At 73.1% G+C, this 40,646-nt stretch carries 37 protein-coding genes; 20 read left to right on the top strand and 17 right to left on the bottom strand.

The annotated features are described in order from the left end of the window. Window positions 1-152 precede the first annotated feature (152 nt). On the top strand, window positions 153-716 hold the full coding sequence (locus AB0M11_RS30980; protein ID WP_365711319.1) for a hypothetical protein: 564 nt from the start codon (window positions 153-155) through the stop codon (window positions 714-716). A gap of 15 nt (window positions 717-731) precedes the next feature. Here the strand turns inward: AB0M11_RS30980 and AB0M11_RS30975 are convergent, their stop codons facing one another. After that, the gene (locus AB0M11_RS30975; RefSeq protein WP_365711317.1) at window positions 732-1,241 is read right to left on the bottom strand and encodes a hypothetical protein; all 510 of its coding nucleotides are present in this window, start codon (window positions 1,239-1,241) and stop codon (window positions 732-734) included. A gap of 346 nt (window positions 1,242-1,587) precedes the next feature. Between AB0M11_RS30975 and AB0M11_RS30970 the strand changes: the two genes are divergently transcribed. Then, window positions 1,588-1,770: a hypothetical protein gene (locus AB0M11_RS30970; protein WP_181809683.1), complete on the top strand. Its 183-nt coding sequence runs from the start codon at window positions 1,588-1,590 to the stop codon at window positions 1,768-1,770. Between the two features lie 99 nt (window positions 1,771-1,869). Here AB0M11_RS30970 and AB0M11_RS30965 read toward each other — a convergent pair whose 3' ends face one another. From AB0M11_RS30965 to AB0M11_RS30955, 3 genes are all read right to left on the bottom strand, one after another. After that, window positions 1,870-2,715, bottom strand: coding sequence for a hypothetical protein (locus AB0M11_RS30965; RefSeq protein ID WP_365711315.1), 846 nt, complete (start codon window positions 2,713-2,715; stop codon window positions 1,870-1,872). Window positions 2,716-2,880: 165 nt separating this feature from the next. Then, complete coding sequence (locus AB0M11_RS30960) at window positions 2,881-3,186, bottom strand: hypothetical protein (RefSeq protein ID WP_365711313.1); 306 nt, start codon at window positions 3,184-3,186, stop codon at window positions 2,881-2,883. A 90-nt stretch (window positions 3,187-3,276) separates the two neighbouring features. Beyond that, window positions 3,277-3,921, bottom strand: coding sequence for a class I SAM-dependent methyltransferase (locus AB0M11_RS30955; protein WP_365711311.1), 645 nt, complete (start codon window positions 3,919-3,921; stop codon window positions 3,277-3,279). A gap of 141 nt (window positions 3,922-4,062) precedes the next feature. Between AB0M11_RS30955 and AB0M11_RS30950 the strand changes: the two genes are divergently transcribed. The 5 genes from AB0M11_RS30950 to AB0M11_RS30930 all read left to right on the top strand — a co-directional run bounded on the left by AB0M11_RS30950 (window position 4,063) and on the right by AB0M11_RS30930 (window position 9,077). Further along, window positions 4,063-4,836 (top strand): MHYT domain-containing protein, encoded by a 774-nt coding sequence (locus AB0M11_RS30950; RefSeq protein ID WP_365711309.1) that lies wholly within the window; start codon window positions 4,063-4,065, stop codon window positions 4,834-4,836. Between the two features lie 35 nt (window positions 4,837-4,871). Beyond that, window positions 4,872-7,409, top strand: a complete 2,538-nt coding sequence (locus AB0M11_RS30945; protein ID WP_365711307.1) for a sensor histidine kinase — start codon at window positions 4,872-4,874, stop codon at window positions 7,407-7,409. Continuing rightward, complete coding sequence (locus AB0M11_RS30940) at window positions 7,406-7,843, top strand: roadblock/LC7 domain-containing protein (RefSeq protein WP_365711305.1); 438 nt, start codon at window positions 7,406-7,408, stop codon at window positions 7,841-7,843. Before AB0M11_RS30945 ends, AB0M11_RS30940 begins: the two co-directional genes overlap by 4 nt. Before the next feature lie 17 nt (window positions 7,844-7,860). After that, a complete protein-coding gene (locus AB0M11_RS30935) occupies window positions 7,861-8,274 on the top strand; it encodes a DUF742 domain-containing protein (RefSeq protein ID WP_365711303.1) in 414 nt (137 codons plus the stop codon). A gap of 197 nt (window positions 8,275-8,471) precedes the next feature. Beyond that, window positions 8,472-9,077: an ATP/GTP-binding protein gene (locus tag AB0M11_RS30930; protein ID WP_361281122.1), complete on the top strand. Its 606-nt coding sequence runs from the start codon at window positions 8,472-8,474 to the stop codon at window positions 9,075-9,077. A gap of 3 nt (window positions 9,078-9,080) precedes the next feature. Here the strand turns inward: AB0M11_RS30930 and AB0M11_RS30925 are convergent, their stop codons facing one another. After that, window positions 9,081-9,509: a PPOX class F420-dependent oxidoreductase gene (locus tag AB0M11_RS30925; protein ID WP_365711301.1), complete on the bottom strand. Its 429-nt coding sequence runs from the start codon at window positions 9,507-9,509 to the stop codon at window positions 9,081-9,083. Window positions 9,510-9,603: 94 nt separating this feature from the next. Here AB0M11_RS30925 and AB0M11_RS30920 point away from each other — a divergent pair, with 94 nt between their 5' ends. Next, complete coding sequence (locus AB0M11_RS30920) at window positions 9,604-10,017, top strand: roadblock/LC7 domain-containing protein (protein ID WP_365711299.1); 414 nt, start codon at window positions 9,604-9,606, stop codon at window positions 10,015-10,017. Window positions 10,018-10,142: 125 nt separating this feature from the next. Beyond that, window positions 10,143-11,009: a DUF6397 family protein gene (locus AB0M11_RS30915; RefSeq protein WP_365711297.1), complete on the top strand. Its 867-nt coding sequence runs from the start codon at window positions 10,143-10,145 to the stop codon at window positions 11,007-11,009. A gap of 55 nt (window positions 11,010-11,064) precedes the next feature. Here the strand turns inward: AB0M11_RS30915 and AB0M11_RS30910 are convergent, their stop codons facing one another. Together AB0M11_RS30910 and AB0M11_RS30905 are read right to left on the bottom strand one after the other, a co-directional pair. After that, window positions 11,065-11,931, bottom strand: a complete 867-nt coding sequence (locus AB0M11_RS30910) for an acyl-CoA thioesterase II (protein WP_365711295.1) — start codon at window positions 11,929-11,931, stop codon at window positions 11,065-11,067. A 64-nt stretch (window positions 11,932-11,995) separates the two neighbouring features. Beyond that, window positions 11,996-14,509 carry a DUF3516 domain-containing protein gene (locus AB0M11_RS30905; protein ID WP_365711293.1) on the bottom strand — a complete coding sequence of 838 codons (2,514 nt, stop codon included), beginning with the start codon at window positions 14,507-14,509 and terminating at the stop codon, window positions 11,996-11,998. Between the two features lie 145 nt (window positions 14,510-14,654). Here AB0M11_RS30905 and AB0M11_RS30900 point away from each other — a divergent pair, with 145 nt between their 5' ends. Continuing rightward, on the top strand, window positions 14,655-15,449 hold the full coding sequence (locus AB0M11_RS30900; protein ID WP_365711291.1) for a metal-dependent hydrolase: 795 nt from the start codon (window positions 14,655-14,657) through the stop codon (window positions 15,447-15,449). A 32-nt stretch (window positions 15,450-15,481) separates the two neighbouring features. On the opposite strand, the gene AB0M11_RS30895 is transcribed toward AB0M11_RS30900, so the two are convergent. The 4 genes from AB0M11_RS30895 to AB0M11_RS30880 form a co-directional block, all read right to left on the bottom strand. Further along, window positions 15,482-15,742 (bottom strand): type B 50S ribosomal protein L31, encoded by a 261-nt coding sequence (locus AB0M11_RS30895; protein WP_365711289.1) that lies wholly within the window; start codon window positions 15,740-15,742, stop codon window positions 15,482-15,484. Between the two features lie 45 nt (window positions 15,743-15,787). Further along, window positions 15,788-16,258, bottom strand: a complete 471-nt coding sequence (locus AB0M11_RS30890) for a DUF5709 domain-containing protein (protein WP_365711287.1) — start codon at window positions 16,256-16,258, stop codon at window positions 15,788-15,790. Window positions 16,259-16,465: 207 nt separating this feature from the next. Beyond that, window positions 16,466-18,247 carry an ABC transporter ATP-binding protein gene (locus tag AB0M11_RS30885; RefSeq protein WP_365711285.1) on the bottom strand — a complete coding sequence of 594 codons (1,782 nt, stop codon included), beginning with the start codon at window positions 18,245-18,247 and terminating at the stop codon, window positions 16,466-16,468. Continuing rightward, the gene (locus tag AB0M11_RS30880; protein ID WP_365711283.1) at window positions 18,244-20,121 is read right to left on the bottom strand and encodes an ABC transporter ATP-binding protein; all 1,878 of its coding nucleotides are present in this window, start codon (window positions 20,119-20,121) and stop codon (window positions 18,244-18,246) included. Before AB0M11_RS30880 ends, AB0M11_RS30885 begins: the two co-directional genes overlap by 4 nt. Before the next feature lie 184 nt (window positions 20,122-20,305). Here AB0M11_RS30880 and AB0M11_RS30875 point away from each other — a divergent pair, with 184 nt between their 5' ends. Then, the gene (locus AB0M11_RS30875) at window positions 20,306-21,169 is read left to right on the top strand and encodes a L,D-transpeptidase family protein (protein ID WP_365711281.1); all 864 of its coding nucleotides are present in this window, start codon (window positions 20,306-20,308) and stop codon (window positions 21,167-21,169) included. A gap of 25 nt (window positions 21,170-21,194) precedes the next feature. Here AB0M11_RS30875 and AB0M11_RS30870 read toward each other — a convergent pair whose 3' ends face one another. After that, window positions 21,195-23,156, bottom strand: coding sequence for a peptidoglycan recognition family protein (locus tag AB0M11_RS30870; RefSeq protein ID WP_365711279.1), 1,962 nt, complete (start codon window positions 23,154-23,156; stop codon window positions 21,195-21,197). A gap of 238 nt (window positions 23,157-23,394) precedes the next feature. After that, window positions 23,395-24,909, bottom strand: coding sequence for a M1 family metallopeptidase (locus AB0M11_RS30865; RefSeq protein ID WP_365711277.1), 1,515 nt, complete (start codon window positions 24,907-24,909; stop codon window positions 23,395-23,397). A gap of 177 nt (window positions 24,910-25,086) precedes the next feature. Here AB0M11_RS30865 and AB0M11_RS30860 point away from each other — a divergent pair, with 177 nt between their 5' ends. Beyond that, a complete protein-coding gene (locus AB0M11_RS30860; protein WP_365711275.1) occupies window positions 25,087-26,682 on the top strand; it encodes a peptide-N4-asparagine amidase in 1,596 nt (531 codons plus the stop codon). Window positions 26,683-26,734: 52 nt separating this feature from the next. Here AB0M11_RS30860 and AB0M11_RS30855 read toward each other — a convergent pair whose 3' ends face one another. Then, window positions 26,735-27,190 (bottom strand): MarR family transcriptional regulator, encoded by a 456-nt coding sequence (locus AB0M11_RS30855; RefSeq protein ID WP_365711273.1) that lies wholly within the window; start codon window positions 27,188-27,190, stop codon window positions 26,735-26,737. A gap of 96 nt (window positions 27,191-27,286) precedes the next feature. Between AB0M11_RS30855 and AB0M11_RS30850 the strand changes: the two genes are divergently transcribed. Together AB0M11_RS30850 and mltG are read left to right on the top strand one after the other, a co-directional pair. After that, window positions 27,287-29,215: an ABC transporter ATP-binding protein gene (locus tag AB0M11_RS30850; protein WP_365711271.1), complete on the top strand. Its 1,929-nt coding sequence runs from the start codon at window positions 27,287-27,289 to the stop codon at window positions 29,213-29,215. Between the two features lie 211 nt (window positions 29,216-29,426). Next, window positions 29,427-30,221 (top strand): endolytic transglycosylase MltG, encoded by a 795-nt coding sequence (gene mltG, locus AB0M11_RS30845; protein ID WP_365711269.1) that lies wholly within the window; start codon window positions 29,427-29,429, stop codon window positions 30,219-30,221. An 11-nt stretch (window positions 30,222-30,232) separates the two neighbouring features. On the opposite strand, the gene AB0M11_RS30840 is transcribed toward mltG, so the two are convergent. Continuing rightward, window positions 30,233-31,309 (bottom strand): NAD(P)-binding domain-containing protein, encoded by a 1,077-nt coding sequence (locus AB0M11_RS30840; protein ID WP_365711267.1) that lies wholly within the window; start codon window positions 31,307-31,309, stop codon window positions 30,233-30,235. Window positions 31,310-31,394: 85 nt separating this feature from the next. Here AB0M11_RS30840 and AB0M11_RS30835 point away from each other — a divergent pair, with 85 nt between their 5' ends. Continuing rightward, window positions 31,395-31,823 carry a secondary thiamine-phosphate synthase enzyme YjbQ gene (locus tag AB0M11_RS30835; RefSeq protein ID WP_365711265.1) on the top strand — a complete coding sequence of 143 codons (429 nt, stop codon included), beginning with the start codon at window positions 31,395-31,397 and terminating at the stop codon, window positions 31,821-31,823. 31 nt (window positions 31,824-31,854) lie between these two features. On the opposite strand, the gene AB0M11_RS30830 is transcribed toward AB0M11_RS30835, so the two are convergent. Next, the gene (locus AB0M11_RS30830; protein WP_365711263.1) at window positions 31,855-33,339 is read right to left on the bottom strand and encodes a glycoside hydrolase family 76 protein; all 1,485 of its coding nucleotides are present in this window, start codon (window positions 33,337-33,339) and stop codon (window positions 31,855-31,857) included. A gap of 132 nt (window positions 33,340-33,471) precedes the next feature. Continuing rightward, complete coding sequence (locus AB0M11_RS30825; RefSeq protein ID WP_365711261.1) at window positions 33,472-34,983, bottom strand: glycoside hydrolase family 3 protein; 1,512 nt, start codon at window positions 34,981-34,983, stop codon at window positions 33,472-33,474. Window positions 34,984-35,264: 281 nt separating this feature from the next. Between AB0M11_RS30825 and AB0M11_RS30820 the strand changes: the two genes are divergently transcribed. The 5 genes from AB0M11_RS30820 to AB0M11_RS30800 are packed head-to-tail and all read left to right on the top strand — an operon-like array spanning window position 35,265 to window position 40,509. Further along, window positions 35,265-36,338 carry a phytanoyl-CoA dioxygenase family protein gene (locus AB0M11_RS30820; RefSeq protein WP_365711259.1) on the top strand — a complete coding sequence of 358 codons (1,074 nt, stop codon included), beginning with the start codon at window positions 35,265-35,267 and terminating at the stop codon, window positions 36,336-36,338. Continuing rightward, entirely contained in the window at window positions 36,320-37,639 is a 1,320-nt protein-coding gene (locus tag AB0M11_RS30815; RefSeq protein WP_365711257.1) for a DUF6271 family protein, read from the top strand. Before AB0M11_RS30820 ends, AB0M11_RS30815 begins: the two co-directional genes overlap by 19 nt. 8 nt (window positions 37,640-37,647) lie before the next feature. After that, window positions 37,648-38,826, top strand: coding sequence for a type III PLP-dependent enzyme (locus AB0M11_RS30810; protein WP_365711255.1), 1,179 nt, complete (start codon window positions 37,648-37,650; stop codon window positions 38,824-38,826). Then, window positions 38,823-39,368 carry a GNAT family N-acetyltransferase gene (locus AB0M11_RS30805; RefSeq protein ID WP_365711253.1) on the top strand — a complete coding sequence of 182 codons (546 nt, stop codon included), beginning with the start codon at window positions 38,823-38,825 and terminating at the stop codon, window positions 39,366-39,368. The genes AB0M11_RS30810 and AB0M11_RS30805 overlap by 4 nt, the downstream gene beginning before the upstream one ends. Beyond that, window positions 39,352-40,509: an MFS transporter gene (locus AB0M11_RS30800; protein WP_365711251.1), complete on the top strand. Its 1,158-nt coding sequence runs from the start codon at window positions 39,352-39,354 to the stop codon at window positions 40,507-40,509. The genes AB0M11_RS30805 and AB0M11_RS30800 overlap by 17 nt, the downstream gene beginning before the upstream one ends. Window positions 40,510-40,646: the final 137 nt, after the last annotated feature.

Genomic DNA, 40,646 nt, shown 5'->3' with positions numbered 1-40,646 from the left:
CGGAGGCCCGCACGCGCGCGTGTCGTTCCCCCGTGCCCGCGCGGCGGTGCCGCACCGGAAATGCTCCGGAATCATGCGCTCCATGGCATGGGTCCGTGTCAACGCCCGTGCGGTCCTCGCGCGATGACCGGAACGCGGTGACGCTTGGGGGTATGGCCATACCGCCCGTACCGCCACGACCGCCCGGCCCGCCGGAGGGCACTCCGCCGCCCGGCGGCCACGACGCGCCTCCGCCCGGCGGCTACGACCCGCCGCCGTACGGGGGCTTCGGCCCGCCGCCGGACGACGTGTCCGACCGGCCACCGTGGGCCGGCTTCGGGACCCCGCCCGGTGGCCAGGACCCGCCCACCACCGTCGGCTGGACGCCTCCGCGTCCGCCGCGGCGCCGCCGGGGACCGCTCTTCGCCGTCCTGGCCCTGCTGGTGGCGGCGGTGACCGTCGCCGTCGTCGTGCTGATGACGTCCGGCGGCGACGGCTCGACCGGCGAGCGTTCCGCCACGAGCAGTCCGAGCCCGTCCGGCTCGGGCCGCCCCTCGTTCAGCCTGCCAACCGAACTGCCCACCGGCCTGCCGTCGGGTCTGCCGACCGGACTGCCCACCGGCCTGCCGTCGGGTCTGCCGACCGAACTGCCCTCGCAGTGGCCCTCGTCACTGCCCGGCGAGCTGCCGAGCGACCTGGACTCCCTGCTGCCCTCGCTGCCCTCGCTGCCGGGATGACCTCCGCGCCCCGGGTCACAGCCCCTGGGGCAGCCGGACGTACACCAGGGTCGTCTCGATGCCGCTGTCGCGGTGGTTCACGCGCGCGATGCCCTCGATCTTCATCGGCACCCCGGGCACCGTGTTCAGGTCGACCACGAGACGCTTGCCGAGCACCGGGACCCCGGCGGCGGCCGGGTCGGCCAGCTGCTTCAGCGAGGGGGAGGCGGTGTCCTCGTCGTAGGCACCGCCGAGGATGTCCGACCGGCGGTCCAGCCTGACCACCTCCCCGTCCGGGCCGTACGACAGCGCGGTCCGCGCGTCGTAGGAGTACGGCGCCTCGTCCCGGCCTGCTTGGTCGGGCAGCCCGGTGACGGCCCTGCCGAGCGGGATGTCGCCGAGGGCGGCGGTGCGCACGACCCGCGCCCCGCCGGACGACGAGGCCTCGGCCGTGCCCGTCGCCACGAGGGCGGCGGCCAGAGCCAGGGGCAGACCCGTCGCGACGAAACGGTGGACGCTGCGTCTGCCGGTGGCGTGCGGGGACATCTGAGGCCTCCTGGTGGCAAGTTCGTCGGCAGCGGCCAGAGGTGGGCCCCAGGAGGAACACCGCTCGACCGGCCGGTGAACGGAGGGCGACCGCCACTCGGCGGATCATCGGTTCTCGGCCCCTGGAGGCGGACCGCCGGATTCCGCGGCCGGTGGGCACCTCGGGAGCGGTACCGGAACGGTTGCGCCGAGAGCGGGGCTGCTTCACCGTCTGTTCGACTCGGCGCTCCGGGGCCAGTAGGGGGCGCTCCTCAGGGATGTCTCAGGGTCGCCGTTCGGAACCGTGACAGGCGCGGGGCCGTTCTCAGATCAGAGAGCGGCAAGAGCCGCGAAGGAGGCGACGCCGATGTCGAAGAACGCGAAGATCGCCGCAGGGGGTGTGGCGGTCGGGCTCATCCTGCTGATATGGCTGCCCTGGTGGGTGACGTTCCTGATCGTGGTGGGCGTCCCGGTGGCCGCGTACCTCACCCTCGACCCCTCGCAGCGGCGCAGGCTGCGCAGGGTCACGCGCAAGGAGATCGGCCGCTGACGGCCCGCCGGGCGGCCTGCCCGGGGCCGTGCCCCTTCCCGACGCCTGCAGGGGGCGGGGCCGCGCGCCTGCAGAGGGCTGGGCGCGGCCCTGGAGGGCTCACAGGGGCCGTACGGCCATCTTGTCGAGGGCTTCCAGGAGGCCGGGGAGCTCGGGTCCCCGGCCGACCGGCAGGACCTCGCCCGGTTCCTCGTCGAGGAGCACGAAGGCGATGTCGTCGGTGCGCGCCACCAGCGACCAGCCCGGACCGTCGGCGCGCAGCGTACGGGCGTCGCTCGTGGCGAAGGAGGACCGGACCCGGCCCAGGGGCGGTGGGGTGTCCACGTAGGCTCGCGCCTCGGCCAGCACGCGGCGGACCCCCAGGTGCCCCTTCGGGGCCCCCTCGGCGTCCTCGGCGGCCGCCTCGGCCCCCTCCGCGCCGGTGGCCGCGGCCACCGGCGGGAAGCGGTCGTCGCTGATCTGCTCGCGCCAGAGCGCCCACTGCAGGGCGATCTCGTCCGCGCCCAGCCGCCGCTGGGCGGGGCCCCAGGTGCTGGTGTCCGGCGGGGACAGCGCGGCACGGCCCGCCGCCTCGGGACCGGGGTCGTGCGGCGCGGGGACGTTCGGGGCCGCCACGGCGACCGCCAGCGGCCAGCCGGGCAGGGCGGCGACCACGGTGCGCTCGTCCGGCGACAGGTCGTACTCCATGCCGCAGTCCCAGGACGCGATCGCCACGGCGACCAGCGAGACGTCGTCGATGACGACCGTCCAGCGTGCGCCCTCGCCGTCCTGGCCGAGCACCAGGCCGTAGCCGTCGGCGAGCGGCATCAGCTCCAGCGCCGCGCAGGCCTCCGGATAGTCGTCGCCGAGCACGCTCGGAAACTGCGCGGGCGTCAGCAGCACCGCCGTGAGCACGTACAGTGCCTCGTCCGCGGCGACGGCCTCCTCCTCGTCGGTCCCGGCCATCCCTGCCTCCCCAGTGGTTCTTCCAACGGCGCGCACCCTAGTGCGACCGGAAGGCCGTTGTCACGACCGGCCGCTCCGTGCGGAGCTGCAGTTTTCCCCCGGGACCGGACGAAACGACCTCGGCGGCGAGCAAGAAGCGACCCCTGCCCCGGCGGTACCGGAGGCTCAGGACACCGGCAGCCCGAGAAGGTCACGCGCCACCGCGGCCGGCGACTCGTCCCGCTCCCGGGCCAGGGTGAGCACCGCCCGGCACGCCAGCTCGCTCACGCCGAACGACAGCGCCTCCGGCGACACCCAGCCCGCCGCCTCCTCGATCCGGTCCTGGTCGTTCGCCGCCCGGGCCGCGACGTACACGGCCGCGGCCTCGAACAAGTTGTGCGTCCGCCGCTCACGCTTCCCGCCCGCTTCCGGCACCCTTTCGCCCTCGGTGCCGCGAAACCTGCCTGCGTACCTGCGGATCCGGTCGAACACGCGGGCCCCTTTCTCCGGTCGACTGTCGCCTCGGAACATCTGCTGTCCCCTGTCGAACCTATAGGCGAAGCCGCGGTGACAGAAGACGCGTCAGGGCTGACGGGCGACCTCGCCGGGGGTGGCCGCCGGGCCGGTGCGCACCGCCAGCGCCAGGAACCGGGTGTCCTCGTCCACGTACGACGTCATGCGCCAGCCCGAGCCGGCCAGCAGCGGGCCCACGTTGCCCGCCGCGCGCAGGTCGTCCGGCGTGACCTGCCGTCCCTGGCGTGCCGCCAGCGCGGAGCGGCCGACGGGGTGGAAGAGGGCCAGGACGCCGCCGGGGCGGACCACGCGCGCCAACTCCCGCAAAGTCTCCGCCGGCCGGGGCAGATGGGCGATCAGGCCCGCGGCGAACACGGCGTCGAGGGATGCCGAACGCACCGGCAGCGCCCCGACGTCGGCGAGCAGCAGCTGCCCGTCACGATCCCGGCCTGCCCGCCGGGCGGCCTGGAGCATCGCCGGGGTGAGGTCCAGGCCGAGGACCGCGCCGGTGGGTCCCACGGCCCGGCGCAGCGGCGGCAGGGCACGCCCGGTGCCGCATCCCGCGTCGAGCACCCGGTCGCCCGCGCGCAGCCGCAGCTCGGCGACGGCGGCCGCGTACGCGGGAGCGTCGTCGGGGAACCTGCTGTCCCAGTCGGCCGCCCGCGCGGTGAAGAACTCCCGGACGTGTGTGTGCTCGTCGCTCATGGTCCGCATGATGCCTCACCGTCACGGAGGACGACCCTGTGCGCATGTTCGAGCGGGACGCGATCGTTCCGGCACATCTCTGGGTCACATTGCGGCACCTTTCGAAATGCGCCCCCTTTGTGCGACCGTGCCCCCTAGCGTCCCTGAGCCATGGGACATCTGGACCACGCCACCTTCGGCTGGCTGACCCCGGTGCTGTCGTACGTCATGGCCTGCATAGGCGCCGCACTGGGGCTGCGCTGCACCGTCCGCGCGCTCGGCAGCACCGGCCGCTCGCGCCGCAACTGGCTGCTCACGGCGGCCTCCGCGCTCGGCACCGGCATCTGGACCATGCACTTCGTGGCCATGCTGGGCTTCGGCGTCAGCGGAACCGACATCCGCTACGACGTACCGCTGACCATCCTCAGCCTGCTCGTCGCGGTCGTCGTGGTCAGCGTCGGCGTCTTCGCCGTCGGCTACGGCCGCGACCGCAACCGGGCCCTCGTGCTCGGCGGACTCACCACCGGGCTGGGCGTCGCCAGCATGCACTACCTCGGGATGGCGGCCGTCCGGCTGCACGGCGCCGTCCGCTACGACCCGGTGCTCGTCGGGATCTCCGTCCTCATCGCCGTGGTCGCCGCGACCGCGGCCCTGTGGGCGGCGCTCAACATCCGGTCGCCCGTCGCGGTCACCGTCGCCTCCCTGGTCATGGGGGCGGCCGTGAGCAGCATGCACTACACCGGGATGTTCGCGGTCAGCGTGCGGGTCACGCCCTCCGGCAGCCCCCTGCCCGGGGCCACGGCGATGCAGTTCATCTTCCCCCTCGCCGTCGGCCTCGGGTCCTATCTGTTCCTCACGTCGGCCTTCGTCGCGCTCTCGCCCACGGCCGGGGAGCGCGAGGCGTCCGCCTCGGCCCAGCGGCCCGTCACGGGCGCCGCGCGCTGACCGGCACCGCCCCACCCACCCCGAGCGAGGAGGCCATGCGCACACCCCGTAGGACCCCCACAGCAGGCCCGGAGTCACCGTCACCGCAGCCGCCGCGCGGCCGCCGCGCGCACGCCGGACCACCCGCGGACGAACCGGCGGACGACACCGTCGGCACCGCGGCGGACCACGTACCGATGCGGCCGGGAGGCTGGCGGCTCCGCCCGCGGACCGTGCGGGCCAAGGTCGTCTGCCTGCTCATGGTGCCGGTCGTCTCCCTGCTCGCCCTCTGGGCGTACGCCACGGTCACCACGGCGCAGGACGTCGCCCGGCTGCGGCAGTCCCAGCGCGTCGACGCCGCGCTGCGCACCCCCGTCGCCACCGCCGTGGCCGCGCTCCAGGCCGAGCGGGCCGCCGCGGTCCGGTACGCGACCGACCCGACGGCCGGACAGGACGCCGACCTCACGAACCTCGGCGCCCGCACCGACCGGGCCGTGGCCGTGCTCCGGCTCGGCCGGGACAGCACCGTCGCCGACAGCGAGGAACTGCCCTCCGGCGTCGCCCGGCGGCTCAAGGCCTTCGTCACCGGCGCCGAGCGGCTGCCCACCCTGCGCCGAGCGGTGCGCGACCGCGGCGCCGGCTGGGACCCGGCCTACGAGCAGTACACCCGGACCATCGCCTCGGCCTTCGCCGTGGACGGCGCCCTGACCGGTGTCCAGGCCGACGACATGGGCTCCGACGCGCGCGTGCTGCTCGAGTTCTCCCGTGCGGACGAGGCGTTGGCCCAGGAGGACGCGGTTCTCGGCGGCGCCCGACGGGCCGGCCGTCTCGACGGCGCGCGGCTGCGGCTGTTCACCGGCGCCGTCGGCACCCGCCGCGCCCTCACCGACACGGCCGTCGGCGATCTGCCGGGGACCCAGCGCACCGCCTGGCACCGGCTTGCCGGCGGCGACGACTACACCGCGCTGAGCGCCGCCGAGGACCGGATCCTCGCGAGCGCACCCGGAGCCAAGGCGCTCGGCGCGGTCCCGGAAGCGACCTGGGACACCGCGCACGCGCGCGTGCTGGACGGCATGCGCACCATCGAGGCCGACACGGCGCGCGCGGTGGCGGGCCGGACCGATCCGGTCGCCCGCGGCCTGTTCACCCCGGCCGGCGCCGCCGTCCTGCTCGGTCTGCTCGCCGTGGCCGCCTCGCTCGTCATCTCCGTACGCATCGGACGCGGCCTCGTCGTCGAGCTGGTGAGCCTGCGCAACGGCGCCCTGGAGATCGCCCGCCGCAAACTCCCCGAGGCGATGCGCAGACTGCGGGCCGGCGAGGAGATCGACGTCCGCGCCGAGGCACCTGCGGGCCCTCCCGCCGAGGACGAGACCGGGCAGGTCGCCGAGGCCCTCGCCACCGTGCACCGCGCCGCCCTGCGCGCCGCCGTGGAACGCGCCGAACTGGCCAGCGGCATCTCGGGAGTCTTCGTCAACCTCGCCCGACGCAGCCAGATCCTGGTGCACCGCCAGCTGAGCCTGCTGGACAGCATGGAACGCCGCTCCGACGACCCCGGCGAACTGAGCGACCTCTTCCGCCTCGACCACCTCACCACGCGGATGCGCCGCCACGCGGAGAGCCTGATCATCCTCTCCGGAGCAGCCCCCGGCCGGGCCTGGCGGATGCCGGTGTCCCTGACCGACGTCGTGCGGGCAGCCGTCTCCGAGGTCGAGGACTACGCGCGCGTGGAGGTACGACAGCTCCCCGAGGCGGCCGTCATCGGCGCGGCCGTCGCCGACCTCACCCATCTGCTCGCCGAACTCGTGGAGAACGCCGCACAGTTCTCGCCGCCGCACACGCGCGTGCGCGTCACCGGCGAGCCCGTCGGCAACGGTTACGCCCTGGAGGTCGAGGACCGCGGGCTCGGCATGGGCCCGGAGACCCTCGCGGAGGCCAACCGGCGCATCGAGCAGTCCGAGGCCCTGGACCTGTTCGACAGCGACCGGCTCGGTCTCTTCGTGGTCAGCAGGCTCGCGGCCCGCCACGGCATCAGGGTGCACCTGCGGACCTCCCCGTACGGCGGCACCACCGCCGTGGTCCTGCTGCCCAAGGCCCTGCTGCACGGCGGTCCTGCGGACCGCGCCGGCCGACCGCCGACCCACCCGGAGCAGGCACCGGCCCACGCCGAGCAGGCACCGTCCCGCGCCTATCCGCGCGTGGCCGACGCCGTCCTCCCGGAACCGGCCCCGGCCGGCCGGCCCGCCCTCGCCGCCACGTCCGCCGCGACGCGCCCCGCGCCCGAACCCGCGCCCGAACCCGCGCCCCCCGGAGTCACCACCTTGAGGCCGCACCGCCCACCGCACGGCTCCGAGCCGTCCGACGACGACCTCCCACGCCGGGTGCGGCAGGCGAACCTAGCCCCCCAACTGCGCGATCCCCGCGCAGAGGAGCCCGTGCCGGACCGCGGCCGGGACGAACGCACCCCCGAACTCGTCCGCGACCGCATGGCCGCCTACCGCGACGGCTGGGTGCGCGGCGGCGGCAGACAACCCGGCCGCGCCGTTTCTCCGGAAGGCCCCGTGGGCACCGACAGCACCGAAGGAGACCGCCCATGATCCCGGACCCGAGCACGAGAGCGGAGCGGCGCTCCGGCGAACTCGACTGGCTGCTGGACGACCTGGTGCTGCGCGTCACCGAGGTACGGCACGCCGTCGTGCTCTCCAACGACGGCCTCGCCGTCGGCGCCTCGACCGGCCTCGCGCGCGAGGACGCCGAGCACCTCGCCGCCGTGGCCTCCGGTTTCAACAGCCTCGCCAAGGGCGCCGGACGGCACTTCGGGGCGGGCGGGGTGCGCCAGACCATGGTCGAGATGGACGACGCCTTCCTCTTCGTGGCGGCCGCGGGCGACGGTTCCTGCCTCGCCCTGCTCACCGACGTGACCGCCGACATCGGCCTGGTCGCCTATGAGATGGCCCGTCTGGTCAAGCGCGTCGGCGAGCACCTCCACACCGCGCCGCGCGTGGCCGCCCGGCCGCCCGCCGCCGGCTGAGCGGAAGACCGCCGCCGATGACCGAGTACACGACCGGCGCCCCGCACGAGCCGGGCAGCCAGTGGTACGACCGCGAGGCCGGGCCCCTGGTCCGCCCCTACGCCATGACCGGGGGCCGCACCGCACCCGGTCCCACCGGCGTGCAGTTCGACCTCATCGCCCTGGTCACCCTGGATCCGGGCGCGGCCGGCACCGACGACGACGCCGTGCTCGGCCCCGAGCACCGGGCTCTGGTCGACCTGTGCCGGCTGGAGACGCAGTCCGTCGCCGAACTCGCCGCCGGCGCCGACCTGCCGGTGGGCGTGGTCCGGGTGCTCCTGGGCGACCTGCTGGAACTGGGCCGGGTCACCGTGAGCCGCCCGGTACCGCCGGCCCAGCTGCCCGACGAACGGATCCTGCGTGAGGTCATCGAGGGATTGCGGGCACTGTAGACGAGCATGCGGAACCAACCGGCCGCGAACCGGTCGAAACAGATGCCTTCCGGTCCAACCCTCCGTGCGGGGGCGGCAGTTGCCATGATGCTGGCTTCGCAACGTCCTGTGCCGCCCAGCCGGTGTCCCGACCTCCACCGCAGCAGCTACTCCCGGCTCTCGTGGTCCTCCCGAGAGCCCTCCCGAGAGAAGTGATCATGGTCTCCGAGCACTCCGAGTCCACCGCCGACGACGCGTCGGCCATGGCGCTGAAGATTCTGGTCGCCGGCGGCTTCGGCGTCGGGAAGACGACCCTGGTCGGAGCCGTCAGCGAGATCCGTCCGTTGCGCACCGAGGAGATGCTCAGCGAGGCGGGCCAGCTGGTGGACGACACGGACGGCGTGGACCAGAAGGTCACCACCACCGTCGCCATGGACTTCGGCCGCATCACCATCCGCTCCGGACTCTCCCTGTACCTCTTCGGCACCCCGGGCCAGGACCGCTTCTGGTTCCTCTGGGACGAGCTGTCGCAGGGAGCGCTGGGCGCCGTCGTCCTCGCCGACACCCGCCGCCTGGAGGACTGCTTCCCGGCGGTCGACTACTTCGAGCACCGGCACATCCCGTTCGTCGTCGCCGTCAACTGCTTCACCGGTGCCCGGAGCTACGGCGCCCACGACGTCTCCCGCGCCCTCGACCTGGACCAGGGCACGCCGGTGGTGCTGTGCGACGCCCGGGACCGGGACTCCGGCAAGGAGGTGCTGATCCGGCTCGTCGAGTACGCCGGACGGATGCACACCGCCCGGCTCCTCGACTCGGTGGGCTGAGCCTCAGCCGGTGAGGTCCTTGAGCGCCACCACCTTCTCCACGGTGACCCGCACCAGCAGCTCGCCGGGGACGCCGTTGCGGGCGCCGAACTCCTCCGCGCGCTCCTCACCCATGTAACGGGCCGCGATCCGGGTGGCCGAATCACGCAGTTCACCCAGGTCCTCCGAGAGCCGGGCACGCCCGTTCAGCACCACGAAGTGGAAGGGCGGCCGGTCGTCGTCCACGCAGAGGGCGACCCGCCCGTCACGGGTCAGATTGCGCCCTTTCACGGTGTTCTTGCCGGTGTTGAAGACCAGTTCGTCCCCGTCCAGCAGGAACCAGACGGGCGCCACATGCGGGCTGCCGTCGGCGTTGACGGTGGACAGTTTGCCGGTACGGGTGCCGTGCGAGACGAACGCCCGCCATTCCTCGTCGGTCATCTTCTCTGCCATGCCCCCATCATCCTTGCCCGGACGCCGGTGGTGGGGAAGGCTGGCGGGGAGATCCTCCAGCCAGGGGGAGACGGTACGCGGGGAGACGCTGGACATGGCGCAGAACCAGGGGCTCGGCTGGCTGCTCGACGACCTGACCGAGCGCGTGGAGCACGTACGGCATGCGCTGGTCCTGTCGAACGACGGACTGGTCACCGGAGCCAGTACCGGCCTGCGCCGGGATGACGCGGAGCATCTGGCCGCCGTCGCCTCCGGGCTGCACAGCCTCGCCAAGGGCTCCGGGCGGCACTTCGGCGCGGGCCAGGTCCGGCAGACGATGATCGAGTACGACGAGGCGGTCCTGTTCGTCACCGCGGCCGGAACCGGCAGCTGCCTGTGCGTGTTCAGCGGCGCAGAGGCCGACATCGGCCAGATCGCCTACGAGATGACCCTGCTGGTCAACCGTGTCGGCGAACACCTCGCCGTGGACGCCCGGCAACCGGAGCGCTCCTCCCTGATGGACCTCTGACCTGCGCGTTCACCCCCGTCGCGGAGTTGTCCACAGGCTTCCCCCGCGTCTCGCCGAAGCGGCTACGGTTCTTCCACGGCGAGCGCACCGGGCGCGAGCCACCCACTCCACGGGGGAGCACGACCATGTCCGGCACCACCCTCACCCCAACCCGCCCGACCACCTGCGCGCCGAGCCGCGCCGCCCGCGAACTGGGCCTCAAGCGAGGTGAGTTCGACCTCGCGGTACGCCTCGGGCGGATCCGCACCGTGCCCGACGAGGGCGGCGGAGGCCGCCGTGTCCCACAGGCGGAGATCGACCGGCTGCACGGCCGGTCCGCGTCCCTGCGCGACAGCGTGCGCGTCGTGGGGACGGCCGAGGGCGCGTCCCTGATGGGGATCCCGGCGGGCAGGTTCACCCGGGTGGCGCGGCTCGGCCTGGTGACTCCGGTGACGTGGTACCCGAACCGCTACCGGGCCGTGGTCTGGCTCTATCTGGCGGAGGAACTGCGCCGGTTCGCTGCCGAGGAGAAGAACGCCCGGCTGCTCACCGGCCGGACGCCCGCCGAACTGAGCGACCGGCTCAAGGCGGGCGCCGACCACCGGGCCCGCACCTGGCGCGGACGCCACTGCGGTTTCCTGCTCCGGCAGGCGGAGGGGCCCTGGGAGCGGGCCGGGGTGGTGGCCGGCTTCCTGGACCCCGGTGAGATCGACGACGTGCTCCCGGACCCGCACGAGCGCGTCCACGTGACGGCCCTGCGGCCGGCCCCGCCCGCCCACGGCGCGCCGGGCTCGCCGGCCGCGCAGCTCGCCGAGGAGCTCATGACGGCCGCCGAGCCGGACGAGATCGAGTGGTTCAGGCACGACCTGGCACGGGAAGCGGCGCAGGCCCGCACGCACCGGCCGGCTCCCCGCCCGGCCGCACCGTCCCGGCATCCCGCGCCCGACCGGCCACCGCTCACCCGCGGACTGCGCGGCTGGCTGCTGCGCAGAAGCCCGCGCCCCGCCCACTGACCGGCAACCCCGCCCCGGCCCGCTGCCGCCTGCCCGACCTCTCGGGGCGGTACGCCTAGAGCGCGCGGAACAGCCCCTCCTGGACGACCGACACCAGCAGCCGCCCGTCCAGGTCGTAGACCCGCCCGCGGGCCAGGCCGCGGCCGCCCGTGGCGATGGGGGACTCCTGCTCGTACAGGAACCACTCGTCCGTGCGGAACGGCCGGTGGAACCACATGGCGTGGTCCAGTGAGGCGATGTCGAAGTTCCGCGGGCCCCACAGCGGTTCGACAGGCACCCGGACCGCGTCCAGGAGGGTCATGTCGCTGGCGTAGGTCAGCGCGCAGGTGTGCACCAGCGGGTCGTCGCCCAGCGGGCCGACCGCGCGCATCCACACCGCGCTGCGCGGCTCGGCGCCCGCCGTCTCCTCGGGGGTCCAGCGCAGCCGGTCGACGTAGCGGATGTCGAACGGCTGGCGGCGCGCCATCCGCTCCAGCCGCTCCGGCAGTTCACCCAGGTGCTTGCGGATCTCCTCCGCGAGCGTCGGCAGCGACTCCGGGTGCGGCACCTCGCGCGACAACGGCAGCTGGTGCTCGAAGGCAGCCGGCTCAGGCTTGTGGAAGGAGGCGGTCAGATTGAAGATCGTGCGGCCCTGCTGCACGGCGGTGACCCGGCGCGTCGTGAACGACCGGCCGTCCCGGACCCGTTCCACCTGGTACACGATCGGCACGCCCGGCCGGCCCGGGCGCAGGAAGTACGCGTGCAGCGAGTGCACCGGACGGTCGCCGTCCGTGGTGCGGCTGGCCGCGACCAGCGCCTGGCCGGCCACCTGGCCGCCGAAGACCCGCTGGAGGGACTCCTGGGGGCTGCGCCCCCGGAAGATGTCGACCTCGATCTGCTCCAGGTCGAGCAGGTCGACCAGTCTCTCGGCCGGGTTGGTCATGGGTGGGATTCTCCTGTGCTCGGACCTGTGCTGGGACCTGTGCTCGGACCTGTTCCGGCGCTGCTCAGAGCTGGCCGACGTCGGTGACGCGGACGACCGCCCGGCCCTCGGCGTCGGAGGCCGTCAGGTCGATCTCCGCGCTGATGCCCCAGTCGTGGTCGTCGTTCGGGTCGTCGAAGATCTGCCGGACCCGCCAGAGCCCGTTCTGCGGCTCCTCCTCGATCACGAGCAGCTTCGGACCGCGGGCGTCGGGGCCGGTGCCCAGGTCCTCGTACTCGTCCCAGTACCTGTCCATCGCCTCGCCCCAGGCCTCGGCGTCCCAGCCGGACTCCGCGTCCATCTCGCCCAGTTCGTCGACCCGGTCGAGGGCGGCGAGCTCCACCCGGCGGAACATCGCGTTGCGCACCAGGACCCGGAAGGCACGCGCGTTGGCGGTGACCGGCTTGACCTCGTCGGCCTTCTCCTGGGCCTCCTCGGCGGTCATCTCCTCCGGGTTGGCCAGCTGCTCCCACTCGTCCAGCAGGCTGGAGTCGACCTGGCGGACCATCTCGCCCAGCCACTCGATCAGGTCCTGGAGGTCCTCGGACTTGAGGTCGTCCGGGATGTTGTGGTCCAGGGCCTTGTAGGCGCTCGCGAGGTAGCGGAGCACGATGCCCTCGGTGCGGGCCAGCTCGTAGACGGACACCAACTCGGTGAAGGTGAGTGCCCGTTCGTACATGTCCCGGATGACCGACTTCGGCGACAGCGGATGGTCGCCGACCCAGGGATGGCTCTTGCGGTACGTGTTGTATGCGTGGAACAGCAGCTCTTCCAGGGGCTTCGGGTAGGTGATGTCCTGGAGGCGCTCCATGCGCTCCTCGTACTCGACGCCGTCCGCCTTCATCGCGGCGACGGCCTCGCCCTTCGCCTTGTTCATCTGGGCGGCCAGGATCTGGCGCGGATCGTCCAGGGTGGACTCCACGACGGACACCATGTCGAGGGCGTACGACGGGGAGTCGGGGTCGAGGAGCTCGAACGCGGCCAGGGCGAAGGTCGACAGCGGCTGGTTGAGCGCGAAGTCCTGCTGGAGGTCGACCGTGAGCCGCACGATCCGCCCGGTGGCGTCGGGCTCGTCGAGCTTCTCGACGATGCCGCCGTCGAGCAGCGAGCGGTAGATGGCGATGGCCCGGCGGATGTGCCGCAGCTGCTGCTTGCGCGGCTCGTGGTTGTCCTCCAGGAGGTGGCGCATGGCGTCGAAGGCGTTGCCGGGTCGGGCGATCACCGACAGCAGCATGGTGTGGGTCACGCGGAACCGCGAGGTCAGCGGTTCAGGCTCGGACGCGATCAGCTTCTCGAAGGTGTTCTCCGTCCAGCCGACGAAGCCCTCCGGCGCCTTCTTGCGCACCACCTTGCGCCGCTTCTTCGGGTCGTCGCCTGCCTTCGCGAGGGCCTTCTCGTTCTCGATGACGTGCTCGGGCGCCTGCGCGACCACCAGACCGGCCGTGTCGAACCCGGCCCGCCCCGCCCGGCCCGCGATCTGGTGGAACTCACGGGCGCGCAGGGTGCGCACCCGGTTGCCGTCGTACTTGGTGAGGGCGGTGAACAGGACCGTGCGGATGGGCACGTTGACCCCCACGCCCAGGGTGTCGGTGCCGCAGATGACCTTCAGCAGACCGGCCTGCGCGAGCTTCTCCACCAGGCGGCGGTACTTGGGGAGCATGCCGGCGTGGTGCACGCCGATGCCGTGCCGGACGTAACGGGAGAGGTTCTGGCCGAACTTGGTGGTGAAGCGGAAGTTGCCGATCAGTTCGGCGATCTGCTCCTTCTCCTCCTTCGAGCACATGTTGATGCTCATCAGCGCCTGCGCCCGCTCCACCGCCTGTGCCTGCGTGAAGTGCACGATGTAGACCGGTGCCTGCTTGCTCTCCAGCAGCTCCGTGAGCGTCTCGGTCAGCGGGGTGAGCTGGTACTCGTAGGAGAGCGGCACCGGGCGGGTCGCCGAGCGGACCACCGCGGTGGGCCGGCCGGTGCGGCGGGTGAGGTCCTGCTCGAAGAAGGAGACGTCGCCGAGGGTGGCCGACATCAGGATGAACTGCGCCTGGGGCAGTTCGAGGAGCGGGATCTGCCAGGCCCAGCCGCGGTCGCCCTCGGCGTAGAAGTGGAACTCGTCCATGACGACCTGGCCGACGTCGGCCTGCCTGCCGTCGCGCAGCGCGATCGAGGCGAGGACCTCCGCGGTGCAGCAGATGACGGGCGCGTCGGAGTTCACGGAGGCGTCGCCGGTGAGCATGCCGACGTTCTCGGTGCCGAAGAGCTTGCACAGCTCGAAGAACTTCTCCGACACCAGCGCCTTGATCGGGGCCGTGTAGAAGGTGACCTCGTCCCGGGCCAGCGCGGCGAAGTGCGCGCCCGCGGCGATCATGCTCTTGCCGGAGCCGGTCGGTGTCGACACGATCACGTTCGCCCCGGAGACCGCCTCGATCAGCGCCTCCTCCTGGTGGGGGTAGAGCGTGAGACCGCGCTCCTGGGCCCACGCCTCGAAGGCTTCGTACAGGGCGTCTGGGTCGGCGGTCGGCGGCAGCTGATCGATGAGGGTCACGCCCCCATCTTGCCTGGCCCAGCCGCTCAGGGGGGAATCGGCTTCGAGCCCGAAGATCATGACCGCTACGCTGTGTCGCCGACGGAGCGTCATCGCACCCGGTCAACTGGACAGTGGCACACGAGGAATGGGGCGGGCAACGGCCATGATGGGACCAGCACACTCACTGTCGGGAGCCGCCGCCTGGCTCGGCGTCGGAGCGGCGGCCGCCGCGGCCGGGCACGCGATGCCCTGGCCGGTGCTGCTGGTGGGGGCGCTGATCTGCGCCGGCGCCGCGCTCGCCCCCGACCTCGACCACAAGGCCGCCACCATCTCCCGCGCCTTCGGGCCGCTCTCACGCTGGCTCTGCGAGATCGTCGACAAGCTCTCCTACGCCGTCTACAAGGCGACCCGGAAGCAGGGCGACCCGCGCCGCTCCGGCGGCCACCGCACCCTGACCCACACCTGGCTGTGGGCGGCGCTGATCGGCGGGGGCTGCTCGGCCGCCGCGATCCTGGGCGGCCGCTGGGCGGTGCTTGCGATCCTCTTCGCGCACATGGTGCTGGCGATCGAGGGCCTGCTCTGGCGGGCGGCCCGCGGATCCAGCAGCGATGTGCTGGTGTGGCTGCTGGCCGCGACCAGCGCCTGGATCCTGGCGGGCACCCTGGACAAGCCGGGCAACGGCTCGGACTGGCTGTTCACCCAGCCCGGCCAGGAGTACCTGTGGCTGGGACTGCCGGTGGTGCTGGGGGCGCTGGTGCACGACATCGGGGACGCGCTGACCGTCTCCGGCTGCCCGATCCTGTGGCCCATCCCGATCGGCCGCAAGCGCTGGTACCCGGTGGGCCCGCCGAAGGTGATGCGGTTCCGGGCCGGCAGCTGGGTCGAGCTGAAGGTGCTCATGCCGGTGTTCATGGTGCTCGGCGGCATAGGCTGCGCGGCCGCTCTGAACGTGATCTGACCCCCGGGCCGGCCGGCCGGCCCCGAACCGGGTCAGCCCCCCGACACCGAACCGCTCCCGTAACGGCCCTCGAACGCGGCGACGCGGCCCTCGGAGTCCACCGTGCGGGCCTTCCCGGTGTAGAAGGGGTGGCTCTCGGAGGAGATCTCCACATCGACCACCGGGTACGTCTCGCCGTCGTCCCACTCGATGGTCTGGTCGCTGCTCGCGGTGGACCGGGTCAGGAAGGCGTATCCGGCGGCACGGTCCCGGAAGACCACCGGGTGGTAGTCGGGGTGCTTGTCCTGCTGCATGGCGGCTCCTCGAAGGACGGGTCGGTCGGGGCAGGGCGGCCGGGATCAGTCGTAGGTCGCGTCCTCGTCGACGATGTGCACCGCGGCCTCCTCGGCGGAGGCCCCGGCGCCGTCGATGCCGACGTCGCTGGCGACCAGGCCGTTCTCGTCGTCCTCGTGCGCCCCCTCGTTCGGGGCCACGAGCCGGCCGGAGCGCAGGTCACCGACCTCGTTGTCCAGCGGCTCGCCGTCGGTGCCGTCGCAGTCCCCGATGCCGTCGCCGTCGGGCACCGCCAGCTCGGGCAGTTCCTCGGCGAGCCGCTGGTCCAGGGTCTCGCCGTGGTGGCGCTCCGCCGCGGTCACCCCCGTGTGCTCCACGGCCCAGGGGCGTTCCGGCGGGGACCAGCCGCGGTCGAGGGGATCGGCGACGCCGTCGAAGTCCAGGGTGTCCTCGACGTCGAGCACACCCGAGTCCTCCCGGATCTCCGACTCGTCGGGCTGGTAGACGTCGTCCCCCCATCCGTCGGCGGTGGTCACGGCTACCTCCAGGGAGTGAGGACGCGGTCCGTACGGTGGGCCGCCGGCACCCCGGACGGCGGGCGCGCGCGCCGAGAACCGGATGGTTCCCGGCCGGTCCCCGCACCGGTGCCGCTCTCCAGCCTTCCACCCCTGCTCGCACCCGCGCAACGGCACGCGGCGCGACCTGCGGTGTGCCGCACCCCGAGCTCCGGGCGCCGCGGTCCGTCACCCGTGCCACGACCGCCACAGCGCCGCGTAGGCGCCGTCGGCCGCCACCAGCGCGTCGTGGCTGCCGAGCTCGCTGATCCGGCCGTTCTCGACCACGGCGATGACGTCCGCGTCATGGGCGGTGTGCAGCCGGTGCGCGATCGCGACCACGGTGCGGCCGTCCAGGACCCGGGCCAGGGACCGTTCCAGGTGGCGGGCGGCGCGCGGGTCCAGGAGCGAGGTCGCTTCGTCCAGGACCAGCGTGTGCGGATCGGCCAGCACCAGCCGGGCCAGGGCGATCTGCTGCGCCTGCGCCGGGGTCAGGGCGACGCCGCCCGAGCCGACCTCGGTGTCCAGGCCCTCCTGAAGAGCCTGCGCCCAGCCGTCCGCGTCGACCGCGCCGAGGGCGGCCCACAGCTCGGCGTCCGCCGCGTCGGTCCGGGCGAGCAGCAGGTTGTCGCGCAGGGAGCCCACGAAGACGTGGTGCTCCTGGTTGACCAGGGCGACGTGGGACCGGACCCGCTCGGCGGTCATCCGGGACAGTTCGGCGCCGCCGAGGGTGATCCGGCCGGTCCGGGGCGCGTAGATCCCGGCGAGCAGCCGGCCCAGGGTGGACTTGCCCGCTCCCGAGGGGCCGACCAGGGCCAGCCGGGTGCCGGGCGAGACCTCCAGGGAGACCTCGCGCAGCACGTCGACGCCCTGGAGGTAGCCGAAGCGCACCTCGTCCGCGTGCACCTGCCGGCCGGCGGGGGCCAGCGCGGCGTCCCCCGCGTCCGGCTCGATGTCCCGGACGCCGACCAGCCGGGCCAGGGACACCTGGGCCACCTGGACCTCGTCGTACCAGCGCAGGATCAGGTTCACCGGCTCGACGAGCATCTGGGCGATGAGCGCGCCCGTCGTCAGCTGGCCGACGTCGATCCAGCCCCGGAGGACGAAGACGCCGCCGATGATCAGCACCGAGCCGAGGACCGTGGTGTGGGTGGCGTTGATCGCGGGGAACAGCACCGACCGCAGCCACAGGGTGTAGCGCTCCCACGCCGTCCACTCCCTGACCCGGCGCTCGGACAGAGCGATGCGGCGGGCGCCGAGCCGGTGCGCCTCGATGGTGTGCCCGGCGTCCACGGACTCCGCGAGGGCGGCGGCCACGGACGCGTATCCGGCGGCCTCCGAGCGGTAGCCGGCGGGCGCCCGCCGGAAGTACCAGCGGCAGACGATCACCAGGACCGGCAGGGCCAGCAGCACGGTGGCGGCCAGCGGCGGAGCCGTGACCACGAGCCCGCCGACCAGCAGCACGACCCACACCACGCCGATCGACAACTGCGGCACGGCCTCCCGCATGGCGTTGGCGAGCCGGTCGATGTCCGTGGTGATCCGGGACAGCAGGTCGCCCGTGCCCGCCCGCTCCAGGACGCCAGGCGGCAGCCCGACCGACCGGACGAGGAAGTCCTCGCGCAGATCGGCCAGCATCCGCTCGCCGAGCACGGCACCGCGCAGCCGCACCTCGCGCACGAAGACGGCCTGGACGATGAGCGCGAGCACGAACAGACCGATGGTCAGGCCCAGATGAAGATCGCGGGCGCCGTCGGAGACCCGCTCGACGAGTCCGCCCAGCAGGTAGGGGCCGGCCATGGACGCGACCACGGCGACCGTGTTGACGGCGACGAGGACGGTGAAGGCGCGCCGGTGCCGGCGGAACAGCTCGGCCACGTAGGCCCGGACGGTCGCGGGGGCGCCGACGGGCAGGGTGGTGGCCGTGGTCGGGGCCGCCGGGTCGTACTCCGGTGGCGCGACGCCGATCATGCGCTCTCCTCGATCTCTTGGCATGCCGCGCCGCGCAGGGCGACCTCGTTCTCCGCCTGCACCGCGCCGCGCAGCGCGGCCTCCTCGTCCCGGGCGCCCCGCGGGAGGGCCCGGTCGGCCAGGGTGTCCGGCACGGTGACCTCGTCGTCCGTCTCACGTGTCACCACCGCCCGGTATCGCCGTTCGGTGCGCACCAGTTCGCGGTGCGCGCCGACCGCCACGACCTCCCCCTCGTGGACGAGGACCACCCGGTCGGCCCGGTCCAGCAGCAGCGGAGAGGAGGTGAACACGACGGTGGTGCGGCCGGAGCGCAGTGTGTGGATTCCCTCCGCGATCCGGGCCTCGGTGTGCGAGTCGACGGCGGAGGTGGGTTCGTCCAGGACGAGCACCCCGGGGTCGGTGATCAGCGACCGGGCCAGCGCGAGCCGCTGGCGCTGCCCGCCCGACAGGGACCGGCCCCGCTCGGTGATCCGGGCGTCCAGCGGGTCGGTGACGTCCAGTGAGCCCTGGACCAGGGCCTCCAGGACGTCCGCGCACTGGGCGGCGGCCAGCGCGTCCTCGGCCCGCACGGCTCCGGAGGAGGGCACGTCGAGCAGCTCCCGCAGCGAGCCGGAGAGCAGCACCGGGTCCTTGTCCTGGACGAGCACCGCGGTCCGGGCGGTCTCCAGGGGCAGTTCGTCGAGCGGGACGCCGCCGAGCAGGACGGAGGTGCCGGCCTCGGCCGGGTGGCCGCCCAGCCGTTCGGCGAGGCGTCCGGCCGCGTCGGGGTCACCGCAGACCACGGCGGTCAGCCGGCCCGCGGGCGCGAGCAGGCCGGTGGCGGGGTCGTACAGGTCGCCGTCCGGCACCGTGTCCGCGCGCGAGCCGCCGGTGTCCGTGGCCCGGTCCAGGGAGAGTACCCGGGCGGCCCGTTTCGCCGACGGTCGGGAGAAGGAGTAGGCCATGGCGATCTCGGTGAAGTGCTGCAGGGGGTAGTTGAGGATCATGACCGCGCTGTAGACGGTGACCAGTTCGCCGACGGTGACGCGGCCCTGCCGGGCCAGGTGGACGCCGTACCAGACGACCGCGATCAGCAGCAGTCCGGGCAGCAGCACCTGGATCGCGGCGATCAGCGACCACATCCGGGCGCTGCGCACGGCGGCGTGCCGTACCTCTTGGGAGGCGCGGCGGTAGCGGTCGAGGAAGAGGTCCTCGCCGCCGATGCCGCGCAGCACCCGCAGCCCCGCGACGGTGTCCGAGGCCAGCTCCGTGGCCCGGCCGGCCTTGGCGCGCTGGACGTCGGCGCGCTGGGTGGCCCGGGGCAGCAGCGGCAGCACGGACAGCGCGACCAGGGGCAGGCCGGCGGCGACGGCCCAGCCGAGCTCCGGCTGGTAGCAGACCAGGGCGACGCCGACCACGACGACCGTCAGCGCGGCCGCGGTGAAGCGCGAGACCGCCTCGACGAACCAGCCGATCTTCTCGACGTCGCCGGTGGAGACGGCCACCACCTCACCGGCAGCCACCCGCCGGGTCAGCGCGGAGCCCAGCTGGGTGGCCTTGCGGGCGAGCAGTTGCTGGACCCGGGCGGCCGCGGTGATCCAGTTGGTGACGGCGGCCCGGTGCAGGAAGGTGTCGCCGACGGCGATCGCCGTACCGCACAGCACCAGCAGACCGCCCGTCAGGGCCAGCCGGGTGCCGGAGTGGTCGACGACGGCCTGGACGGCGAGCCCCACGCAGAACGGGAGCGCCGAGACGGACACGAAGTGCAGCAGTCCCCAGGCCAGTGCCTTGAGCTGACCGCCCAGCTGATTCCGTCCCAGCCACCACAGGAACCGGGGGCCCGAACGCGCGTCCGGCACGCCCGGATCGGAAAACGGAAGATCTTGAATCTGCATGGCGTCCCAGCGGCTCGGGTCGGGGGAGGTGGCGACAAGCCGTGAAAGGTTCGCCTCGGAGCGTCGTCGAAATCAAACGGTTTTCCCCGGGGCCGCCGAAAAACCGCCCCCATTCGGGCAGGACGCACCGCGCCGAACGCACCGAATGCGGCCATTTTTTCGTGTATTCAATACATTGCCCGTTATGCGGTTTCAGGGTGGCAAGGTGCAGATCAAGAGCGTCCGGCGGGCGACCGGCACGGCGATGGCGGTCCTCGGAGCCGTCCTGGTGACCCTGAGCGCCTGTCAGGCGTCACCGGGCGGTGGCGCGAAGAACGGCCTGCCGGGGCCGCCCGCCCGAGCCAGGCCGCAGGGAGCTCCACGAGCCGCCGGAGCGGTTCCGGCCGGTCAGCAGGACCGGGCCGCGCCCGCCGGGGATCCGGGCGGGCTCCCGGGCGTGGGGGAGCTGCTGCGCTCGGCGATCCCCGCCGACTCCGCCCAGGTCGTCGCCGTGTACGGCGAGGACAGGGACTCGGCCGACTCCACGGTCGTGCTCTACACGAGGGACACCCGCGGCGCCCGGGACGCCTGGGCCGCCCAGGACACCCGGGACGGCGCCGGCTGGCGGCCGGTGGGCAGCTGGCCCGCGCACAACGGGCGGTCCGGCTGGACCACCGACCACTTCGCCGGTGACGGGCGCAGTCCGGTGGGCGTGTTCACCGTGACCGACGCCGGCGGGGTGCTCCCCGATCCGGGCACCCGGCTCTCCTACGAGCAGGGCCGGGACCTCTACGCGCCCCCGCGCTCCTGGAGCCCGGCGTACCGGCACGACTTCGACTACGTCATCGCGATCGACTACAACCGCCTGCGGGGCACACCGCCGCACGACACCACCCACCCCTGGGGCGACGGCAAGGGCGGCGGCATCTGGCTGCACCTCGACCACGGCAGCGGCACCTCGGCCTGCATCGGCCTGCCCGGACAGGCCATGGAGCACCTCCTGCGCACGCTCGACCCGGCCCTCGACCCGGTGGTGGTGATGGGGGACCGCCCGACCCTGCTGTCCTAGCACCGCCCCGGGCCCGCCGCCGGGCTCACCGGCCGCCCGGCACGGCCCCGCTCCCGGACGGGTCGGCCGTTCCGGCGGGCGCGTCCAGCACGTCCACGTCGTCCGCCCGGACGTAGGCGAGCCGGTGGCCGAACTGGATCTCGTAGTACCTCTTCCGGCCCAGCACCACGGGCTGCGGCGTGTCCGAGAAGGTGGACCGGTCGACGTAGGAGCCGCCGACGACGGACTGCGTCACGTACCGCTGACCGGCCCGCAGGCTGTACGGCAGCGGCAACTCGTCCTCCTCCTCCATCCCGTCCGGGTAGGCCTCCTCCTCGGGGAGGGCGCGCCCGAACACCGGGATCTCGTCCAGGCCCTGCTTCGGCGTCACCATGCGGCCGCTCGCGCCGACCGCCGTCGGGTGCGCGACGGGGTTCTCGAACCACGCCTTGTGGCCCTGGTACCAGATCGCCGTCCACTCGCCGTGGCGGTCGGCCACGGCGAAGACCTGGCCGGTGGAGACCCGCGAACCCAGGTCGCTCACGTCCTCCGTGGACGGGTCGCCGTCCGGCCTGCGGCCCGGGTCCTGGATCAGCGGGGCCTTGACGTCCGGCCGGGTGTACAGGCGGACGGCGCTGGAGCCGTGCGGTGCGCACCGTGTGCCGTCGCCGTCGCACCCGGTGTACCGCGGTTTGTGGGTGGCGTAGTCCGGCAGGATCATCACCATGGGGCTGTCCGGTCCGGCCGTGGCCCTCAGCGGTGCGCCGAGCAGGTCGAAGTAGTGCCGCCAGTCCCAGAACGGCCCCGGGTCCTCGTGCATCTCGGGGATGCTCTCGCCGGTCGGGGAGGGCACGTTGTCGTGGCCGAAGATGTGCTGCCGGTCCATCGGGACGCCGTACTTCTTCGCCAGGAAGCGCACCAGCCGGGCCGAGGACCGGTACATCTGCTCGGTGTACCAGGTCCCGGGGTGGGCGAGGAAACCCTCGTGTTCGACGCCGATCGAGCGGGCGTTGACGAACTTGCTGCCGGAGTGCCAGGCCTCGTCCTTGGTCCTGACGTGCTGGGTGACGTGGCCGTCGCTGGAGCGGACGGAGTAGTGCCAGGACGCCTCCGTCGGGTCCTGCACGGTCTGGAACATGTTGGGCAGCTTCGACTCCGTGTCGTGGATGACGATGTACTCGATCCGCTGGTCCCGAGGCCGGTCGGCGAGGTCGTGGTTGCCGTAGTCGCCGTCGTCGTCGATCTCCTCGTAGGGTGCGGCGAGCCAGTCGCAGGCCAGTTCGGGCGGGCACTCGACGTTCTTCGGCCGTTTGGGGGCGGGCGGCCCGGGGTGCGCGCGGACCCCCGGGGTGGCGGGGAGGGTGACCTCCTGTCCTTCGGCGGTGGTGCGGTGGGCGCCCCGGCGGATCAGGCCGAAGACGTCGTCGGCGTAGGTCGTCGCCGCCGTGACGTCACGCGTACCGGGGAAACGTTCCACCGCCTGCCACCAGTCCTCCGGGTCGGTGCTGAGCGGCTTGCCGAGGTGCCGTTGCACGGCGGCCAGCAGCGCCGCGCCGCCGCGGACGTTGGCCACCGCGTCCGTCCGCAGCTCTCCGGCGGGGACCTTGATCAGCCGTGCGGCGTGCTGCAGGTCGGCGGGCTGCACGGCGTGACCGCCCGCGGCGGACGCCCCGGCCGCCGGCCGGCCGGACCCGCGGCCGTTCGACCCCGGCCGGCCCGCGGCCGGCGTTGCTGCGCGGTCGGTGTCCAGCAGGTGCATCGGCCCGTAGCCCCCCGCGACGCTGGGCGTCCCCGGGTGGGTGTCCCAGCGCGACTGCATGTAGGACACGCTCATGAGCACGCTGCGGGGCACGTGGAACTCGCGCGCGGCATCCGTGAAGGCGTTCTGCAGACGCTGGTCGTCCGGGTCGTCGGCACCGGACGCCGGGAGGATCAGCAGCGGTGGCAGCAGCGCGGCCGTCGCGATCAGGCAGGCCGTCAGACGGCACGTGCGGAGGGCACCGGGCACACGTGGAGCGACAGTTCTTCTCATACCAGAGGGTCTCCAACCGCTTGCTGAGGGTCTCCAAGCACGCTCGTCGCAACCAGGGCAAGGAGGTTGTCCTTCACGTCACCCCTCGTACGTTTCCGTGCCCGGCGCGGCACGGCGCGCCGAGCGTCGACCGGGTGGCCCAGCGCCCCGGCGGAGGCCACCCGGTCGGCGGGCAACGGCTCGGCGTCCGGCGGCGGACGCCCGCCGCACGGGCTCAGTCCTCTACCGGGTCCACCTGCCAGTCGGGATGACCCGGCATCGGCGGCGTGTCGGGCCCGTAAAGCCACGGCGTCAGAAAGGGCGTCAGATCGTGCCCCGCGACCTCGGAGGCGAGCGCGACGAAGTCCCGGGTGCCGGCCGCGCGCCCCCGGTAGCGGCTCACCCAGGTGCGTTCGATCCGGTCGAACGTGGCGGCACCGACCTTCTCCCGCAGGGCGTACAGCACCAGCGCGGAACCGTCGTAGCGCATCACCTTGAACAGCGTCGGCTCCGTGGGCTCGGCCGGGGCTCCGTCGTCGTGGCGCCACTGGTCGTGCTGCTCGTACGCCGCCCGCATGGCGTCCTCCATGTCGACGCCGCCGTGCTCGTCGGAGTACAGCCGTTCGTAGTAACGGGCATGACCCTCACTCAGCCACAGGTCGGACCACCGCCGGACGGCGACGCTGTCACCCGTCCAGTGGTGGGTCAGCTCGTGGACGAGATTGCGCTCCGCGTCGACGCGGTCGCCCAGCAGGTCGTCCTTCGGTACGAGGGACAGCGACTGCGTCTCCAGTGCCACCGGCAGGTCGGTGTCCCCGACCAGCACGCCGTAGCGGCGGAACGGGTACGGGCCGAGTCGCTGTTCCAGCCAGGCGAGGTGCTCCGGGGTGAGCGAGCGTGCGGCCTCGGTGTCCGCGACCAGGTCGTCCGGCACCACGTCCCGCACGGCCGGCCCGCCCGTCCCCCGGCCTGCGACGAACGTGAACTTCCCGATCGCCAGCTGGATCAGCTGTGCCGCGATGGGTTCCTCGGAGTCGTACGTCCACTGCATCCGCCCGTCGGGCCGCCGGAGGCGTTCGACCAGCCGGCCGTTGGCCACCGCGCTCAGACCGGGCGGGGTGGTGATGTGGAAGGTGACGGGCGCCCGGAGGCTGGGGTGGTCGTCGGCCGGGAAGATCATCTTGGCGCCGTCGGGCTGTGCGCAGACCACGGTGCCGTCGGGGGTCGGTACCCAGCCGTACTCGCGGATCGCGTCGCCGCGTCGCCGCCGCTGGGTGGGGTCGGCGGTGTAGGCGACGCGGACGGTGAAGGCGGCGCCGCGCGGGATCGGCCGGGCGGGTGTGACGACCAGTTCGTCGCCGTCGCGCCGGGCGGCGGCGGGTGTGCCGTCGACGGTGACCCGGTGCAGTGTGTTGCCGGCGAAGTCCAGGTCGAAGCGGGACAGGGCCTGGGTGGCGGTGGCGGCGATGGTGGTGCCGGCGGGGAAGGGGGTCTCGGGGGCCCGCCAGTCGAGGTCGAGGGTGTAACGGCGGACGGTGTAGCCGCCGTTGCCGTCCAGCGGCATCAGCGGGTCGCCGATGCCGGGTGCGCCGGGGGACGGGGCGGAGTCCCTCGGGGCGGCGGAGGCGCCGGCGGCGGCGGAGCCGTGGACCCGGTGCGGGACACCGGCGCAGCAGCCGGTGCCGGTGAGGGCGACGGCTCCGGTGAGCGCGAGGGCGACACGCAGGGCGCGAGCGGTCATGATCTCCATGCCAGCACTGTGACAGGATGATCCGCTCATAGCACCATATGTACTGCGGTGTGTGTCGCCTCGTGACGGGCGGTGAGCAGTCGTTCCGGGTGGCCGGCCGGACCCGGTGGCTGATCGGCAGGCCCCCGGTCGATCCCGTCATTGCGCCGGCGGTCAACTCCCCGTAGAACACCGGCCATGAGAAGACGGATCGTCATGTCCATGCTCGCGGGAGTCGCCCTGGTGGCGAGCGCGCTCCTCGGCACGGGTGCCCCCGCCGCCCGAGCCGCCGACATCCCGGCGGAGTTCGGCACCGACTGGCACGACCCGGTGACCGCGGCCCCGCCGGTCCCCGTGCCCACGGGGACCAGGTCCTGCCGGGTCACCCTGGCCGAGGCGCAGTTCCGCGACTTCACACCGTACCGCGGCACGTACACACCGCCGCAGGGCTGCGGCGACCGCTGGAGCAGGGTCGTGCTGCGGCTGGACGGCAAGGTGAAGGGCCGTCAGTACGACCGACTGGGCTATCTGCACGTCGGCGGGGTGGTGGTGCTGCGCACCACCACCCCCGAGCCCTCGCCGGACGGCATCGAGTGGCACGTCGAGAAGGACGTCACCCGCTACAGCCACACCTTCCGCGGCCCCCAGGACGTCGAGATGCTGATCGGCAACGTTGTCGACGACACCTACACCGGCGTCATCGACGTCAAGGTCACGCTCACCTTCTACGCGGGACGTCCGGCGGCCGCCGTCCCGGACCAGGTGCTCACCCTGGCCGGCGGCACCACCCTCACCACCCCGCGCAACAGCGAACGCGTCGTCGCCGAGGTGTACGCCACCGGATCCGGCGGCGGCTGCGAGGAGTTCTGGTACCTGACCGTGGCCGACCCGGCGTCGTACTCCTGCAAGGCGGACAAGGGGCCCTACCGGGAGGTGCAGATCAGGGTCGACGGCCAACTGGCCGGGATCGCCGCGCCGTTCCCGAACGTGTGGACCGGCGGCTGGTCCGATCCGTTCCTCTGGTACGTCATCCCGGGCCCGCGCGCCTTCGACGTCAAGCCGATCGAGTACGACCTGACGCCGTTCGCCGGGCTCCTCGACGACGGCCGCCCGCACCAGGTCGAGATCTCCGTCGCCGGCGTCCCCGAGGGCCAGGCCGGCTGGAGCACCGCCGTGAACGTGCTGGTCTGGCAGGACGCGCACCGGGCCCGCGTCACCGGCGGTCTCACCGGGGCCAGAGCCTCCGACCCCGTCAACTCCTCGGTCTACACCCCGGGTGCGGGGGAGTACCGGGTCGACACGGACGCCGGGCACCGGCTCACCGTCTCCGGATACGTCGACACCTCGCACGGCCGGGTGACCACCACCGTCCGCCGCACGCTGGCCCACACCTCCGCGCACCGCTGGAACGACGGCGAGACGACGGACGCGCTCGACGCCACCTGGACGGACGACCAGCGCGTCACGGTGCAGGCGGGCGGCGTGCCCCGGACGACCCGCACCGACCGGACGTACACGATGAACGGCGCCACCACCATCGGCACCGACGACCGGCTGCGCACCGAACTCGCCCTCGGCGACCGGGCGGCGGTCAGGCGGTCCGGCGGCGGCTGGTCCCGGCTCGACGACGCCTACCGCGGTGACGCCACGTACACCCTGAACGTGCCGCGCGACCAACGGCACGCGGTCGGCACGTCGAGCGAGCGCTACCGGCTGTACGGCTCCGACGGCTGCTACGACCGCGCGCTGGCCACCGAACAGGGGGTGCTCACGGTGGATCGCCGCGGCTGCTGAGCGGCGGCGGCTCCCCCTGGCGGACAGGCCGGGGGAGCCGCCTCGGCACGCCTCAGCAGTGCTTCGCCGCCACCACCGGACCGTCGACCAGGGTGTCCAGCAGGCCGCCCAGCATCTCCCGCTGCTCCGCCGAGAGCGGAGCCAGGATCTCCGCGGCGGCGGACCTGCGTGCCGCACGCAGCTCCCGCAGGGTCTCGTGGCCCTCGTCCGTGATCTCGATCCGGGTCACCCGGCGGTTCGTGGCATCCGGCACCCGGCGCACCTTGCCGCTCGCCTCCAGGCCGTCGACCAGCGTCGTCACCGCGCGCGGCACCACTTCCAGGCGCGCGGCGAGGTCGGCCATGCGCGGGGGCGTGTCGTAGTGCGCGAGGGTGCGCAGCAGCCGGGACTGGGCGGGGGTGACGCCCAGTTCGCGCGCCTCCAGATGGCGCTTCTGGATGCGCCACATCCGGCGGGTGAGGCGCAGCAGTTGCTCGGCGAGCGGACCGTCGGGGTCGGGGGTGCTCATGCGGGAACAATATCAGGACCAGGCTCATTGTGAGTATAGGTAACAGTGAGCTATGCTCCGTGAAGTCCGTACACACCACACCCATCCGCAGGAGCCATGCCCCGAGACGAGATCAACTGGACCCCCGAGGGCACCTCGGCCGGACAACCCCGCCAGGTGCGCCGCATCCTCAAGCTCTTCCGCCCCTACCGCGGCCGGCTCGCGGTCGTCGGCCTGCTGGTCGGCGCCGCCTCGCTGGTCTCGGTCGCCACCCCGTTCCTGCTCAAGGCGACCCTCGACACCGCGATCCCGCAGGGCCGCACCGGACTGCTCAGCCTGCTCGCGCTGGGCATGATCCTCAGCGCCGTCCTGACCAGTGTCTTCGGCGTCCTGCAGACCCTGATATCGACCACCGTCGGCCAGCGCGTCATGCACGACCTGCGCACCGCCGTCTACGGCCGGCTGCAGCGCATGTCGCTCGCCTTCTTCACCCGCACCCGTACCGGCGAGGTCCAGTCCCGCATCGCCAACGACATCGGCGGCATGCAGGCCACCGTCACCTCGACGGCCACCTCCCTGGTCTCCAACCTCACCAGCGTCGTCGCCACCGTCGTCGCGATGATCGCCCTCGACTGGCGGCTCACCGTCGTCTCGCTGGTCCTGCTCCCGCTCTTCGTCTGGATCAGCCGCCGGGTGGGCAACGAACGCAAGAAGATCACCACCCAGCGGCAGAAGCAGATGGCCGCGATGGCCGCCACGGTCACCGAGTCGCTCTCCGTCAGCGGCATCCTGCTGGGGCGCACCATGGGCCGCGCCGACTCGCTGACCGCCTCCTTCGCCGAGGAGTCCGAGCAACTGGTCGACCTGGAAGTGCGGTCGAACATGGCCGGCCGCTGGCGGATGGCCGTGATCACGATCGTGATGGCCGCGATGCCCGCCGTCATCTACTGGACCGCGGGCCTGGCCCTCCAGGCGGGCGGCCCGCAGATCTCGCTCGGCACCATCGTGGCCTTCGTCTCCCTCCAGCAGGGTCTGTTCCGCCCCGCCGTGAGCCTGCTGGCGACCGGCGTGCAGATCCAGACCTCCCTCGCGCTCTTCCAGCGCATCTTCGAGTACCTCGACCTGCCCGTCGACATCACCGAGAGGGACGAGCCGGTCCATCTGGACCAGGTGAAGGGCGAGGTCCGCTTCGAGCAGGTCGAGTTCCGCTACGACAGGCACGACGACGGAGCGAGGCCCGTCCTCGACGGCATCGACATCACCGTGCCGGCCGGCAGCGGCCTGGCCGTCGTCGGCCCGACCGGCGCCGGCAAGTCCACGCTCGGCTACCTGGTTCCCCGGCTCTACGACGTCACCGGCGGCCGGGTCACCCTGGACGGCGTCGACGTCCGCGACCTGGACTTCGACACCCTCGCCCGCGCGGTCGGCGTCGTCTCCCAGGAAACGTACCTCTTCCACGCCTCGGTCGCCGACAACCTGCGCTTCGCCAAGCCGGACGCCACCGACGAGGAACTGCACGCGGCCGCCCGCGCGGCCCAGATACACGACCACATCGCCTCGCTGCCCGACGGCTACGACACCGTCGTCGGCGAGCGCGGACACCGCTTCTCCGGCGGCGAGAAGCAGCGGCTCGCCATCGCCCGCACCATCCTGCGCGACCCGCCGGTGCTCATCCTCGACGAGGCGACCAGCGCCCTGGACACCCGCACCGAACACGCGGTCCAGGACGCGATCGACGCCCTGTCGGCCAACCGGACGACCATCACCATCGCCCACCGGCTGTCCACGATCCAGGACGCCGACCAGATCGTCGTCCTCGACTCGGGACGGGTGGCCGAACGCGGCACACACGAGGAACTGCTGTCCCTCGACGGCCGGTACGCGGCACTGGTGCGCCGCGACGCCCGGGTGGAGACGCCCGCCGAGCCGACCGGAACCGCCGAGCCGACCGGAACCGCCGAGCCGCCCCGCTGGGCGACACCGCCCCGCCCCCTGCGCAGACGCCCCGACCGCAACCACAGCCACGCGAAACCGCCGACGAGCTGAGCCCGAACCGCACAGCCACGACCGCCTGCCGACACATCGGAATCGACAAGCTGAAGATATGTCGGGTTTGTGGAGGTATCCGGGCTAACGTGCCCGCATGCAGATGAACACTCCGCCACGGGACCCGAGTCGACGGACGGCCGCGAGCCGAGGTGCGTCCCGCCGCGGGAAGACGATTCGGCTGACCCGCCGGGGCAGGTTCGTGCTCGGCGTGACCGGCGCCGTCGTGGCCGGTGCCGCCGTGGCGGTGCCCCTGGTGTACCTGGCGGGCGGTACGACCAGGTCCGCCAGTCTGGTCGTGCCGGAGGGCTGGCGCGCCTCCCAGGTCTACGACGCCGTCGACAAGGCCCTCGCCCTCCCCGCCGGCAGCACCAGAAGCGCCGTCGGCACCGCGGGCCTGAAACTCCCCGGCGACGCCGGGGGCAACCCCGAGGGCTATCTCTTCCCGGCCACCTATCCGCTGAAGAAGGACGCGACCCCGCAGTCGGTGCTGCGAGCCATGGTCGACACCGCCAACCGCAGGTTCGGCGCGGCGCCCGTGGCCGCCGGCGCGCCGCGCGACGCGATGAACGTCTACCAGGCGGTGACCATCGCCAGCATCGTCCAGGCCGAGGCCGCCGACAAGGCGGACATGGGGAAGGTGGCCCGGGTGGTCCTCAACCGGCTGCAGCACGGCATGCCGCTCCAGATGGACTCCACCCTCAACTACGCCCTCAACCGCAGCACCCTCAAGACCACGGTGAACGACACCCGTGTCGAGAGCCCGTACAACTCCTACCAGCGCATGGGACTGCCGCCCACGCCGATCGACAACCCGGGCGAGGACGCGATGCGTGCCGCGCTCAACCCGCCGCCGGGCAACTGGCTGTACTTCGTCACGGTCAAGCCGGGGGACACACGGTTCACCGCCGACTACGCCGAACACCAGCGCAACGTCGCCGACTTCAACGCCGCGCAGAAAGCCGGAACCCACCGGTCGCCGCAGGTCTCACCGTCCCCGAGCTGAGCCGCAGGCGCTCACGCGACGGCCGGTTCGCCGGCCGTCAGCCGCCTGATGTCCCGTACCGCGGCCCGCCCCGCCCGGTTGGCGCCGATGGTGCTGGCGGACGGGCCGTAGCCGACGAGGTGGACGCGCGGATCGGCGACCGCGCGGGTCCCCTCGACCCTGATCCCGCCGCCCGGCTCGCGCAGCCGCAGCGGCGCCAGATGCTCCAGGGCCGCCCGGAAGCCGGTGGCCCAGAGGATGACGTCGGCCTCCACGTGCCGCCCGTCGTCCCAGGCCACACCGTCGGGCGTGACCCGGTCGAACATCGGCTGCCGGTCCAGGACGCCGTCCTGGAGCCCCTGCCGGATCGCGTCGTTCAGGGGCAGCCCGGTGACCGAGACCACACTCCGCGGCGGCAGCCCCTGCCGTACCCGCTCCTCCACCAGCGCCACCGCGGCCCGGCCCGCGCCCTCGTCGAAGGGGCCCTCGCGGAAGACCGGCGGCCGCCGGGTCACCCAGGTGGTGGCGGCCGCGTACGGCGCCAGCTCCAGCAGGTGCTGGGTGCCGGAGGCTCCGCCGCCGACGACCACGACCCGCAGGCCGGCGAACTCCTCGGGACCGGCGTACTGCGCGGTGTGCAGCTGGCGTCCACGGAAGGTCTCCTGGCCCGGGTAGTGCGGCCAGAACGGCCGGTTCCAGGTGCCGGTGGCGTTGATCAGCGCCCGCGTCGACCAGTCGCCGTGGTCGGACTCCACCAGCAGCCGGCCGCCCTCGCCCTCGCGCACCGCGCGGACCTCGACGGGCCGGTGCACCCGCAGGCCGAAGGCGCGCTCGTACTCCGCGAAGTACTCGCCGATGACCTCGGCGGACGGCCGCGCCGGATCGGCGCCGGTCAGCTCCATGCCCGGGAGCGCGTGCATCCCGTGCACCTTGCCGTACGTGAGGGACGGCCACCGGAACTGCCAGGCCCCGCCGGGCGCGGGGGAGCGGTCGAGCACCACGAAGTCACGGTCCGGCTCGAAGCCGGTGCGCCGCAGGTGGTAGGCGCTGGACAGACCGGCCTGGCCGGCCCCGATGACGACTGCGTCGACCTCGCGTGCATTGTTCACGCTTCTACCAACAGCGGGGACGACCGTGGATCTTCCCGGCACGGCCGCGGACAGGCCGGCCCGGCGCATGGGTCAGGATGGAGGCATGTCGGACGCCTTCACCACACGAGAACTCGACGTCGCCACCGGGAGCCGGGAGCGGGTCGTCGACCTGACCGGCGACTGCGAGGCCTTCCTCCGCGAGGCCGCGGACGGCCGTGACGGCCTGCTCAACATCTTCACGCCGCACGCGACGGCCGGCATCGCGGTCATCGAGACCGGCGCGGGCAGCGACGACGACCTGCTGGCCGCGCTGCACACCCTGCTTCCCGCCGACGACCGCTGGCAGCACCGCCACGGCAGCCCCGGCCACGGCCGCGACCACGTCCTCCCGGCCATCGTCCCGCCGCACGCCACGCTCCCGGTGATCGACGGGCGCCTGGCGCTGGGCACCTGGCAGTCGGTGTGCCTGGTCGACACGAACAAGGACAATCCGCGGCGCAAGGTGCGCGTCACGTTCCTCGCGGGCTCCTGACCCCGACGCGCCGAGGGGCGCCGCCGGCCGGTCAGGACGCCGCGTCGAGCAGATCGACGGCGCTCTGCTGGCGGGCGGCGTCCGTCCGGTCCAGGGGGCCGTACCAGCGCAGGCCGTACTGGTCCAGGGCGTCGCGGTCGCTCGCGTAGGCGCGGTCCGCCTGGCGCCTGAGGTAGGCGGTGTAGGGGTGGTCCGGCAGCACCGAGTCGAGCGTGCCGAGGCCGCGCACGTCGGCGCCCTTGAAGGACGGTCCGTCGGCCCCGCAGTCACCGCTCTCGCACGGGTCGCGCAGGATGCCGTCCGCGGTGTGGAGCAGGGAGGTCGTGGTGGCGGCGTCCGCGATCTGCCGGGCGCTGGTGAGCAGCCCGCCGTCGCCCGTGGCCCGGTACAGCTCGGCGAGCGCGCCGAGGACGACGCCCTGGTTGTACGACCAGACGGTCTGCCCGTTGTTGCCGCAGGTGGACAGGTCGATGCCGTCGTTGACCAGGTGCGAGCCGTTGACCATGCCGGTGCCCTGGAACCAGGTCCAGCCGGCGCGGGCCCGGCCGAGGTAGGCCGTGTCGCCGGGGATGCGGTTGTGGAGCGCCGCGTTCAGCTGGATGTACAGGGAGTTCGCGATCGCGTTCTTGTAGGTCCTCGCCGTGCTCCACCACACTCCGCCGCCGCAGGTGCCGTCCCAGTAGTCGGCCATGTGGTCGGCGTCGGCACGGGCCGTGTCCAGGTAGCGGCTGTCTCCGGTCAGGTCGTAGGCGGCCACCCAGGCGAGGCCCCACCAGCCGGTGTCGTCGAGGTAGTCGTTGCGGAACCGTCCGCCCTGCGCGTCGACGTTCAGATCGTAGGTGCGGGCGATCGCGTACCGGTAACTGCCCATGCCCGTCACGCGGATGTTGTCGATGACCGCGGTCAGGGCGTTCGCGGAGTTCCACCAGCCGGTGGTGTCGAACAGGCCGGTTCCGTAGTCGTAATAGGCCATCAGGCCGGTGGCCGCGGCGGTGCGCGGCTCGCCCGCGTTCCAGGTGGTGCGGGCCCAGGGGGTGCAGGCGATCTCCGCGCGGTCCCCGGCCTTTCCGCAGGCGCGCAGGGCGCCGACGCCGAGGTTGTTCCAGTCGTCCACGTTGTACATGAGCGTGCGCCAGCCGCGCCGGCCGGTGGGCACGGTGGTGTCGCCCAGTCTGCTGCCCGAGCTCCAGGTGCGGCCGCCGTCGAAGGACCGGTCGAGCCACACCTCGTCGCCGGGGTCGCCGTTGTCGAGGGAGGCCCAGCCCATGGCGTCGGCGTCGTCGAAGTGCAGGACGATCGACCGGGAGTAGACGCTCGCCGTGACCGGTGCTCGGTCACCGGGGGAGAGCCCGGGGTCCCGGGTGTCGCAGTACTTGTTGCAGACGGGGGCCGCCGGGGTGGTGCCGGCGGCCGCCGCCGGGGGTGCGAGCGCGACGAGGACGGTGAACAGGGCCGTGGCGAGTGCCGCCCCCGGCCGACGCGGGGAGCGGACGCTGGTTCTGCTCGCGGAGGGCATGGGAACTCCCTGCTTCGACGGACGGGTGGCAGAGCGCTCTCGGAACGTAGGGAAGTGCAGAGTGGGCGTCAACGTCCCTTGTGTGTAAGGAAGTTGCGCGAAGGTCCGGACCAATGTGCCCTCGGGTCTGCCCTACAGGGCACCCGCGAGCACCTCCGCGGCGGCCACTCCGGAGGCGGCCGTGGCGCCGTGCGTGAAGATCTGGGCGGCCGAGGGGACGACGGTGCCGGGCAGGCCCATCTCCACGACGATCGCGTCCGGCCGGGCGGCGACGAGTTCCGTGAGCGCCTGGGCCATCCACGCGTGCCGGGCGGCGTCGCGCACCACCACGACCAGGGGCCGTCCCGAGGCGGGCGCGAGCGCCCGCGTCTCCAGCGTGCCGGCGCGGGAGCGCAGTTCCTCCCGGCTCACCCGGACGGAGGTGGTCCCGGGCAGCCGCTCGCCCAGCGGGGCCGCCACCCCCCACGGGGTCTCCTTGCCGATGGCCAGGTTGGTGGTGGGCGCCAGTTCCACCACGTGCGGTGCGTTGACCAGCGGAAGGGCGTGCCGCACGGCTCCGGTCAGCCGGATGGCGCGCCGCGCCGCCGCGAAACCGATGCCATCGGCGTCCCAGGCCGCGGAGCCGGCCGGGGTGAGCCCCGCCGACCAGGTCGCGAACTCCCTGACGCGCAGGCTTGCTTCGGCGAGCCGCTCGGCCGGCAGGCCGCCCGCCAGGACGGCGTCCGCGAGGGCGTTCACCAGCAGGGCGGCGGTGGCCTCGTCGGCGTTCTCGCCGCCGACGCAGACCGCGTCGGCACCGGCGGCCACCGCCCTGACCGTGGCTCCGCCGATCCCGTAGCGGCCGGTCACGGCACCCATCTCGATCGCGTCGGTGACGACGACGCCGTCGAACCCCAGCTCCTTTCGGAGCAGTTCGTCCAGGATGCGCCGGCTCAGCGTGGCCGGCAGGTCGGGGTCGTAGGCGGGGACCAGCAGGTGGCCGGTCATCACCGCGCGGACGCCGGCGTCGACGGCGGCACGGAACGGTGGCAGGGCCTGCTCGGCGATCCGGGCACGGTCGGCGTCGTAGACGGGCAGCCCGTGGTGGGAGTCGACCGCGACGTCACCGTGGCCGGGGAAGTGCTTGGCGCAGGCGGCCACACCGGCCGACTGGAGCCCGCGGATCCAGGCGCCGGTGTGCCGCGCCACCACCTCGGCGTCGACGCCGAAGGACCGGACGCCGATGATCGGGTTGTCGGGGTTGGAGTTCACGTCCGCGCTCGGCGCGTAGTCGAGGCTCACCCCGGCCGCGCGCAGCTGGCGGCCCAGGTCGGCGGCGACGGCCTCGGTGAGCTCGGGGTCGTCGACGGTGCCGAGCGCGAAGTTGCCCGGCCGGGTGGAGCCGGTCGCCGACTCGATCCGGGTGACGTCACCGGCCTCCTCGTCGATCGCGATGATCAGCTCGGGATTCTCCGCGCGAAGTCGGCCGGTGAGGCGGGCGACCTGGTCGGGCGTGACGATGTTGCGGGAGAAGAGCACGACCGATGCCAGCCCGTCCGCGATCTCGCGCAGCACCCAGTCGGGGGCCTCGGTGCCCACGAACCCCGGCTGCAGGACGGAGCGCGCCAGTCGTCGCAACTCCTCGCTGTGCTTGGTGGAGACCATAGCGTGCGCCCTCCTGTTGGTACAGACCAATGCGTCTCCGTCAGGCTAGCCGCTCATGTCAAGTGGGCCTGCGGCGCGCTTTGTTGACGAAACGCGGCGTCGACTGGGGTGTTTGACAGGACGAGTTGGTCTAGTCCAAGTTGGAGACACGCGAGTTCGAAGAGGGGCTGGTGCGGCCCGTGGTGCAGCGACCCTGCCGCAACGGTCCCCGGCCCCTCACTCCGCGCAGTTGGCGACCCGGTCGGGCCGCCGGTACCTGAGATCGAGGTGTGGAGCACCGTATGCCCACGACTGACCGTTATCTCCATCGAGCCCTCTCGGACATCCCCTACTTCAGCTCGGACGGCGAGACCTACCTCGCCCAGACACCCCTGCGGGACCTGACCAAGACCCGCCCGCTGCGAGTCCTCTCCGAGGAGGACTTCGCCCACTGGCAGACGTACGGCTACGTGGTGGTGAAGCAGGCCGTCCCCGCCGCCGCGGCCCGCCGGCTGCTCGACTTCGCCTGGGAGTTCCAGGGACTGGACCCCGACCGCCCGGAGACCTGGTACGAGGAGCGCGAGTACCGCTCCGACCTGGACCGGGACCTGCACATCTACGGCTTCGTCGAGGCCTACCACCACCAGCTCATCTGGGACAGCCGCCAGACCCGCCGGGTCTACGACGCGTTCGTCGACGTCTGGGACTGCGAAGAGCTCTGGGTGACGCTCGACCGGCTCAACCTGAACCCGCCCAACATCAGGAACCGCGACCGGGCCCTGATCCCGGGCACGGCGGAGGGCTTCGACATCGAGCTGCACTGGGACGTCGACACCACCCTGGGCGTGCCGCCGCAGCGGGTCCAGGGGATCATCGCCCTGACCGACACCCGGCCGGAACTGGGCGGCTTCCAGTGCTGCCCCGAACTGTTCAAGCGGTTCGACCAGTGGAAGGCGTTCCAGCCCGCGGACCGCGACCCGATACGGCCCCGCATCGACCGCGCCGAGTTCCCCGTGGTGCGACCGCAGCTGGCCGCCGGCGACCTGCTCATCTTCAACGGCCTGCTGGCGCACGGCGTGGCACCCAACACCTCCGAGCGGACCGTGCGCGCGGTCCAGTACCTGTCGATGATGCCGGCGCTGGAGTCCCACGAAACGCTCCGGCGGTCCCGGGTCGAGTCGTGGCGGACCCTCGCCACACCCGACTGGAACGCGACGCTGCTGGGCGACGCCACCCGGCACGAGTCCCTGCGGTACGGCAGGGCCACCCTCGACGAACTCGGCGCCAGGCTGCTCGGACTCACCTCCTGGACCGGGGCCGACCTCGACGGCGCCCACCGGCCGGCCGGAGAAGAGACATGCGCCGAATCTGCCTGACCCTGCCGACCAACCGGCCCTGCGCGGCGACGATCACGGCCGTGGCCGAGGAAGCGGCCCATGCCGTCCGGCACTTCGACGTCGAGGTGCACCTGCTGATCCTGGACTCCTGCGCCGCGCCGGCCCACGCCGAACACGCCGAGGCCGTGCGCCGGATACCGCACGATCCGCGGATCGTCGTCCACCACCTCGACGAGGCGCGGCAGCGGGAGTTCCTGCGGCAGGCGATCGACCGGTCGGCGGCCACCAAACCCGACCTCCTGCTGGAGCTGATGCTCCCGGCCCGCCTCTCCTACGGCGCCTGCACCAACCGCGCCTTCCTGCTCGCCGCCGCGCTCGGCTGCGAGTCCGTGCACCGCAGGGACTCCGACAGCCGCTACCAGATCCACGACGGCGAGCCCGTCTTCCCGGTCCACCACGAACTGCTGTCCCTCGGCAGACCCGCGGCCGACGCCGCCCGCCACGTCACCGAGACCGTGCTCGCCGCCGACCGCATGAACCGGCGGGTCGCGATGGTCGGCGGCTCCTTCGTCGGCGAACTGTCCGTGGACATCGGCGAGATACTCCGGATCGACGCCGACGTGTACCACGACATGGTCGGCCTGTGGGCGCCCATGGACTGGTCGCCCGAGCGGAAGCGGCACCTCGTCGACGAGTCCTTCCGGGGCGCCGGGACCGCCGCCTTCACCGCGGACCACTCCACACTGACCGTGGTCGACCCGATGCGCGTGGACATGTGCAACATCGCCTTCCACGGCGTGCACGAGCACGTGCCCCTGCCGCCGGCGACCGACACCATCGGCAGCGACTACTTCCTGATCCACCTGGTCCACGACGCCGCCCTGCCCGGCGTCCTGCACAACCGGAACATCGTCAACTTCTACACCGGCGAACGCCGGACCGACTCCGGATTCGTCGCGTACCAGCTGCGCTTCGTCAAGTTCCTGCTGTCGATGCTCTACTTCAACACCGTCTACGAGCACATGGCCCGCACGGACGCCTCGTTGCTCGACGCGCAGGGGCGGGTGCGGGCATCCGCCGTGGCCCGGCTGGCGAGACGGAGTGCGGGGCTCGACCGGAGCGAGAACGTCCACCGGCTGGACGTCCTCGACACCGCGTACCGCAAACTCGGCGGCCGGTACGCCGAGTTCGCCGACCTCCTCGTCGGGCGCCGCGAACGCCTGCTCGACGAAGCGCGCGGCGACATCGAGGACTTCGCCCTGCTGACGGAGAGCTGGGAGCAGCTCGTCGCCGCGGCCCGCCGCACCCGCCCGCCCCGGACGCCCGGACAGCGGCGGTGACGGCGGCCATGACCGACGTCTCCGCACCCCTGCGCGCCGCCCTGGCGGGCGCCACCGAGGACGGGATCTTCTTCGACCTGGCCGGAATCCGGCGCGGTTACGACACCTTGCGGCACGAACTGCCGGGCGTCGACGTCCGGTTCGCCATGAAGGCCTGCCCCGTGGACGAGGTGCTCGACTGCCTCGCCGGCCGGGGCGCGGGCGTCGACGGGGCGAGCCCCGGCGAACTGGAGCAGGCGGTGCGCGCCGGTGTGCCGGTGGGCAGGACACACTACGGCAACACCGTCAAGTCCGACCGGGACATCGCCGACGCCCACCGCCTCGGCGTCCGGGACTTCGCGACCGACAGCGTCGAGGACCTGGCGGCCATCGCGGCCCACGCCCCCGGAGCCCGCGTGTTCTGCCGGCTGGCGACCAGCGGTGACGGCGCGCTGTGGGGGCTCAGCCACAAGTTCGGCTGCTCGCCCGCGGACGCGGTACGCCTCCTGGAGGCGGCGCCCACCATGGGCCTGACACCCTCCGGGCTGTCCGTGCACGTCGGCTCCCAGCAGATGACGGCCGACGCCTGGCACAGCGCCGTCGAGTGCCTGGCGGACGTCCTGACCGCCCTGGGCCGGCGCGGCATCGTCCTCGACCACGTCAACCTCGGCGGCGGCCTGCCGGCCCTCGGCTACCTCGACCGGCACGGCACGCCCCTGGACCCCCCGCTGGACAAGATCTTCGCCGTCGTCCGCGAGGGCATGCGCCACCTCAGACAGGTCCACGGCGAGCACCTCGCGTTCGTCATGGAGCCGGGCCGCCACCTCGTCGCCGACCACGGGGCGGTCCGCGCCCAGGTGGCCCGCCTGGCCGAGCGGCGCGGACCCGACGGCGAGCGGCAGTACTGGCTCTACCTGAGCTGCGGCAGGTTCAACGGCCTCTACGAGATGGACGCCCTGCAGTATCCGCTGGTCTTCCCCACCCGTCCCGGGGCCGACCGCGTCCCCGCCGTGGTGGCGGGACCCACCTGCGACAGCGACGACGCCTACCCGCAGGGACACGCCCTCGTCCAGGTCCCCCGCGACCTGGCCTCCGGCGACCCCGTCTGGGTGCTCTCCAGCGGCGCCTACGCGCTCAGCTACACGACCCAGGGCTTCAACGGCTTCGCCCCGCTCCCGTACACCTGCGTCGACGGAGGAGCCCCGTGAGCGGTGACGGCCTGCGCATACGCGCCATCACCGACGCCGACTGGGACGCCATCGCCGCGCTGGAGTCCCGGGCCTACGCGGAACTCGGCCTCTCCGAGGGGCGCGCGGCCCTGCGCTCCAGGGCCGACGCCTCGCCGGAGACCTGTTTCGTCCTGGACGCCGGCTCCCGGCCCGCCGGATACGTGCTGGCACTGCCGTACCCGCCCTTCGGATACCCGGACCTCGGACGGGCGGAGCAACCCCAGGACCCCGCCCGTCCGCCCCGCAACCTGCACCTGCACGACATCGTCGTCGCGGAGCGGCTGCGCGGCAGGGGACTGGGCGGGCGTCTCCTCGACCACCTCACCCTGGCCGCCGCCGCCCGCGGATTCGAACGGATCTCGCTGATCGCCGTCGGCCGCAGCGAACCGTTCTGGTCGGCACGCGGATTCACCGCCCACCCCGGCGTCTGTCCGGACGGATACGGCGCGAACGCCGTCTACATGTCCCGCACGACGGCCCAGTCGACGAAGCGAGTTGATGTGCGTGTCCCCTGTCCGTGACCCCTTCCGGCGCAGCCGGCTGGCCATAGCCGCGCTGTTCTGCTCGCTCGGCTTCCAGTACGCCACCTGGGCCTCGCGGATCCCCGCCGTCAAGGCGGACCTCGGGCTGACCGCGGCCGAGGTCGGCGTGCTGCTGATGGCGGCCGGCATCGGCGCCGTGGCGTCCTTCCCCCTGGTGCCGGTGCTCATGAGACGGCTGGGCTCCGCCCGGCTGGCACTGGCCTCCGCGCTCTGCCTGGCCCTGCTGCTCCTGGCCCTCGCGCTCGCACCGGACTATCCCGTGGCCCTGCTGGTCATGGTGGCCGACGGGGTGGGTGTGGGATGCCTGAACGTGGCCATGAACGCCCAGGGCACGGCCCTGGAGACCCGGTACGCCCGCACCACCATGGCCAGGCTGCACGCGACGTTCAGTGCCGGCTCGCTGCTCGCCGCGCTGCTCGCCTCCGGCATGAACGCGGCCACCTCGTCCGTCGCGGCGCACTTCGGCGTGGCCGCCGTCGTCCTCGTCCTGCTGGCCGCCCTGGCCCGCCGCGACCTGCTCGAGGACGAGGCTCCCGCGGAGGAGCAGCGGAGCAGGAGCCGCACCGGATGGAGCCTGCCCTCCCGCGTGACGCTCTGGATGTGCTGCGCCATGGCGTTCGGCACCGTCACCGAGGGCGCCATGAACGACTGGTCCGCCCTCTACCTGCGCGAAGTCGCCGATGCCACCGCGGAGTTGGCGCCGATGGGTATCGCTGTGTTCTCCGGCATGATGGTCCTGGCCCGCCTCTTCGCCGACGGCTGGCGCAGCCGCTGGGGCGACGGCCGCGTCGTGCTCCTCGGCAGCGCCCTCGCCGCCGCGGGACTGGCCTTCGCCCTGGTCAGCGGGGGAGTGGCGGCGGCGCTCATCGGGTTCGCCTGCGTCGGTCTCGGCTGTGCCGCGGTGACCCCGTGCGTCTACGTGGCCGCGGCGAGACAGGGCTCCCAGGCGCTGGCGCTGGTCGCGGCCATGGGCACCACGGGCCTGCTCGCCGGGCCGCCGGTCATCGGCTTCGTGGCGAGCTCCAGCAGCCTGGTGTGGGGCCTCGCGGTCGTCGCGGCGGCGGCCGTCGTGGTCTCCCTGTGCGCCACCCGGATCCAGTGGACTCCGGTGAGCGGCTGACCGGAGGCCCGGGGGGGGGCGGGGCGCGGGGCGGGCGGGCCCGCGGCGCGCGCCGCCCGCCGCCTCCGCCCCCCCCGGCCCGCGCGGCCCCGACCCGCAGGCCGCTCTGGACGGCGCCCGCGCGATCCTCACCGTGC

The sequence above is a fragment of the Streptomyces sp. NPDC051987 genome (genome assembly GCF_040680735.1).
In the GTDB taxonomy this organism is placed as follows: domain Bacteria; phylum Actinomycetota; class Actinomycetes; order Streptomycetales; family Streptomycetaceae; genus Streptomyces.
This window is presented reverse-complemented; position numbering and strand designations above follow the sequence as displayed.

What these genes read in the sequence shown, in the direction of transcription:
- AB0M11_RS30875 (WP_365711281.1), top strand. Translation starts at nt 20,306, where the DNA reads ATGCGGTTTCAGGGTGGCAAGGTGCAGATCAAGAGCGTCCGGCGGGCG.
- AB0M11_RS30815 (WP_365711257.1), top strand. Translation starts at nt 36,320, where the DNA reads ATGCGCCGAATCTGCCTGACCCTGCCGACCAACCGGCCCTGCGCGGCG.
- AB0M11_RS30880 (WP_365711283.1), bottom strand. Translation starts at nt 20,121, where the DNA reads ATGCAGATTCAAGATCTTCCGTTTTCCGATCCGGGCGTGCCGGACGCG.
- AB0M11_RS30835 (WP_365711265.1), top strand. Translation starts at nt 31,395, where the DNA reads ATGTCGGACGCCTTCACCACACGAGAACTCGACGTCGCCACCGGGAGC.
- AB0M11_RS30975 (WP_365711317.1), bottom strand. Translation starts at nt 1,241, where the DNA reads ATGTCCCCGCACGCCACCGGCAGACGCAGCGTCCACCGTTTCGTCGCG.
- AB0M11_RS30865 (WP_365711277.1), bottom strand. Translation starts at nt 24,909, where the DNA reads ATGGAGATCATGACCGCTCGCGCCCTGCGTGTCGCCCTCGCGCTCACC.
- AB0M11_RS30930 (WP_361281122.1), top strand. Translation starts at nt 8,472, where the DNA reads ATGGTCTCCGAGCACTCCGAGTCCACCGCCGACGACGCGTCGGCCATG.
- AB0M11_RS30965 (WP_365711315.1), bottom strand. Translation starts at nt 2,715, where the DNA reads ATGGCCGGGACCGACGAGGAGGAGGCCGTCGCCGCGGACGAGGCACTG.
- AB0M11_RS30935 (WP_365711303.1), top strand. Translation starts at nt 7,861, where the DNA reads ATGACCGAGTACACGACCGGCGCCCCGCACGAGCCGGGCAGCCAGTGG.
- AB0M11_RS30980 (WP_365711319.1), top strand. Translation starts at nt 153, where the DNA reads ATGGCCATACCGCCCGTACCGCCACGACCGCCCGGCCCGCCGGAGGGC.
- AB0M11_RS30855 (WP_365711273.1), bottom strand. Translation starts at nt 27,190, where the DNA reads ATGAGCACCCCCGACCCCGACGGTCCGCTCGCCGAGCAACTGCTGCGC.
- AB0M11_RS30950 (WP_365711309.1), top strand. Translation starts at nt 4,063, where the DNA reads ATGGGACATCTGGACCACGCCACCTTCGGCTGGCTGACCCCGGTGCTG.
- AB0M11_RS30830 (WP_365711263.1), bottom strand. Translation starts at nt 33,339, where the DNA reads ATGCCCTCCGCGAGCAGAACCAGCGTCCGCTCCCCGCGTCGGCCGGGG.
- AB0M11_RS30900 (WP_365711291.1), top strand. Translation starts at nt 14,655, where the DNA reads ATGATGGGACCAGCACACTCACTGTCGGGAGCCGCCGCCTGGCTCGGC.
- AB0M11_RS30925 (WP_365711301.1), bottom strand. Translation starts at nt 9,509, where the DNA reads ATGGCAGAGAAGATGACCGACGAGGAATGGCGGGCGTTCGTCTCGCAC.
- AB0M11_RS30860 (WP_365711275.1), top strand. Translation starts at nt 25,087, where the DNA reads ATGAGAAGACGGATCGTCATGTCCATGCTCGCGGGAGTCGCCCTGGTG.
- AB0M11_RS30820 (WP_365711259.1), top strand. Translation starts at nt 35,265, where the DNA reads ATGCCCACGACTGACCGTTATCTCCATCGAGCCCTCTCGGACATCCCC.
- AB0M11_RS30885 (WP_365711285.1), bottom strand. Translation starts at nt 18,247, where the DNA reads ATGATCGGCGTCGCGCCACCGGAGTACGACCCGGCGGCCCCGACCACG.
- AB0M11_RS30810 (WP_365711255.1), top strand. Translation starts at nt 37,648, where the DNA reads ATGACCGACGTCTCCGCACCCCTGCGCGCCGCCCTGGCGGGCGCCACC.
- AB0M11_RS30825 (WP_365711261.1), bottom strand. Translation starts at nt 34,983, where the DNA reads ATGGTCTCCACCAAGCACAGCGAGGAGTTGCGACGACTGGCGCGCTCC.
- AB0M11_RS30955 (WP_365711311.1), bottom strand. Translation starts at nt 3,921, where the DNA reads ATGCGGACCATGAGCGACGAGCACACACACGTCCGGGAGTTCTTCACC.
- AB0M11_RS30915 (WP_365711297.1), top strand. Translation starts at nt 10,143, where the DNA reads ATGTCCGGCACCACCCTCACCCCAACCCGCCCGACCACCTGCGCGCCG.
- AB0M11_RS30910 (WP_365711295.1), bottom strand. Translation starts at nt 11,931, where the DNA reads ATGACCAACCCGGCCGAGAGACTGGTCGACCTGCTCGACCTGGAGCAG.
- AB0M11_RS30920 (WP_365711299.1), top strand. Translation starts at nt 9,604, where the DNA reads ATGGCGCAGAACCAGGGGCTCGGCTGGCTGCTCGACGACCTGACCGAG.
- AB0M11_RS30895 (WP_365711289.1), bottom strand. Translation starts at nt 15,742, where the DNA reads ATGCAGCAGGACAAGCACCCCGACTACCACCCGGTGGTCTTCCGGGAC.
- AB0M11_RS30940 (WP_365711305.1), top strand. Translation starts at nt 7,406, where the DNA reads ATGATCCCGGACCCGAGCACGAGAGCGGAGCGGCGCTCCGGCGAACTC.
- AB0M11_RS30945 (WP_365711307.1), top strand. Translation starts at nt 4,872, where the DNA reads ATGCGCACACCCCGTAGGACCCCCACAGCAGGCCCGGAGTCACCGTCA.
- AB0M11_RS30850 (WP_365711271.1), top strand. Translation starts at nt 27,287, where the DNA reads ATGCCCCGAGACGAGATCAACTGGACCCCCGAGGGCACCTCGGCCGGA.
- AB0M11_RS30970 (WP_181809683.1), top strand. Translation starts at nt 1,588, where the DNA reads ATGTCGAAGAACGCGAAGATCGCCGCAGGGGGTGTGGCGGTCGGGCTC.